The organism is Streptomyces sp. NPDC001156, assembly GCF_053598275.1.
Window position 1 is genome coordinate 1 of the sequence record NZ_JBSFJX010000081.1, and the last position, 40,626, is coordinate 40,626.

At 69.2% G+C, this 40,626-nt stretch carries 19 protein-coding genes and 4 pseudogenes; 10 read left to right on the forward strand and 13 right to left on the reverse strand.

Annotated features, from left to right (window positions below):
* The 4 genes and pseudogenes from ACWDA7_RS29955 to ACWDA7_RS29970 all read left to right on the forward strand — a co-directional run.
* Nucleotides 1-295, forward strand: a pseudogene (locus ACWDA7_RS29955) (hypothetical protein); the annotation flags it as partial.
* A 57-nt stretch (nucleotides 296-352) separates the two neighbouring features.
* A complete protein-coding gene (locus ACWDA7_RS29960) occupies nucleotides 353-1,603 on the forward strand; it encodes an IS256 family transposase (protein ID WP_450608002.1) in 1,251 nt (416 codons plus the stop codon).
* Nucleotides 1,604-1,951: 348 nt separating this feature from the next.
* Nucleotides 1,952-2,152 (forward strand): hypothetical protein, encoded by a 201-nt coding sequence (locus tag ACWDA7_RS29965; RefSeq protein WP_450608003.1) that lies wholly within the window; start codon nucleotides 1,952-1,954, stop codon nucleotides 2,150-2,152.
* A 388-nt stretch (nucleotides 2,153-2,540) separates the two neighbouring features.
* A pseudogene (locus ACWDA7_RS29970) lies at nucleotides 2,541-2,777 on the forward strand (IS110 family transposase); the annotation flags it as partial.
* Between the two features lie 213 nt (nucleotides 2,778-2,990).
* On the opposite strand, the pseudogene ACWDA7_RS29975 reads toward ACWDA7_RS29970, so the two are convergent.
* From ACWDA7_RS29975 to ACWDA7_RS30015, 9 genes and pseudogenes are all read right to left on the reverse strand, one after another.
* A pseudogene (locus ACWDA7_RS29975) lies at nucleotides 2,991-4,218 on the reverse strand (IS701 family transposase).
* A gap of 159 nt (nucleotides 4,219-4,377) precedes the next feature.
* A complete protein-coding gene (locus ACWDA7_RS29980) occupies nucleotides 4,378-4,767 on the reverse strand; it encodes a VOC family protein (protein WP_450608004.1) in 390 nt (129 codons plus the stop codon).
* 268 nt (nucleotides 4,768-5,035) lie between these two features.
* Nucleotides 5,036-6,364 (reverse strand): IS701 family transposase, encoded by a 1,329-nt coding sequence (locus tag ACWDA7_RS29985; protein WP_450608006.1) that lies wholly within the window; start codon nucleotides 6,362-6,364, stop codon nucleotides 5,036-5,038.
* 237 nt (nucleotides 6,365-6,601) lie between these two features.
* Complete coding sequence (locus ACWDA7_RS29990; RefSeq protein ID WP_450608008.1) at nucleotides 6,602-7,162, reverse strand: Imm1 family immunity protein; 561 nt, start codon at nucleotides 7,160-7,162, stop codon at nucleotides 6,602-6,604.
* Nucleotides 7,163-7,873: 711 nt separating this feature from the next.
* Complete coding sequence (locus ACWDA7_RS29995) at nucleotides 7,874-18,811, reverse strand: LamG-like jellyroll fold domain-containing protein (RefSeq protein WP_450608009.1); 10,938 nt, start codon at nucleotides 18,809-18,811, stop codon at nucleotides 7,874-7,876.
* A 529-nt stretch (nucleotides 18,812-19,340) separates the two neighbouring features.
* Nucleotides 19,341-20,138, reverse strand: coding sequence for an HNH endonuclease family protein (locus tag ACWDA7_RS30000; protein ID WP_450608011.1), 798 nt, complete (start codon nucleotides 20,136-20,138; stop codon nucleotides 19,341-19,343).
* A 204-nt stretch (nucleotides 20,139-20,342) separates the two neighbouring features.
* A complete protein-coding gene (mfd, locus tag ACWDA7_RS30005; RefSeq protein WP_450608013.1) occupies nucleotides 20,343-23,882 on the reverse strand; it encodes a transcription-repair coupling factor in 3,540 nt (1,179 codons plus the stop codon).
* A 248-nt stretch (nucleotides 23,883-24,130) separates the two neighbouring features.
* Entirely contained in the window at nucleotides 24,131-26,710 is a 2,580-nt protein-coding gene (locus ACWDA7_RS30010) for an ABC transporter permease (protein ID WP_450608015.1), read from the reverse strand.
* Nucleotides 26,707-27,495, reverse strand: coding sequence for an ABC transporter ATP-binding protein (locus tag ACWDA7_RS30015; RefSeq protein ID WP_450608017.1), 789 nt, complete (start codon nucleotides 27,493-27,495; stop codon nucleotides 26,707-26,709). The genes ACWDA7_RS30010 and ACWDA7_RS30015 overlap by 4 nt, the downstream gene beginning before the upstream one ends.
* A 519-nt stretch (nucleotides 27,496-28,014) precedes the next feature.
* Between ACWDA7_RS30015 and ACWDA7_RS30020 the strand changes: the two genes are divergently transcribed.
* From ACWDA7_RS30020 to ACWDA7_RS30030, 3 genes are all read left to right on the forward strand, one after another.
* A complete protein-coding gene (locus tag ACWDA7_RS30020) occupies nucleotides 28,015-29,517 on the forward strand; it encodes an MFS transporter (RefSeq protein WP_450608018.1) in 1,503 nt (500 codons plus the stop codon).
* A 555-nt stretch (nucleotides 29,518-30,072) separates the two neighbouring features.
* On the forward strand, nucleotides 30,073-30,531 hold the full coding sequence (locus tag ACWDA7_RS30025) for a DUF485 domain-containing protein (protein WP_450608019.1): 459 nt from the start codon (nucleotides 30,073-30,075) through the stop codon (nucleotides 30,529-30,531).
* Nucleotides 30,528-32,165 (forward strand): sodium/solute symporter, encoded by a 1,638-nt coding sequence (locus ACWDA7_RS30030; protein WP_450608020.1) that lies wholly within the window; start codon nucleotides 30,528-30,530, stop codon nucleotides 32,163-32,165. Before ACWDA7_RS30025 ends, ACWDA7_RS30030 begins: the two co-directional genes overlap by 4 nt.
* Nucleotides 32,166-32,195: 30 nt before the next feature.
* Here the strand turns inward: ACWDA7_RS30030 and ACWDA7_RS30035 are convergent, their stop codons facing one another.
* The 3 genes from ACWDA7_RS30035 to ACWDA7_RS30045 form a co-directional block, all read right to left on the reverse strand.
* Nucleotides 32,196-33,080 (reverse strand): cellulose-binding protein, encoded by an 885-nt coding sequence (locus tag ACWDA7_RS30035; protein WP_450608022.1) that lies wholly within the window; start codon nucleotides 33,078-33,080, stop codon nucleotides 32,196-32,198.
* A gap of 189 nt (nucleotides 33,081-33,269) precedes the next feature.
* On the reverse strand, nucleotides 33,270-35,957 hold the full coding sequence (locus ACWDA7_RS30040; RefSeq protein WP_450608023.1) for an SUKH-4 family immunity protein: 2,688 nt from the start codon (nucleotides 35,955-35,957) through the stop codon (nucleotides 33,270-33,272).
* A gap of 9 nt (nucleotides 35,958-35,966) precedes the next feature.
* The gene (locus tag ACWDA7_RS30045) at nucleotides 35,967-36,995 is read right to left on the reverse strand and encodes an SMI1/KNR4 family protein (RefSeq protein WP_450608025.1); all 1,029 of its coding nucleotides are present in this window, start codon (nucleotides 36,993-36,995) and stop codon (nucleotides 35,967-35,969) included.
* 263 nt (nucleotides 36,996-37,258) lie between these two features.
* On the opposite strand from ACWDA7_RS30045, the gene ACWDA7_RS30050 reads away from it, so the two are divergent.
* Both ACWDA7_RS30050 and ACWDA7_RS30055 read left to right on the forward strand, forming a co-directional pair.
* Nucleotides 37,259-37,759, forward strand: a complete 501-nt coding sequence (locus ACWDA7_RS30050) for a YwqJ-related putative deaminase (protein ID WP_450608027.1) — start codon at nucleotides 37,259-37,261, stop codon at nucleotides 37,757-37,759.
* 69 nt (nucleotides 37,760-37,828) lie between these two features.
* Nucleotides 37,829-38,323 (forward strand): SUKH-3 domain-containing protein, encoded by a 495-nt coding sequence (locus ACWDA7_RS30055; protein WP_359400358.1) that lies wholly within the window; start codon nucleotides 37,829-37,831, stop codon nucleotides 38,321-38,323.
* 60 nt (nucleotides 38,324-38,383) lie between these two features.
* Here ACWDA7_RS30055 and ACWDA7_RS30060 read toward each other — a convergent pair whose 3' ends face one another.
* Entirely contained in the window at nucleotides 38,384-39,703 is a 1,320-nt protein-coding gene (locus ACWDA7_RS30060) for a sensor histidine kinase (protein WP_450608029.1), read from the reverse strand.
* A 168-nt stretch (nucleotides 39,704-39,871) separates the two neighbouring features.
* Between ACWDA7_RS30060 and ACWDA7_RS30065 the strand changes: the two are divergent.
* Nucleotides 39,872-40,531, forward strand: a pseudogene (locus ACWDA7_RS30065) (terminase gpP N-terminus-related DNA-binding protein); the annotation flags it as partial.
* Nucleotides 40,532-40,626: the final 95 nt, after the last annotated feature.

Below are 40,626 nucleotides of genomic sequence, written 5' to 3' on the forward strand. Positions count from 1 at the left end.
CGCCCATGTCATCGGTGAGTCGTACCGGAGGGTCTTGGACGCATTTCACGAGATCTCCAGCCCGGACCAGCAGCTGAGGCGCCTTGAGGAGCTGCGTTCGGAGCTACGTGAAGCCGACGCTCCTCTGATGCACAGCGTCCGTGCCGTCGTCCTGGAAGGGCCGTCCGCGACCGCCTCAGCGGGCCAAGCCGTCTTGGAGGCGGCGCTGAAGGTCAACCGGCGCCTGTGGCGAGCAATGCTCAGGACCCGTGGATCGGTCCCGGGAGGGACGCGGAAGGCGTACCTTCCCGAATGATCCTGTGATGGCCTCCGAGTAGGCCCGCGTTGCAGCGCGGGTCGGGAAGGCACGCCCGTGCTCAGCGTAGTCACCGACAACGGCTCCACGCAGTCCGGTTCCCTGATCGACGAGATCGTCCGGGAGGGTGCCCGCAGAATGCTCGCGGCGGCACTGGAAGCGGAGGTCAACCAGTACATAGTCGAGTTGGCGGCCGAGTGGGACGAGGTGGGTCGGCACCTTGTGGTTCGCAACGGCTATCACCAGCCGCGGACCGTGACCACAGCCGCTGGCCCAGTCGAGGTGAGGGCGCCTCGGGTGAACGACCGCCGCGTCGACGAGGAGACAGGCGAGCGCAGGCGGTTCTCCTCGAAGATCCTTCCGCCGTGGTGCCGCAAGTCGCCGAAGGTGTCCGAGGTGCTGCCGCTGCTCTACCTGCACGGACTGTCCTCCGGCGATTTCGTCCCCGCGTTGGAGCAGTTCCTCGGCTCGGCCGCCGGCCTGTCGCCTGCCACGGTGACGCGGCTGACGAAGCAGTGGGGCGAAGACCATGCGGCCTTCCAGGAGCGGGACCTATCCGACCGGGACTTCGTCTACGTGTGGGCGGATGGGGTGCACCCGAAGGTCCGGCTCGGGCAGGCACACTCGTGTGTGCTGGTGCTGCTCGGCGTGCGGTTGGACGGCACGAAGGAGCTGATCGCGCTGGCTGAGGGGCTGCGGGAGTCCACCGAGTCATGGGCTGACCTGCTGCGCGACTGCCGCCGCCGCGGTATGTGCGACCCCGAGCTGGTGATCGGCGACGGCGCGATGGGCCTGTGGAAGGCGCTGGCCGAGGTCTTCCCCGCCGCGCGCCACCAAAGGTGCCGGGTCCATAAGGCCCGAAATGTCACGAACGCACTGCCCAAGTCCGCGCAGTCGGGCGCGACCAAGGCGATGCAGGAGATCTACAACGCCGAGGACCGCGCGCACGCCGAGAAGGCCATCGAGGCGTTCGCACGCATTTATGGCGCCAAGTGGCCCAAGGCGGTGGCGAAGATCATCGACGACGCCGAGCAACTACTGACGTTCTACGATTTCCCGGCGGAACACTGGATCCACCTGCGGACCACGAACCCCATCGAGTCCACGTTCTCCACAGTCAAGCTCCGCACCAAGGTCACCCGCGGAGCGGGCAGCCCCGCTGCGGCCCTCGCGATGGTGTTCAAGCTTGTCGAGTCCGCCCAGGCCCGCTGGCGTGCGATTACCGGAGCGCACCTGGTGCCCCTGGTCCGGGCTGGCGCCAGGTTCGAGAATGGCGTCCTGGCCGAGCGCCAGGAGCAGGCCGCGTAATTGGGAGGACGTGGTCCCGAGCCTGGCGCGTCTCCCCACACTGCCTATGGGCTGTCCAGCCCGTAGGTCTGGACCGTTCCTCTACATCCACGACCGGAACAAAGGTGATCAGACATGGTTCCTCGGATCGGCGACGAAGTGATCGTCTCCTGTGATCCGGCAACCGCTCGGGTGGCCGAGGTACATCGCTACATCACTCTGGAATGGCCGTGGAGAGCAATCGACAATTCCTCTAATTTCCGATGGAACGGGCAATTCGCCCTCCCGCACGGCGATTCCCACCAGGAATGGAGCCCATACCGTCTTGAGCCGGCAGCTTCCGCCCTCCGCGTGGGAGACGCTTGCACCGTGTCCATCCCGCCGACCCGGCTCTACGTGGGGCACTACGAAAAGTACGACCCTCCACGCAACCTCGGCTGGGCTCCCGCACCCACAGCAGGAATCTACGTCATCCCTCCGGAGAGGATGGACATGGACCTGGAGGACGCGGGGTACATGCTCTATCTGGGCGGAGATGAGCCCATTCACGTGGAACCGGTCAAGGACTGAGCCGCGACGCACTGGGCTCCAGCACCACACGGACCAACATCACGCAGTCCAAGGAACGACCCTGGTACACCTCAACTCATCCACAAGTCTTGATGCGATGAAGGGGCGGGGCCTCCGCCCCCGTGGGTTCCTGGGTAGGTCCCAGGTGGCTCACATTCGTCACGGCGAAGGAGGCCCCTGGTGAGCGAGTACGACGGACACCAGTACGTCGGCATCGACCTGCATCGCAGGCGGTCGGTGATCGTGCGGCAGGCAGCGGATGGCATGCAGCTGAGCGCGGTACGCATCCTCAACGACCCGGTCGCGCTGGGCCTGCAGATCGAGAAGGCGGGCATCCGCCCCGACGTGGTGCTGGAGGCCACCTACGGCTGGTACTGGGCGGTCGACCCTGCAGGCCGCCGGGGCGGAGGTCCATATGGCCCACCCGCTGGGCGTGAAGGGCTTCGCCTACCGGCGGGTGAAGAACGATATCCGCGATGCCGCAGACCTGGCCGACCTGCTGCGCATGGGGCGGCTGCCAGAGTCGTGGATCGCCCCGCCCGAGGTGCGGGAACTGCGTGAACTGGTGCGCTACCGCGCCAAACTCGTCGCGCTTCGCTCGGGACTCAAGGCCCAGGTCCACGCCGTGCTCGCGAAGGTCGGCATCCTCATCACCGTCTCCGACCTGTTCGGCGTCGAGGGCCGCAGCCGGCTGGAGCAGACGCCCCTGTCCGGCCCCTACGCCCAGCGCGTGACGTCCCTGCTGCACCTGATTGACATCCTCGACGCCGAGGAGGACGTCTTCAACCAGCGCATCGCCGACCGGCTGCGCGGGCACCCCGGCTGTAGATCCCGATCTTCATGCCTGAGCGGCTTGTTGCTGGTAGTGGCTGGTCCGGGATCGGGCCTGGTGGCGACGTCGCCAATGGGACCAGAGGAGCCGGTGGGCCGTGTCGTGGACGAGCCGGACGACAAGCGCGTTGAACAGGCGCTGGATCTCGTTGCAGGTGAGCGGTATCAGCTCGTCCGGCCCGGGATGGCGTGCGTGTTCGTCGGCGCGGACGACAGCGAGGAAAGCATGGGCGAGCATCGCGAGAGTGACCCAGCGGTGCCAGGACGTCCAGCGTCTGACCTGGTGTTCGTCCAGTCCGGCCAGGCCCTTGCCTGACTGGAAGGTCTCCTCAACCGTCCATCTGCGTCCGGCGACCTGTACCAGGGTGGACAGCGATTCGTGGGTGGCTGAATAGCAGCGGTAGAAAGCGAGTGCGCCGGTTGCGGCGCACGAGCAGCTGGTGGTGGCCGGGCCGGTCGTCGGCGAGGTCGGCCAGGGCCCAGTCGTAAAAACGGTGGCCCTTGGTTCCGGCTCCGGCGGAGAGTTTCTGCCAGGCCCGCCTCGGCAGCCTCTTGACCAGGGTGTCGGCGCGGAACTTGCCTGCGTGGGTGGCGATCTGGTGGTCACGGGCAACGGCGAGTACGTAACCGACTTGCCGTTGCTCCAGTGTGGTCCGCAGGTGTGGGTTGCCCCCATAGACTTCGTCGCCAGCTACCCAGGACGCGGGGACGCCAGCGTCCAGGGCGCGGCCGATCATGCGAGCGGCGAGTGCGGGCTTCGTGGCAAAGCCGACAGTGTCGGGTATCCCGGCGGCCTGGCAGCGGGCCGTGTCCTCGGTCCAGGAACGGGGGACATACAGTTCCCGGTCGATCGCCGCGTGTCCGCGCCGGGTGGAGTAGGCGAGATAGACGGCGACCTGGCTGTTCTCGATGCGTCCTGCGGTCCCGGCGTACTGGCGCTGCACACCGACCGTGGCGGCGCCCTTCTTGAGGCCACCAGTCTCGTCGACGACCAGCACCGCTGCGGTGTCGTGCAGTTGCCCGACGACGAAGCCGCGGATGTCGTCGCGTACCGCGTCAGCTTCCCACTTGGCCCTCGACAGCAGGTGCTGCAAGCCGTACGGGTTCGCGTCCCCGACGTGCTCGGCGAGCGTCCAGCAGTTCTTGCGTGGCAGGTCAGACAGCAACCCGAGCACGAACGCCCGTGCCCGGCGCCGTGGTTCCACCCGGACGAACCGTCCCGCGATACGGCCCATCAGGACCTCGAACGTCTCCTGCCAGCGGCCGGGATCTATGCTGTGGCCCGCGGCCGCCGTCTGATCTTCTGTCTTCACACACCGATGATCAACGGCGGCCGTACCCGTTCACAGACCGGCCCCGACCAGCAAGTGTCCTGTGCCGCCGAAGTTTGACCATCAGCCGAGGTAGTTCGCGCGCCCCTCGTCGTCGAGCTCGAAGGGGCCCTCAGGGATGATGCAGAACTCATTGCCCTCGGGGTCCGCCATCACCAGGAACCCGCCGCCGGGGTACTGCTCCAGCCTGTGCCCGCCGAGCATCTCGATCCGTTGCTGCTCGGCGGCGGGATCGGGAGAGGTGATGTCGAAGTGCATCCGGTTCTTGCTCGACTTGGGTTCGGCAGTTCGCTGAAAGCCCAGACCCAGGCCGTTCTCCCGCCGCAGCCATACGTATGGGCCCATACGTCCCACGACCGGCCTACCGAGCAGTTCGGACCAGAACGCAGCGAGCCGCTCGGGGTCTGTGGCATCGACGATGAGGGCATTGATCTGCATAGATGAGTCCGCCATGCCCCGATCCTCTCAAACGGGCGCTCAGCAGCGGCTGTGACCAGCGGGAAACAGACTTCGATGACACGAGCCGCCCTGCAGTCAGACTTCGGCGGCATCCGCTCAAGGCGCGATGGCGCAGGACAGCAAGATCGCGATCTACAGCTGGAGTATTAGACCCTTCAGTTGTAGTTCAGGGCGAGCTCACGGGTTCGGCGTCTGCGATGGTGCTGGTTGGCGTCGGCTTGGTGATGCCGGCGCCAGCGTGACCACCGGAGTACGTGGGCGATCAGGCCGTCCTCGGGTAGGGGTGGGGGGTGGATGAGCACAAGGAGCCTGCGGATCTCGGCTGCGGTGTAGGGGATGAGCTGCTCGGGACTGGTGGTGTCCTCGTGATCCCCCTTTTGGGTTCCTCCTCCGGCTCGTCGCCACTGGCGGATTCTTGGAGTGGTGCGGGGGCGTTGGCCTCGTCTGCGGCGGCCTGCACTGCAAGGAACGCGGCGGCGAGCATCGACAGGGTGATGTGCCGGTACCAGCCGTGCCAGTGGCGCACTTCGTAGTCGGCCAGTCCGCACTGGTGCTTGCCGAGTTTGATCGCGTCTTCCACCCGCCAGCGTGCGCCGGCGACGTGGGCCAGGTGTTGCGGCGGGGTGTCGGCTGGGCCCCAGGCCAGGTAGTAGTCGAGGTCGTCGGGCGTCTCGGTGCGGCGGCGGGCGATCATCCATCGGCAGTACCAGGGCTGCCCTGACGTTGCGGCGCCCACGGGTTCCTCGGGGTCGGCGATCCGGCGAATCCACCACTGCCACCAGCGGGAGCCGGTCTGGCTCGGCCCGGCTTCGATCAGCTGCCACTCGCTGTCGTCCGCGGCAGCGGCCAGCTTGTCGATGCGCCGCCAGCCCGGCCGGGGCAGTACCGTCTGGGCGCTGGAGACATTGACCACGTACGGTAGTTGGCGGTTCTCGGCGAAGGAGCGAAAAGCCCCGTCACGGCCATAGACCTCGTCGGCGGCCAGCCAGGTGTTCTCCGGGAGCTCGGGGACGATCCGGTCGATCATCTTCTCGGCGAGGCGGGGTTTGGTGGCGAAGCCGACTGGCTCGGGCACGTGCGCAGCCGCGCACCGCTCGCGATCGTTGGTCCACACTTGCGGCAGGTAGATCTCCCGTTCGACCAGGGCTGTCCCGCGGGTGGTGGCCCAGGCGGCGAACACCCCGACCTGACAAGGGAAGACGCCGCCGAGTGAGCCGCTGAACTGCCGGGCCACGCCGACGGAGGCATCGCCCTTCTTGGCGAACCCGGTCTCATCGATGACCAGCACCCCGTCCGCGCCATCGGCCAGGCCGTCCACCGCGTACAGGCGGACGCGGTCGCGCAGCTCATCGACGTTCCACTTTGCCCGGTCCAGTAAGTGCTGCTGCCCGTCAGGTCGCCGCCAGCCGGCGTACTCGGCCAGCTGCCAACCGTTCTTGCGCGAGACCGGGCCCAACAGCCCACGCACACACGCCTTCGCCCGCCGCCGTAGATCCGCTCGCGGGAAGACGTCGCCGACCTGCAACAGCAACTCCTCCAACGCAGCATCCCACTCGGCTACTTGCGCTACATCACCGGACCAATCGTCCATGACCGGCGGCTACCCGCCAAGCCTGATCAGCGAACTACAACTGAAGGGTTAGACCACGTCGACAAAGCGAGATTCCTGGGCCCGCAAGAGCCCAGGAATCTCAGCTATCAGAACATCGCTGCCCTATTCCCACTCACGCCATGGAATCTGCCTCCGCGAGATTCTCGGCGATCACTCCTCGGAAGAAATCGGTGAGGATCCGATATCTCTCGACTTCCTCGCGGCTGGCGCTATACCTCACGCCCACGGATCCGTCAGGTCGGAAGTGTCAACGAAGTCCACGACGGGCTCTTCACCCAGTCGTTGCCCATTCAATTCGCCTTGGACCCATTGAATGCACTGCGGCCTTTCTCCACTGCCCGCCCGACAGAACTCCTCCAATACCAGCCGAACACGGTCGAGTGAGAGAGTGCTCCGAGGGTGATGGAACAGTGGATGGCCCGGATCCGCGACGACCCTCGGATCAAAATTGGGTGGCTCCGGGTTGTCTGAAAGCCAGGTGTAGTCAAATACCTCGGACCTGCCAGGGCGCCGATCCGTGGCGAACCACATCAGAGCCCCATAGCCCGTCGACCTGTTTACAGCAACCCGAAGGTATGTATCCGGGCTGTTTTGGACCGTCACACTTTCGAAACGACGATCCGAAAAACAGAACCATGCATCCTCGCCGGGCGCAACCCACTTACTTGACGAGTCTTCGAACTCCAGATTCTCCATCACCTCGGAGACTAGGCGAGAGCATTCTTCTTTACTCTCGGCGTGATGCCATTCCTTGGAGAATAGGCCATTCAATACCATGGAGAATCAGCCTTCATTACCGACTGCCAGTCACTCGCCGACAAATTCCTGGACGTGCATGCCGCCCCCCTTGAGCGGGGAATGCACCCTCAATGTCGAGCCCTTGGGCAAGAGTTTCGGTATTGCTACCGAGCACGAGTAGTCACCCTCACATAACCCCACCGACCTTGTTGATGCTGGCAGGGCCGGTGCGCGGTCTGATCTCACGCAGAGAGGCTTGGAAACACCCTAATAGACGACTCGTGCACCCCGACATTCACCGAGTCGACCCGCCATCCGCCGGCGGACAGAATTCGCTCCAGTGCATTCGTCATCGATTCCAAGGCTGCTCCTCCGAGCGACAACACTCGACTTTCGATTCCACTTGGTGAGACCGCTATCCGCATTAGATCCGGACTGGACCTCCAGGACACATAGACTCCACCGGATTCCCCCCGGCTGGGATCGAAGAACACGAGGGCTCCTCCGGAGCTTACGCTCAAGCCGTCGAAGCAGTTCCCCCCACTGATCACCGGCATCCCAACCAGACGCAAGTCAGACTCGACGTCTGCTGCTAGGCGAGCCAGCTTGCTCTGTTCCTCAGGTCCAAGCCTTTCCGGAATCATCTCGACACGACCTCGCCGTCTGGATCAGGAGTCTACGCAAGATGGCGCCCTTGGAAGAGAACCCTCCGAGGGCACCCACCTGCTGCTGAGGCAATAATCCTACGCTTTACACGCCTCGTCTGGCCTTAGCCGAAGCGATCATTTTGCTGAGCTGCTCAGTCCACGCTTGGTTGAGCAAGCGACCGTCCGGGGTTTTGGGCGAAAAGTAGGGGATCGAATAGGTAATATTTGCACCCGCTGCACGCGGATCATCGGCCAGCTTTGGCGCACACCTGTCCGGGCATGGCGCCCGCTCGGTGTACAGGTCGGTCACTACATCGCTTTCCTCGAGTTTTCCGAGAATCTGCTCCTCGGCGTGGTGGTCCGCATTGCTAACGCCATGCACCAGACGCGTCGAACCGTCAGCACCCCGAACCCGCGCGACGGCGACGTTGTGATCGGCGTCCCAGAACCTCGACCCGTGCCGGATTTCAAATGCCTTGCTGCTGAGCTCGTCACTGTCGTACTCAATTTGAGTACCACAGTTATGGACGAGGACTGGCGTGCCCCCGGCCTCCACATAGTACGTGTGGAGGGTGCCAATGGTGAGGTCGTAGGTCGTGGTGTTCGCGTGGTACAGGCGGATACCGGTGACCTCGGCCGTGCCGCTCGGCGTCTGGAGCACGTCGCCGGACTTGAGGTCCTTCGCCTCGACAAACGCCGACTGGGTCTTGTCGTAGAACGGGTGGTGGAAGGTCGTCGTCAGGTGTGCGCCCTGAGCGTTCTTCTCACCCGCGTCGGCCTTGGTGTCCTGCGCCGACACCACCGAGCTGACCGCCGCCACCGGCGCCGAAGCCGGCTCCTGGCCGCCGTGGCCGTGGCTCGCCGCCAGTGCGCCCAACACCGCCGCCGAAGCTGCCAGGCCGAACGCCGCCTTGCGGGCCGTTTTCTTGGCCAGGGACTTCGCCCCGGCCTTGATGCCGGCCTTCGCACCATCCTTCGCCGCCTGCTTCGTGCCTGACTCTGCCGTCGCCTTGATCGTCAGGTCCACGAAGTCGTGGTCGGTGTGCGTCACGATCACCGCGGTGACCTTGTGCGCCTCCGTGCCCGCGACTCCCGGCACGGAGTTGGCGATCGTGTCACCCACCCGCACTTGGTCGATCGCTCTCGTCGAACCGTCGGCCATCAGCACCCGAGTCGCACCTGTGAAGCTGTGCGGCGCTCCGGGAATCCGGCAGCTCGATCCCGACTCGGAATGTGACTGGCTACGAGAGCCCGCCCCCTCGGCTTCCGCCTGCGAAGCCGCCTCGTCGGTGGCGTCCTTGGCCGCCACTTCCTCTGCGTCCGTCGCCCCCTTGCCGAACAGACCGCCCACGACCTTCATCGCCTTGGGCGCGACCTTCGCGAGGATCTTGCCGCCCAGGCTGCCCAGCGCACCGCCCACGGCACCGGCGACCGCGCCTTCGACCGCCGAGCCCGCGAACGCGCCCACGCTGCAGTCGCCGCCGCCGTTCTCCGCGCACTTGAAGCCCTGCTCGACCAGCGAGCCGGCCGCACCCGCCATCGCCGCGCAGCCGATCGTGCCGACGCCCCACGTCGCAGCTTCACAGCCCGCGAACACCGCCGTCGAGACCACGAAGGAGGTGATCGCCGCGGCGTGGTGCTTGGCGTAAGTCGCCGCTGACTTCGCCGCCTTGACCGTCGCGTGGTACGCCGTTCTCGCCGCATGCGCGACCGCGTGGGCCGCCTTCTTCACCGTGTGCGCGACCTTGTGGGCGATCTTCTTCGCCGCGTGCACCACCCGGTGCACCGCGTGCGAGACCTTGTGATACGCCGTATGCACCGCATGGACCACGGCGTGGTACGCGCGTCTGACGTGTCTCGACGCGTAGTAGTACACGCGTCGCGTCGCCCGCACCGTCGCGTGGTACACGTCCCGCACCCGGTGCGCGACCTTGTGCGCCGCGTGCTTGACCGCGTGCACCACCTTGCGGGCCACGTGCTTGACCGCGTGGTACACCTTGTGCGCCACATGCCGCACCACGTGCGACGCCTTGTGCGCGACCTTCTTCGCCCCGCACACCACGTCGTACCAGGAGCAGTTGCCCGACTCGTCGGTCCCCGCGAGCGGGTTGTCGTCGACGTAGGCGAACGGGTTCGCCGCCACCGAGTCGGGTGTCGCGCCCAGCGAGACGCTGTCCTTGTTCAGGAACTCGCCCGTGTTCGGGTCGTACCAGCGTGACGCCGTGCCCACGTTGCCGGTTCCGGGTTCCGTCCAGCCGGACTGGAAGCCCAGGTGACCGACCAGCGTCTGGGTCGTCGTCACCTTGCCGAGCGGGTCGTACGTCGCCGAGCCGGCCAGGGACGTACCGCCCGAGGTGAACTCGCCGACCACGTCGTTGTGCTGGTCCGTCAGCGCCAGCACCCCGGCACTGCCGGCCTGCTTGATGCCGACCAGGCCGCCCCCCGGGTCGTACGTGTACGTCGCGTCCCCGTCCGAGGCGATCGTGTTGTCCGCGCCCGAGTACGTGAACGTCCGCGTGGACTGCGCACCCGTGTCCGTGTCGGTGATGTTCCGGCCCAGCGCGTCCAGCGTGTACGACTGCTCGCCCGCCACGATCTGGCTGCCGAACGCGTCCGTCTTGTACGCGATCGTGCCGCCCGCCGTGGACGACTCCTGCGTCATCGAGCCGCGCGCCGAGTAGGAGTACGAGTGCGTGCCGTCCGACGTCAACTCGTCGCGCTCGTCGTAGGTGTAGACGTCCGAGCCGACCCGGATCCGGTTGCCCGACGCGTCGTACTGGTAGTCGGTCGTCTTCGAGCCGTCGTTCCACGAGGTCAGACGGTCCGACCAGTCGTACGTGTACGTGTTCGCGGACGCGCCCGTCACACCCGTCGTCGTCTTCGACGTGAGGTTGCCGTTGTCGTCGTAGCCGTACGTGAAGCTCGCCAGCGCCGAGGCGCCCTGCACCAGGACGTCGTTCGTCAACTCGTGCGAGCTGTTGTACGTGAAGGTGCGGGTCTGGCCCGTCGAGCCGTACTTGATCGTCTTCGGCTCGTTCAGCTGGTCGTACGTGTACGTCAGGTGCGTACCCGTCGCCGCGTCGTCCAGGGAGGACAGCCGGCCGGCCGTGTCGTAGCCGTAGTTCGTCTTGCCTGCCGCGTCCGTGCGCGACAGCATCGAGCTGTCGTCGTTGTACGTGAAGCCCGAGGAACCCGCCGAACCCGATGCCGTCAGCAGGTCGCCGCGGTCGTCGTAGGTGAACCCGTCGTGTGTCGCCGTCTGGTAGTCCGCCGCGCCGGCGATGCCCGCCGCGTCCGTGTCCGCCGACGTCACCCGGCCGTCCGAGTCGTAGTCGAACGTACGCTTCGCCGTCGCGGCGTCCGCGCCCGTACCCGACATCGTCTTCAGCTGGCCGTTGTCGTCATACGTCATCGACGTCGTCGTGCCGTCGGGCAGCGTGACGTTCGTGGCCTGGCCGTCCGCGTCGTAGGCGAACGTCGTCGTCGAGTCCGCGGCCGACGTGTACTGGGCAGTCGTCGGCTCGATCACCTTCTCCTGCTGGCCCCAGGGGGTGTAGGAGTAGCGCCAGGAGTTGCCCCGGCCGTCGGTGAACCGGGTGCGGTTGCCGGCCTCGTCGTAGCCGAACGACGTCGTGATCGAGGTCGTCGCGTCGACCGGCTCCACCTGCTGGGTGATGGTGCCCGCCGCGTCGTACGTCCAGCGTGTGGTGTGCTGGTTGGCGTCGGTCGCCGCCACCAGGTTGCCGACGCCGTCGTACTGCTGCGACGTGCTGGACAGCTGCGCGCCGTTCGCGTCGTAGCTGCGGGTGGCCGTCGGGTCGTCGCTGACGTTGTAGTCCGTCACCGTGTAGGTGCCGTCCGCCAGCGTCGTCTTGGTGGCGTTGCCCTCGAAGTCGTACGAGTAGCGGGTGGTGTTGCCCGCGCCGTCGGCGACCGAGGCGACGTCACCGGCCCGGTTGTAGGCGTACGAGGTGGTCACCCCGCCGGGCGTCTGCTCCGAGGCGAGGTGCGCGCCGTACGGGTTGCCGGGGGTGACGCCGTACGAGTACGTCGTCGTCAGCGTCCGCGTCGACGGGTAGCGCTCCATCGTGGTGGAGGTGACCTGGCGGCCCATGAAGTCGTAGGTGGCCTGGGCCTGCGCGCCCGTGGGGTCGGTCGACGTGCGCTGCTCGCCGTTCGCGTCGAAGGTGGCGTGCGTCTTGGTGCCGTCGGGCGCCGTGATCTGGGCCAGGTCGCCCATCTGGTCGTACAGGTACGACGTGGTCTTGCCGCCCGGCGTCGTCACCGACGTCTGGTTGCCCTCGCTGTCGTATGTCCACACGGTCGTGCCCGCGTTGGGCGCCGAGGCGCCGGCCGGCGTGTACGACGGGAGCGTCTCGCTCACCTTGTTGCCGACCGCGTCGTAGGCCGAGTCGGTGACCAGGCGGTTCGGGTCCCTCTCCGCGACGGCCTCGCCGAAGGTGTTGAAGCCGCTCACGGTGATCGGGCGGACGGTGGCCGCGTTCGCGGCGATGCCGTCCGGCTCGGACTGCACGGCGGGCGCGGTGGTGACCGCGAGGTTGCCCGCCTCGTCGTACTCGTAGTCCGTGGTGTGCTGCTCGGCGTCCGTCATGGACGTGGGCAGGCCCCGCTTGTCGTACGTGTACTTGGTCGTCTGCTGGTCGGAGCTGCCGACCGTGCCACCGGCGCGGCCCTTGCCGTACAGCGAGGAGACCTCGGAGGCGGACAGGGCCCGCTGGTAGACCTGCGCGTCGGTGACCGAGCCGGCCACCGCGTCGTAGATCGAGCCGTCCGTGGTCTTGACGCCGCCGACGGTCAGCGGGCCGGCGCCGGTCCACGGCGTCGGGTCGGTGGCCGTGCCCGCGAGCGTGCCGTTGACGTACAGCTTCATCGCACCGGTGGTGGCGTCGAAGGTGCCGACCAGGTGCGTCCAGGTGTTCAGCGCGGGCGCGGCAGTGGCCTTGGCGTCGTAGAACGCGGTCGGCGAGGCGGCGTCGTTGCTGGCTATGTGGAAGCGGTAGGCGCTGTCGGCCTTGGAGTACTGCAGGTAGAAGGAGGCCCGCGCGGTGCCGCCCTGCGCGACGAAGGTGCGGTAGGTGGAGGTGTCGCTCAGGTTGACCCACGCCGACGCCGTGTAGGAGGCGCTGGTGTCCAGGACCGGACCGTTGGTGGCGACGATGTCGCCCTTGCCGGCGGTGTCGCCGCTGAACTTGGCCGCGCCGTCCGACCAGGTCACGCCGGGGCCTGCGGTGGCGGTGTTGCCGGTGCCGGAGACGTCGGTGATGCTGCGGCCGGAGGCCTGGTCGAGCTTCCACCAGCCCGCGGGGTGCCCGGAGGAGTCGCCGTAGAGCGTCTCGCTGAGCAGGTTGCCCATGTCGTCGTACGTGCTGGTGGTGGTGCGGTCGAAGCCCGTGGCGTCGTGGTCGGTCTCCGAGGCGACCTGGTCGTCCGGGGTGTACGAGACCGTGGTGACCCGGTCCACACCGGTCGGGTCGACGGTGGTGGAGGTGGTCCGGGAGGACGCGTCGACCGTGTACTGGGTGACCGTCTCACCGTTGTCGGTGGTGGACGTGAGCAGGTTGCCCGCCGCGTCGTAGCTGTCCGACTCCAGGACATAAGTGCTGGTGCCGTCGGCGCTCGTCTTCGTCACCGTCGCGGTCAAGCCGTCGTCGGTGTAGGTGTACGACGTGGTGTTGCCCATCGCGTCCGTGATCGAGGCGAGTCGCCCCGCCGGGTCGTAGGCGCGCGAGGACTCGATCAGCTGGGTGGGCGCCTGCGGGCTGACCGGGTCGCCCGTGTACATCAGGCTCTGGGTGAGCAGGTCGCCGTTGTCGTCGTACGTGTAGTCCGTCTCGTTGCCGGCGCTCGTCACCTCCTTGGTCTTGTTGCCGGAGGTGTCGTACGTGTACGTCGTCGTGTTGCCGTAGCTCGTGCCCGCCGCGACGTTGGCGTCGGACTCGGTCAGGACGTGGTCGTAGGCGTCGTAGGTCTGCGTCTCGGTGCGCGGGGCGTCGCCGCCGCTCGCGTCGGAGACGGTCTGCGAGGTGACGTCGCCGTCGTCGTCGTAGACGGTGGAGGAGACCGTGGCGTGCGTGGAGCCGTTGACGCGGTCGGTGAGCTGCGGGTCGTGCTCGGCGGTGACCTGGCCGTTCTTGTCGTACTCGTAGGTGGTGGTCAGGCCGTCCGGGTAGGTGTCGGAGACCGCCTTCTGGCTGAGCACCTGGCCGACGCCGTCATAGGTGTACGAGGTGACCAGGCCCAGGGCGTCGGTGGTGGAGGCGACGTCGCCGCTCTGGAAGTACGACACCTGGTTGACGGCTCCGCCGGGGCTGACCGTCCTCACCGGCAGGCCCTTGGGCACGACCCCGCCGTCGGCGGAGGGGTAGGCGCTGGTGCCGTCGCTGTAGACGGTCGAGGTGGAGCGGCCGTTGGGGAAGCCGGGCACGGCCGGGCCGGTGATGACGGTCTGGTTGCCCGCCGAGTCGTACGTGTACGACGTCAGGTACGTGTTGTCCGTCGCGGACGCCGAACGGCCGTCGCGCTCGGTGAGCAGCTGGTCGTTGCGCGGGTCCGCGGTGGTCAGCTGGGCCGTGGTGTCGTCCGGGTAGTACGTGTAGTACTCGGTGTTGCACTTGTTCGCGGCCTGGTCCTGGCAGGACGTGGAGGAGACCACGTTGCCGCGGACGTCGTGGCCGGTGATGGTCATCGCGCCGTTGGGGTCGGTGACCGTGTGCTCGAAGCCGGAGGTGTCGTAGCCGAAGCTCGTCTTGTTGCCGAGGCCGTCGGTCTCGGTCAGCGCCCGGTTGCCGTTGCTGACGTCGTAGGCGTAGGTGAGCGTCGCATTGCCCGGCGAGGTCACCTTGACCGTCTCGACCGGAAGCAGACCGGTGGAGTTCTTCGCCGCCTGCACGTGCGCCGCGACGTCCTGCGCGGTGAGCGCCGAGTGGTAGAAGGCCGCTTCGGCTATGGAACCCTTGAAGTGGCTGACCTCGGCGGGCGAGTTGATCCAGCTCTTGGCGAAGCCGGCGCCCAGGTAGAGGTGGCTGTTCGACTGGTCGTTGGGGGCACCGGAGTAGCTGGCCTGCTGGACTCCGTCCAGGTACATCGTCTGGGTGGAGCTGGAGACGGTGAGCGCCACATGGTGCCAGGCGTTGTCGGTGACCGTGCCGGTGGAGCCGAACGCCGTCGAACCGGATCCGCTGCCCGAGTAGAAGTGGCCGTGCAGCTTGTTGTCGGTCCCGACGTACAGCAGTGGGGTCCAGCTGCCGGAGGCCGTGGTCGCACCGGCGATCGGCACCGACTGGTCGCCGACGATGACGCCCTGGTTGGCGGTCTTGAACCAGAGTTCGAGGCTACGGTCGTTGGTGCCGTGCAGCACCGAGGTCGGCACCTCGACGTACGAGGTGCCGCCGTCGAAGGTCGCGGCCTTCCGGTCGCTGAACGGGCCTGCGGCACCGAGGGTCACCGCGTTGTACGTACCGTTGCCGCCGCGGACCTCGTTGACGGCCGTGGTCGCGCCGGCCGCTTCACCGAGTCGGTAGTAGCCGGCCGGAGCGGCGCCGAGGACCGCACCGCGGTAGGTCTGGCTGGAGCCGGCGACGGTGGGCGCGGCCAGCTTCCAGGTGCCGCCGTTCTCGTCGGTGAGCTGGGTGAGGGTGGTGGTGGCCGGGTCGTACGTCATGCCCGCGAACGTCTTGCCCGACGGCCGCTTGATGGACGTGAGCAGGCTCGCCGCGTGGGTGCCGTACTGGTAGAGGGAGTTGACGTCAGCGGCGACCAGCGGGCGGCCGTACCAGGCGACGTCGGCGATGGAGCCGTTGAAGTAGGTGGCGTAGCCCGTCTTGTCGCTCGCGTTCTGGTGCGGCTCGTCGGGCCAGTTGCCGCCCAGGAAGCCGGTGCCCAGGTAGTCGAACGACTGGTTCTTGCCGAAGGCGACGGCGCTCTGGATGGAGACGGTGCCGGTGCGGGAGCCGACCCTGGTCTTGTCGAGGTACAGCGTCTGCGAGTTGCCCGCCGCGGACAGCACCACGTGGTGCCACTTGCCGTCGGCCACGGACGCCGAGGACACGATCGGGTTGATGCCGCCGCTGTACCAGAACTCGGCGTTCAGCTTGCCGTCGGTGCCGACGTAGATGGACGGCGTGTAGAAACCCGCCGCCTGCCCGGAGGAGATCGGCTGGGAGGCGTAGGAGTACAGCACGCCCGGTCCGGCCGACGTCTTGAACCACAGGGACAGCGCCCCGGAGTCGGTGTCGTTGCCGGTGTTCTTCGGCAGGGCGATGTCGGAGGACGTGCCGTTGAAGGAGGCGGCCGTGGACGAGGAACCGGTGAGCGGGCCGGGCGCACCGAGCGTCACGTTCTCGTACGTGGCGTTCTTGGTGCCCTGGTTGGCGAGGACGGCGTCCTTCGCGGTGGTGCCCGAGGTCTCCGTCAGCGGCCACACGGCGCCCGGGTCGAGGTCGAGGGAGGCGTTCTGGTACTGCGAGGCCGTCGTGTACCCGTACGTCGTGCACTTGGTCGCGGACAGCGGCGCGCACACCGTCGTCAGCTGGTCGCCTGTGTAGCCGTAGTTCCAGGTCAGCGCGGAAGACGGGGCGTGGAAGTCGACCAGGTCGGTGGTGACGGTGGCGACGTGCGCGGCCTGGGCGCCGCTCGGCGTGGACCAGGCGACGTTCAGGGAACGGCCGGAGACGGCGGACGACATCTTCGTGACGTGGCCGCTGGTCCAGGCGAGGGTGATCGCCCGGCCGTTGGCGTCGGTCACGGAGGTCAGGCCGTAGGCGCCGGAACCCAGGGACTGGGTGAAGGCGTAGACCGTGTCGTCCTTGTCGGTCAGCTGGTAGCCGCCGGTGATCGTGGTGAAGGAAGCCCACCGGCCGGTGCCCGGAGCGAAGCTGCCGTCGCTGTTCTTGCCGTAGCCGACCTGGGAACCGTCGGGATAGGTGACGTTGACGCTGGTCACCGCGCCGGACGCGCTGTACTGCTCGGTGGCGCGGGAGTCGAGGATGCTCGACCAGCCGGCGCCGAAGGCGCCCGTCCAGCGCGGGTCGCGGGAGTTGTAGTCGCGTTCGACGTCCAGGGACGGGCCGACGGTGGAGATGGAGGCGTCGGTGTCGGAGGTGGTGTAGTTGCCGATGGACGCGTCGAAGCCGTGGTCGCTGCTGTTCTGCGACAGCCCGGAGGTGATCACCGGTTGCGGCACCTGCACGGACAGCTCGTACGGATCCGCGGGTGAGTACAGATTGGTGGCCGCGTCGTACGCCTGGACCTGCCAGATGTAGTTCTTGCCCCAGGCCAGCTTCCCCGCCGGGACGGTCCAGTCACCGGTGGCGACCAGCCCCGAGTCGACGACCAGGGTGTTGTTCGCGTCGTAGACCTTGAAGCGGTACTGGTTGCTCGTGCCGCCACTGGAGTTGGCGCCGCCCGCCCACGCGGTCAGCTCCGGCGTGGTGGTGCCCACGACGGCGTTGTCGGCGGGGAACTGCTCGTACAGCTGGGGGGCGGTATTGCCGGTGTAGGTGACGATGATCCTCGGGCCGCCCGCGGGATCGTTGAAGGAGCCGAACTGCTTCCAGTGCAGGGCGTCCGTGGTGGACGCGTACACGGCGAGGCCGTAGTCGGCGGTGGTGCCGTTGAACCAGCCCTGGATGGCGGTGGTGGACAGCGGGACGTCGACCCAGTCGCCGACGGTGCGGTCGGCGGCGGTGTTGGCGCAGGCCGTGGGCACGCTCGGGGTCAGGTTGCCGATCGACGAGCCGTAGGTGGGGCCCGGGTAGCTGGTGACGCCCTCGGGCGTCCAGGACTTCGTCACCAGGGCCACATCGAAACGCTCGGGGGTGCAGGTGGCGGCCCAGGTGTCGAACAGCCGCAGGGTCGCGGCGGTGACGGTGTTGCCGCTGCCGTCCCAGGCGGTGTCCCAGTGGTTGACGAAGCTGTTCGCCGAGTGGGTGCCCGAGTCGTAGGAGCCGACCTTGACGGTCTGCTCGAAGGAGTGGTCGCCGGCGGCGCCTGACTCGGCGTAGGTCGTGGTCCAGCCGTCGGTGACGGTGGGGTCGACGGTGACCGGGAAGACGCGGTGCGCGTCGTTCAGCCAGTCGGAGTCGAGGGTCACCTTCAGCGCGTAGCCGCTCTTTTCGTGGACGAGAGAGGTGGTGACGTCATGAGTGGTGGTCGGGTCGCCGGAGCGCTGGTCGACCTTGGAGTCGTAGGCGTAGAACGGGGGGATGCGCTCGACGGTCTTTCCGGACACATCGCGCAGGACGACGGAGCCGTTCTTGTTCTGTACGGGGGTGAGGCCCTTGAGCTGGAGCGGGAAGGTCCAGGAGTTCGCCGCGACCGCGGAGTGCAGGACGATCGCTTCCTTCACACCGGTGGCGGTGGGGGCGACCTGGAGATCGGTGTCGGCGAGGACGCTGTCGTAGCTGACACGGGAGCCGTCGGCGGTGCCGGTGACCGACTGGGCACCCTGCAACTCGTAGGCGAGGGAGTGCTGGTCGTCGATGCCGAAGGAGACGAGCTTCGAGTCGTCGGCCTTGGGCGCGAAGTCGACGGCGAGGGAGTTGGCCTTCTCGTGCCAGCGGCCGTCGGGTCCCGCTCTCACGTCCACGTCGATCGGCGCCCATTTGCCCTTGACGACCTGGTAGTTGATGGGCGTGGGAGAGATGCTCCGGGTGGTGGAGCCATCGGCGTTGTCGTACACCGTGTCGGTGCGCGAGGACTTGGCCGCGTCGCGCTTGCTGGTCTTGGCATTGAAGCCTCTGCCGCCCTGGCTCTTGCCGGGCTTCACGGCAGCCTGGTGCGGGTGGTAAGCGGCGAGCTCACCCTTGGCCTTGCCCGGCTTGCGGCCCGCGCCGCGGTGCGCCTGGGTGGCCTTGGCTGAGACCTGGTGCCGCTTGCCCGCAGCGGTGCCCGACTGTTGACCGGGCAGCCTGCCCCAATGCGGGTCCTTCAGCCAGGAGGTGACGGAGGAGAGCCTCGGCAGCGAGAGGTCCACCGACCCCAACTCGACGCCGTCCGCCATGGCCTGCTGAGTCGTCAGCATCAGGGCGAGTGCGGCCAGAAGGAGCACCGCGACGCTACGGCGCCCTCGGTGGGCCCCGCGAGCGGGACGGACGCGGCGGAACAACCGAACGCGCACAGCTGCGACTCCAACAGTCAGTCAGGAACGACACAGAAAGCGCGCTGATCTTGCCGGTTGTGAATATGACATGGACAGGTAAGAAGACTGATCTTGCATTGGCCTTGACCAGTCCTCGACAAACCTGCCCGGGTTGACCGCGTGCGCCCGTTTACGACTTGTGAACTCCTTTGCCAACAAGCGGAGTTCTTGACTCGGAGTCTTGATCGTCCGGTGGACGGCCGGGGGGATAACTGGAGCGAGACGCTCCTGCGTCCATGCGTTCACTTGACGGCGGGCAGGGCTACACAGCCGTCCAGTCGTACGAGCCGCAGCCCTTGGCTCCTGTTGGCATCCATGGCAGTACGGCCGCCGGGGCCACCCGGGACTGCCGTCCGCGCCAGGTGCCTGTCACCGCCTGAGTCTCGCGTGCGGCGACCGCGTCGCCGTTGCCTCAGCCGCCGCAGAGACTGAGCATCATCTGCTTGTCGGCCGCCGTCACGGGAAGGTCGTACTTCAGCGACACCTGGGCGAAGCGCACCGAATAGGAGCAGTGGATCTGCTTGTTCGGGGGCAGCCAGCTGGCGGGGCCGGAGTCGCTCTTGGCGCCGTTGGTGGGGCCGTCCACCGGGATCAGGTTGAGCGGGTCGTTGGCGATGTCCTCGCGCTTGTCCTTCGTCCAGCGCGAGGCGCCCATCTGCCAGTCGTAGGAGAGCGGCATCACGTGGTCTATCTGCACCTTCGTGGCGCGGGACTTGGTCCACTCGATCGTCTTGCCGGTGTACGGATCGTGCAGCGTCATGGAGGTGACGACACAGTTGGAGCCCGCCCGGAAGCGGACCTGCTCCCCGTCACGCTTCAGAAGGTCGTTCCTCGAGTCGCAGCCGTTGTGGGCGAAGGGAATGCCGCCGGGGGCCGAGTCCATCCAGGCATAGCCGAACTTGTCCCGCTCATAGCCCGTCTTGGGGCCGCGTCCCTTCGTGGCCACCTTCTGGATCAGCGCTCGCGCCTTCGCCTGGTCCGCCGACGAGGTGATCGCCGCCAGCCCTGGTTTCGTGCCGTCGGGGTTGTCCAAGGGGCTCACCGCGCGACCGTTCGCCGCCGGGACACCGGAGCCCGAAGGGGCGCCTTCGACGGGGAAGTCGGTGCCGTTGCAGCCGGTGAGCAGCAGCCCGGTGCCGAGCAGGGCGGTGGACGCCACAAGGATGCGCCGGGCTCCGCCGATGTGCCTCACATACCTGTCGGAACGCATGGCGCGCCGCCCTCCCCTTGCTCTTACCGCTCATCATCCGAACCGGCCCCCGCAGGCGCGGCTGCCCTGATCACACGGTAGCCGCCGGGAGGTCATGGACATACCACTGCCCGACGCTCGGCGGATGCACACCGGGCGCGTGCGGCGGCAAGGCAGGTGCCTTCGGCGGCGGCCCCTCCCGTTTCGACCCGAACAGTCCGGGGCCTACGACCCCAGGATCGTCGTCAGGAACTCTCCGACCCAGCCCAGCAGTTCCCGTCCGACCAGTGGCTTGCCGCCCACCTTCGCGGTCTTGGGGCGGGGCACCAGGACCTGGTGGAGTGCCGGCTTGATGACGGTGCCCGGGTAGAGCCGCTTGAGCCGCAGCTCCTGGGATTCCCTCAGCTCCACCGGGGCGAAGCGGATGTTGTTGCCCTGCAGGACGGTCTCGCCGACGCCGCACGCGCGGGCGAGCATGCGCAGGCCCGCCACGAGGAGGAGGTTCTCGACGGGCTCCGGCAGCTTGCCGTAGCGGTCGGCGAGTTCCTCGCGGACGGACCTGATGTCCTCCTCCGAGTTCGCGGAGGCGATCGCGCGGTAGGCCTGCAGACGCAGCCGCTCGCCGGGCGCGTAGTCGTGCGGGACGTGAGCGTCGACGGGCAGCTCGATCTTGACCTCGAGCGGGGGCTCCTCCTCCACGCCGCCCTCGAGCGACGCGCGGTAGTCGGCGACCGCCTCGCCGACCATCCGTACGTACAGGTCGAAGCCGACGCCCGCGATGTGACCCGACTGTTCGCCGCCGAGCAGGTTGCCCGCGCCGCGGATCTCCAGGTCCTTCATCGCCACGTACATGCCCGCGCCCATCTCCGTGTGCTGGGCGATGGTCGCCAGGCGTTCGTGGGCCGTCTCGGTGAGCGGCTTCTCCGGCGGGTACAGGAAGTAGGCGTAGCCGCGTTCTCGGCTCCGGCCGACGCGGCCGCGCAGCTGGTGCAGCTGGGAGAGGCCGAAGTTGTCGCCTCGCTCCACGATCAGCGTGTTCGCGTTCGAGATGTCGATGCCCGATTCCACGATCGTCGTGGAGACGAGGACGTCGTACTTCTTCTCCCAGAAGTCGACGACCACCTGTTCCAGCGTCTGCTCCGACATCTGGCCGTGGGCGGTGGCGATGCGCGCCTCCGGGACGATCTCGCGCAGGCGGGCCGCGGCCCGGTCGATCGACTCCACTCGGTTGTGGATGTAGAAGACCTGGCCCTCGCGCAGCAGTTCGCGGCGGATGGCGGCGCCGATCTGCTTCTCCTCGTACGGCCCGACGAAGGTGAGCACCGGGTGGCGCTCCTCCGGCGGGGTGGTGATCGTGGACATCTCGCGGATGCCCGTCACCGCCATCTCCAGGGTCCTGGGGATCGGGGTCGCGGACATGGTCAGCACGTCGACGTTGGCGCGCAGCTTCTTCAGCTGCTCCTTGTGCTCGACGCCGAAGCGCTGCTCCTCGTCGACGATGACCAGGCCCAGGTCCTTGAACTTGGTCTCCGAGGAGAACAGCCGGTGGGTGCCGATGACGAGGTCCACCGCGCCGTCCTTGAGGCCCTCGAGGACCGCTTTCGCCTCCGTGTCCGTCTGGAAGCGGGACAGCGCCCGCACGTTCACCGGGAACTGGGAGTAGCGCTCGGAGAACGTGCCGAAGTGCTGCTGCACCAGCAGCGTGGTGGGCACGAGGACGGCGACCTGCTTGCCGTCCTGCACCGCCTTGAACGCGGCGCGGACCGCGATCTCCGTCTTGCCGTAGCCCACGTCGCCGCAGATCAGCCGGTCCATCGGGACCGACTTCTCCATGTCCTCCTTGACCTCGGCGATCGTGGTCAGCTGGTCCGGGGTCTCCGCGTACGGGAACGCGTCCTCCAGCTCGCGCTGCCACGGCGTGTCGGGGCCGAAGGCGTGGCCTGGCGCGGCCATGCGCGCGCTGTACAGCTTGATCAGGTCGGCGGCGATCTCCTTGACCGCCTTCTTCGCGCGCGCCTTCGTCTTCGTCCAGTCGGCGCCGCCCAGGCGGTGCAGGGTCGGGGCCTCCCCGCCGACGTACTTGGTGATCTGCTCCAGCTGGTCGGTCGGGATGTAGAGGCGGTCGCCAGGCTGGCCGCGCTTGGCCGGGGCGTACTCGACCACCAGGTACTCGCGGGTGGCGCCCTGTACGGTCCGCTGCACCATCTCGATGTAGCGGCCCACGCCGTGCTGCTCGTGGACGATGTAGTCGCCCGGTTCCAGGGTCAGCGGGTCGATCGTCTTGCGGCGGCGGGCCGGCATCCGGGCGCCCTCGCGGCCGGCCGCCTTCTGGCCGGAGAGGTCGGTCTCGGTGAGCACGGCGAGCTTGAGTGCCGGGTCCACGAAGCCGTAGTCGATGGAGCCGCACGCGACGTGCACGACCGACGGGGAGATCTGTCCGAGGTCGATGTCCAGGCGTGCCGCGACGCCCTCGCCGCCCAGCACCTCGACGGTGCGGGAGGCCGGCCCGTGCCCCTCCGTCACGAACACGGTGCGCCAGCCGTCGGCGAGCCAGCCCTTGGTGTCGGCGAGTGCCTTCGCGGTGTCGCCACGGTAGGTCTCCGGGGCGTGCATGCCGAGCTTGAGGGTGTCCCCGTCCAGGGCGTCCAGTGCGTCGCCGGCCGCGAACGGCGACACCGACCACCACAGCATGCCCAGCTCGCGGGCCCGCTCCCGGACGTCCGCGATGGACCACAGGGAGGCCGCGCCGACGTCGATCGGCGCTTCGCCACCGCCGGCCGTGGCAGCCCAGGACGCCTGCAGGAACTCCTGGCTGGTCGCCACCAGGTCCCCGGCCCGTGTCCGCACCCGCTCCGGGTCGCACACGACGGCCATCGCGCCCGCGGGCAGGACGTCGAGGAGCAACTCCATGTCGTCGACGAGCACGGGGGCCAGCGACTCCATGCCCTCGACCGCGATGCCCTCGGCGATCTTGCCGAGCAGCTCGCCCAACTCGGGGTGTGCCTCGGCGAGGGCGGCGGCCCGCCGTCGTACGTCGTCGGTGAGCAGCAGCTCACGGCACGGGGGCGCCCACAGGCCGTGCTCGGCGACCTCCAGGGAGCGCTGGTCGGCGACCTTGAAGTAGCGGATCTCCTCGACGTCGTCGCCCCAGAACTCGATGCGCAGGGGGTGTTCCTCGGTGGGCGGGAAGACGTCCAGGATGCCGCCGCGCACCGCGAACTCGCCGCGTTTCTCCACCAGTTCGACCCGGGAGTACGCGGCCGCGGCCAGGGCGTCCACGACATCTTCCAGATCGGCCTGCTGACCGGTGCGCAGGGCGACCGGTTCGAGGTCGCCGAGGCCCTTGACCTGGGGCTGGAGCACGGAGCGCACGGGGGCGACGACGACGGAGACCGGGCCGGTCTCCGGGTCGTCCTGTCTCGGGTGGGCGAGGCGTCTGAGGACGGCGAGACGGCGGCCGACGGTGTCGCTGCGGGGGCTGAGCCGCTCGTGCGGGAGGGTCTCCCACGACGGGTACTCCACGACGCCGTCGGGCGGCAGCAGGGAGCGCAGAGCGGCGGCGAGGTCCTCGGCCTCACGCCCCGTCGCGGTCACGGCCAGTACCGGCCTGCCCGCGTCCCGGGCCAGCGCGGCCACGGCGAAGGGACGGGCCGCCGGAGGGCCGACCAGGTCCACGTGCATCCGGTTGCCGTCGGAGGCGGCCTTGACCGCTTCCGCGAGTGCGGCGTCCTTGACGACGGCGTCGAGCAGACCGTGCAGGCTCATGAAGGGCAATCCCGTCCCGGGTGGGCAACACGAACACCCGGCCTCGCAGTTTTCGGGGGGCCGGGGGTGTCCAGCGTACGACGCCCGGATCGTCGGCGCCGTGGCTGTGGACAACCCGGCGCGGGGGCGTCCGGCGCCGGACTCGTCCATAATCCCCCACCCCGGCCACCGGTTCGACGCGGACGAGGCCGGGCCCGGTGGCATTCCCACCGGGCCCGGCCTCGTCCCCCGTACTCCCCGCCGGGTGGCTACTCGGTCGCGATCGCGTTCAGTACGTTCATCCGGCCCGCCCTGAAGGCCGGGATCAGCGCCGCGAACAGGCCCACGAACGCCGAGCCGATGAAGACCGCGATGATGGTGCCCCACGGGATCTCGAGCACCTTCAGCCCCTCCAGGGCCAGGAGCTTCTGGGCCGTGGCACCCCAGCCCATGCCCAGGCCGAGACCGAGCAGGGCGCCGAAGAGGGCGATCACGACGGACTCCAGGCGGATCATCCTGCGCAGCTGGCGGCGTGAGAGACCGATCGCCCGCATCAGTCCGATCTCGCGGGTGCGCTCCACCACCGACAGGGCCAGGGTGTTCACGACACCGAGGATCGCGACGATGATCGCCAGTGCCAGCAGACCGTAGATCATGTTCAGCAGCTGGGCGATCTGGTCCTTCAGTGCCTGCTTGTAGTCGGTCTGGTCCCGGACCGTGTACTGCGGATAGTCGTGCAGTGCCGACTTCAGCGACTTGTAGGCGGCCGTCTCCTGGCCGTCCTTGGCCGTGGCGAAGACCAGGACGTCCAGCGGCATCGTGTCGGCCGGCACGTACTTCGCGACGGTCGCGATGGAGGCGTACATCGCGCCCTTGTCGATCACCACGTCGTCGCTGGTGATCGCGCGGACCGTCAGGCTCGCCGTCCTGCCGTCCTTGAAGTCGGCCTTCACCGTGGACCCGATCTTGATGTCGTGCTTCTTGGCGAAACCCTCGAAGACGGACATCGAGTCCGGCCGGTAGGCGTCCGCCAGGTTCCCCGCGACCGTCTTGGTGCGCAGGTCCTGTGCGTACGTCGGGTCGGCGGCGTTGACCGTCTCGTTCTTGGACGTGCTTCCGTCGGGCGTGGTCAGCGCGGCGTCCAGCACCTTGTACTCGGTGACCCGCTCGAGACCGGGCGTCGACTTCACCGCCTTGACCGCCTGCGGAGTGATCAGCTGGCCGCCGTCGTTCTGCACGATGAAGTCCGTGCCGACGGTCTTGTCCAACTGCTCGGTCGCGGAGGCCACCATCGAGGAGCCGACCACCGACAGGCATGCCACCAGCGCGAGGCCGATCATCAGGGCGGCGCCCGTCGCACCTGTACGGCGCGGGTTGCGCAGCGCGTTGCGCTCGGCCATCCGCCCGACCGGGCCGAAGATCCGCAGGACGACCGCACCGAGCGCCCGGACCACACCGCCGGCGAGCAGCGGGCCGATGGTGACGAAGCCGAGCAGGGTGAGGACCACGCCGAGACCGAGCCACAGCGAGCCGTCCGTCGCCTTGTCCGCGGCCGCGGCCAGGTAGAGGCAGTAGGCGCCGGCGCCGGTGAAGAGCAGGCCGACCAGGGCGCGGACGAGGCCCGCCTTCGCGTCGGCCGGGGCGCCCACGTCGCGCAGGGCGGCCATCGGCGAGACCTTGCCGGCGCGCCGGGCGGGCAGGTAGGCGGACAGGACCGTGACGATCACACCGAGGGCGAGCCCGACCACCGGGGTCGTCCAGGCGACGGTGAGGTCGTCGGTGGACAGATGCATGCCCATCGAGCCCATGAGCTTCATCAGCCCGACCGCGATGCCGACGCCCGCGCCGACGCCGAGCACGGAGCCGAACACGCCGAGGAGCGTCGCCTCGGCCAGCACCGAGCGGTTGACCTGCTTGCGGGAGGAGCCGATGGCGCGCAGCAGCCCGATCTCCCGCGTCCGCTGGGCGACCAGCATGGAGAAGGTGTTGATGATCAGGAAGATGCCGACGAGGAAGGCGATCCCGGCGAAGCCGAGCATCGCGTACTTCATCACGCTCAGGAAGCCCTCGACGTCCTTCTGGTTGGCGTCGGCGGTCTCCTTGGCGGTCTGCACCTTGTAGGCGCCGCCGACGGCGGCCGCCACGTTCTTCTTCAGCTGTTCGTCGCTGACACCCTTGTCCGCGGTGACGTTGACGTTCGTGTACACGCCGGTCTTGCCCACGAGCGCCTGCTGGGCGGTCCTGGTGTCCAGGTAGAAGATCGCGGCACCGGGGTTGGTGACGGTGAAGGTGGCGATCCCGGAGATCTTCGCGGTGTGCGTGCCGACCGCGCTGATCACACCGATCTCGTCACCGATTTTCAGATGGTGCTTGTCGGCGGTGTCGGCGTCGACCATGACCTGGGACGAGCCCTCGGGCGCCGCACCGGAGGTGATCTTCATGGTGCGGGCGTCGTTGCCGTTCCAGCTGCCCACGATGGTGGGCGCGCCGCTCTTGGGGGAGAGGTTGTCCTTGGCGGCGTCGACGACGGTCACCGAGGTGGAGAACACCGTCCCCTCGGCCGACTTCACGCCCTGCACCTTGCGCACCTCGGCGAGCACGGAGGCCGGCATCGTGGGCGGTCTGCCGTTCCCGGAGGTGGTCTCCCCGCTGTCCGAGGCGCCCTTCCCGCTGACCGACACATCCGAGGTGGTGGCCGCGAAGAGCTTGTCGAACGTCGTGTTCATCGTGTCGGTGAAGACGAGCGTGCCGCACACGAACGCCACCGACAGCAGGACCGCGACGGCCGACAGGGCCATCCGTCCCTTGTGCGCGAAGAAGTTGCGCATCGAGGTCTTCAGGACGGTCATGACGTGCGCCCCCGGGCGTCGAAGTCCTTCATGCGGTCGAGGACCGCGTCCGCGGTCGGCTTGAGCATCTCGTCGACGATCCGGCCGTCGGCCAGGTACAGCACGCGATCGGCGTACGAGGCGGCGACCGGGTCGTGGGTGACGATCACGATGGTCTGGCCGAGGTCGTCGACGGAGCGGCGCAGGAAGCCCAGGATCTCGGCGCCGGCCCGCGAGTCGAGGTTTCCGGTCGGCTCGTCACCGAAGATGATCTCCGGGCGGGCGGCCAGGGCGCGGGCCACGGCGACGCGCTGCTGCTGGCCGCCGGAGAGCTGGGTGGGCCGGTGCTTGAGCCGGTCGGCCAGGCCCACGGTCTCCACCACCCGGTCCAGCCACGCGCGGTCCGGCTTGCGGCCCGCGATGTCCATGGGCAGCGTGATGTTCTCGATCGCGTTCAGTGTCGGCAGCAGGTTGAACGCCTGGAAGATGAACCCGATCCGGTCCCGGCGCAGCTGCGTGAGCTTCTTGTCCTTCAGGCGGGTGATCTCCGTCTCGTCGAGGAAGATCTGACCACTCGTCACGGTGTCCAGCCCGGCGAGGCAGTGCATCAGCGTGGACTTGCCGGACCCCGAGGGGCCCATGATCGCGGTGAACTGGCCGCGGGCGATGTCCACGTCGACGTGGTCGAGGGCGACGACACGGGTCTCGCCGGACCCGTACGCCTTGACGACCTGCCGCGCTCGCGCGGCAACGGCCGTACGCCCTCCAGTGCCCCCGTGCCTGGGAATGGTCACGGCCGATGTCATGTCAAATCTCCTATGTCGGTTCGACGGCGGGCGCAGTGGTCCCGCGTCACGTCGGTGAGTGCTTGGCTGCGTCGGTAAGTCTGGTGCCCGAAGGGGTTCCGGGGCGCTGGTGCCGGGCCCCGTATTCCGCTGGGGAAAACCCCACCCCGTGCGGTGCCGCCGGCACGACCCCCGTGCGTCCCGGCCGCTCCCCAGCGTCGTAAAGCCAGGTTAAGGACGGCCCGGTCCGCTCTCGTCCTCCGTCCGGACGAACCCTCCCCGACCCCTGGTACGGAGCAACCCCTAGGGGCAGTCCACCGGAGGGTGGACCCCTTCTCAGGGTCGGCTCCACCCCCCGGCGCAGCCAGGTTCCACCCTGCCGTCGCGTGAGGGTCAAGCCGCTCGCCGCGTACGGACCGGCTCGTCCGACGGTCCCGGGGTCGGAGCCGCTCCCTCCGTCGCATCAGGGTCGCCCTCCCGCCGCGCCGCAGCCGATGGGAAACTTGCGTGCAGCGGACAAATGCAACGGGAGGACATCCGGTGGGCGACACCAGACATGCGACGCGCCAAGCGGTACAGCACACCGGATCCAGGACCCGCGGCGCCGTCGTCGCCGCACTGATGCTCGCCATGGCGCTGGCCGCACTGGACTCCACGGTCGTGTCGACCGCGGTGCCGCAGATCGTCGGCGACCTCGGCGGCTTCTCCGTCTTCTCCTGGCTCTTCTCCGGCTATCTGCTGGCCGTCACGGTGACCCTGCCCGTGTACGGCAAGCTCTCCGACACCTTCGGCCGCAAGCCGGTCCTGATCGCGGGCGCGGCCGTGTTCCTGCTCGGCTCGCTGCTGTGCGCGCTCGCCTGGAACATGGGGGCGCTGATCGCGTTCCGCATCGTGCAGGGCCTGGGCGGCGGCGCGCTCCAGGGCACGGTGCAGACACTCGCCGCCGACCTCTACCCGCTGAAGGAGCGGCCGAAGATCCAGTCGAAACTGTCCACGGTGTGGGCGGTGTCGGCGATCGCGGGTCCGGCGGTCGGCGGGGTGCTCGCCGCCTACGCGGACTGGCGGTGGATCTTCCTGGTCAACCTGCCGATCGGGGCCGTCGCGCTGTGGCTGATCGTGCGTCATCTGCACGAGCCGTACCGGGAGCGGGGCCCCCGTCCCCGTATCGACTGGGCGGGCGCGCTCGCGATCTTCGCCTGCGGGGGCGTCCTGCTGACCGCGCTGGTGCAGGGCGGGGTGGCCTGGGCCTGGCTGTCGGCACCCTCGCTGGCCCTCTTCGCCGCGGGACTCGCGCTGGTCGCGGTGGTGGTGGCGGTCGAGCGCCGGGCGGCGGAGCCGGTCATCCCCGGCTGGGTCTGGCGGCGCCGTACGATCGCCGCGGTCAACCTGGCCCTGGGCGCGCTGGGGCTGCTGATGGTGGCCCCGTCGGTCTTCCTTCCGACGTACGCCCAGGCGGTCCTCGGTCTCGGCCCGGTCGCCGCCGGGTTCGTGCTGTCCGTATGGACGTTGAGCTGGCCGGTGTCGGCCGCGCTCAGCCAGCATGTGTACCGGCGCATCGGCTTCCGCGACACGGCGCTGCTCGGCATCGGCACGGGGGCGCTGATCCTGCTGGCGTTCCCGTTCCTGCCGTATCCGGGCGCGGCATGGCAGCCGACCCTCTTGATGCTGGTGCTGGGCGGCGCGCTCGGCCTGTTCCAGCTGCCGCTCATCGTCGGTGTCCAGTCGACGGTGGGCTGGGCCGAGCGCGGTACGACGACGGCCTCCGTCCTCTTCTGCCGCCAGACCGGCCAGACCCTGGGTGCGGCCCTGTTCGGTGCGGTGGCCAACGGCGTCCTGTCCGCACACCTGGGCGGGGCGGGCGGCCTGGACTCGATCACGAGGGGCCTCGACACAGGGCCCGCTCCCGAGGCGACGCGGCGGGCGATCGCGTCCGCCGTGCACGCCGTCTACCTGGGCGCGTCCTTCGCGGCCGCACTCGCCTTCCTGGCCCTGCTGTGCGTGGCACCGCGCCGCTTCCCTGTGTTGAACGCTCCGGGCGAGTGACCGAGGTCCGCCCGGGCCCCGAGCGGGGGGCACGCCGGGCGCCAGGCCATGCCGTCACCGCGCCTGCCCGGCGGCCAACTCCCGTACGTGCCGCACGATCGCACTGCCCGGCGGCGCCGCAAGGTGCTTAAGGCCCGTCGATCGCGCTGCCCGACGGTGACGCAGGCGCTTCAGGCCCGTGTTGAACGCTCCGGGCGAGTGACCGAGGTCCGCCCGGGCCCCGAGCGGGGGCACGCCGGGCGCCAGGCCATGCCGTCACCACGCCTGCCCGGCGGCCAACTCCCGTACGTGCCGCACGATCGCGCTGCCGGGCCGTGTCGCAAGGCGCTTCAGGCGTCGCCGTCGGCGCCGGGAGCCGGCCGCACGGTCCGGCGAGACGTTCAAGGTTGAAGTAAACGCGGGTAACGACACAGGTCGGTGAAGTAAGCGCATACCGACCGCTCAGTTTGGTGAAAAGCCCGCACGGCCCGGAACGCCACGGGTAGCGTGCGCGTCGCCACCCCCCCGCTCCCTGCGGTCCGCCGCCACGGACCCGAGCCGGCAAGGAGATACGGGATGCCCGATGCATTTCTGCCGTCGTACTCGTCGCCCGAGCACATACCGCCGAACTCCTCCTCACCGCACCACTCGTCACCGTCGTACCCGACCTATCCCTGGCAGCCGCCGCCCGACGGGCCGGGCCGGAGGCGGATGCCACGCCACCAGCCGCTCGGGCGCCACAGCGATCTGCGCGTTCTGCGCACCGCCTACCGCCGGCTGCGGCGCGTGGCCACGCTCACCGCGCTGGGCTACTTCACGCTCTTCCTGGTGCTTTCGGCGTTCACGCCGACCTTCATGGCGAGGCCGGTCTCCGGCGGTCTCACCGTGGGTCTGCTGCTGGGCCTGCTCCAGGTCCCCGTCACCTGTCTCGCGATCGCCGTGTACGAGTACACGGCCCGCCGCACCGTCGACCCGATCGCCGACCGCATCCGCAGACAGTCCGTGCTCGACGCCAGGCGGGAGGCCGCGCGATGACCGCCGCGAGCGCGGTCGGCGGGCTCACCGGATTCAGCAGTTCGGCGCAGACCATGTCGCTCGTGGCGTTCACCTCCGTCGCCACCATCACGCTCCTGCTGTGCGTGATGACCGGACCTGACCGCGACGACCTCGACGCGTTCTACACCGGCTACGGCTCCCTGTCCCCGATGAGCAACGGCCTCGCCATCGCCGGGGACTACATCTCCGCCGCCACCGTGCTCAGCACCAGCGGGATCATCGCGCTCACCGGGTACGACGGTGTCGTCCTCGCTCTGAGCACGGTCCTGTCGCTGATGCTGCTGATGTTCCTGCTGGCCGAACCCCTGCGCAACGCCGGCCGGTTCACCATGGGCGACGCCCTCGCACGGCGCATGCCCGGGCGTGCGGTCCGCATGACCGCGTGCATCGTGACCATCGCCGCGCTGCTGCCGATGATGCTCGTCCAACTCGCCGGGGCCGGGGACCTGCTGGCCTTCATCCTCGGCTTCTCCGGCGACTCCCTGAAGACGGGCTGCGTCATCGGTCTCGGCACCCTGATGATCAGCTATGCGGCGATCGGCGGCATGAAGGGCACCGCCCTCATCCAGATCCTGAAGATCGTGATGCTGCTCGGCTCCGGCGCGGCCGTCGCCGCGCTCATCCTGTACCGCTTCGGCTGGGACCCCGGCGCGCTGCTCCAGGCCGCCGCGCAGAACAGCGGCGCCGGGAACGCCTTCCTGCACTCGGGCCTGGAGTTCGCGGGCGGCCCGGCCCCGCGCCTCGACATGATCACCTCCGAGCTGACGGTGGTGCTCGGCGGCGCCTGCCTGCCGCACATCACCATGCGCATGTACACCGCCAACAGCGCCCGGCAAGTGCGCCGCTCGCTGTCCTGGGCGGTGCCGTCGGTGACCTTGTTCGTCCCCGTCATCGCGGTCGTCGGGTTCGGCGCAACGGCCCTGATCGGGCGGGAGACCATCGCGGCCGCCGACCCGCAGGGCCGCACGGCCTATCTGCTGGGCTCCCGGGCGGCGTTCGGGCCGGACCTGTCGGCCGCCGCGACGCTGCTGTTCACCGCGGTGACGACGGCGATCTTCCTCACCCTGCTGGCGTCCGTGGCCGGAATGATCCTCGCCTGCGCCAACTCCCTCGCCCACGACGTGTTCGCCTCCCACGTACGGGACCTGGCACCGCGTCGCGAGATGACCGTGGCGCGGCTGTCGGCGCTGGCGGTGGGCGCCGTGGCGATCCTGCTCGCCACCCTCGTCCAGCATCTCAGCCTTCAGCCGCTGGTGACACTGTCGTTCTGCATCGGGGCGTCCGCGATCGCGCCGGCGCTCGTGTACACCCTCTTCTGGCGCCGCTACACCCGAACCGGCCTGCTGTGGACGCTGATCGGCGGCACGGTGGCCACACTCGTCCTGATGACCGGCACCAACCTGGTCTCCGGCACCCCCGGCGCGGCCTTCCCGGAGGCGGACTTCAACTGGTTCCCGTTCACCACCACCGGTCTCGTCTCCGTCCCTCTGGGCTTCGCCTTCGGCTGGCTCGGCACGATCGCCTCCGGCCGCCGCCAGGCCGCGGAACAGCGCCGGCAGTACGAGGCGGTGGAGGGATGGATCCTCGCGGGCGCGGTGCGAAGAAGCGGCTGACGAAGGGGCGCCGCGGACGGCCGGGGCCGCCTACTCCGCGGCGGCCCGGCCCATCAGCATGGCGAGGCTGTTGCGCACATGGTCCATCTGGGCCTGCACACAGTCCCATTGCTCGCCGTGCTCCCGCAGCACCCGTTCCGTCTCCCCGGCGATGCGCTCCTCCGTCAGACGCGCATCGGCGATCAACTCGGCGGCGCGCGCCTGGGCGTCCCGCTGGAGGTGCCTGGTCACCTCCTCGGTCTCGGCCAGCGCCCGCTTCGCCTCCGACAGGGAAGCCTCCGCGCGCGCCACCCGCTCCGCCTCCGACGCCTCGACCGCGGCGGCCCGCACCTCCGCGGCGCGCTCCTCGCCCTCCAGGCGCTCGGCGTGCTCCCGCTTCTGCTCGGTGAGGAGCGTCTCGGTGCGCTGCCGTACCTCGCGCAGCGCGGCCAGCGCCTCGCCGCGCCCCTCCTTCACCTCGCGCCGCGCCGCGATCCGTACATCGTCGGCCTCGGCCCGGGCGGCCAGCAGCCGGGTGCGGATCCTCTCCTCGGCCTCGGCGCGCACCGCGTCCGCGCTCGCCTGCGCGGTCTCCCGCAGCTGCCGGGCGGCGTCCTCCGCCGCGTCGACCAGGGCCTGCGTCTCCTGGCGCGTCTCCTCCCTGAGCGTGGCGGCCTGCTCCTGCGCCATGTCGAACAGCTGCCGGGCCCGATCGCCGAGGGCCTCGTACGTCTGGGGGCCCAGTTGCGCCACCGTCTCGCGCAGCCGCTCCAGATCGCCCTCCATCTCCTTGGCCAGCACGGTGAGCCGGGCGGCTCGCTCCCAGGCGGCGTCGCGGTCCCGCGCGAGGGCCGCGGCGTACGCGTCGACCTGATCGGGACGGTAGCCGCGCCGCACGGGCAAGAAGCCGCGCGGCGACCCCGATGTGCTGCTCATGGATCCCCTCTCCGCCTGACCCACACCGGTCGATCATGTGCGCACATCTTGATGGATCACGCAGAAGTGTTCATAACGCGACACTCCCCATGCAAGCAACGGATAACGCTGAAGAGCACCTGAAAAAGGGGCTGGGCCCGATCGCTCGTGCGACCGGGCCCAGCCCCATGGCGTTGCGTCAGGAACGGGTCACAGCAATCCGTCCCACATCTGCTCCAGCAGCACCGACCACCAGCTCTCCGGCGAACCGAGCGCCGCCGGGTCCAGCGAGGCGAGCTGCGCCTGGAAGTCGACGGTCCAGCGGCCCGCCTGCTCCTGGTTGAGCCCGAACCGAAGCCGCCACATCCGGCCCAGCAGCGCCAGACAGCGCGCGAACTCCGGCAGACCGCTGTTCACGAACTGCGGTGGCACCGAAACACCGCCGGCACCCGCTTCCACGGGCACCGCGACGATGTTCGCCGTGCCGTACTGCACACAGATCGCCTTGCCGAAGTCACTGCCCATCACCAGATACGAGCCCGCGTCCTGGGCGGGCTGCACTCCGCGCTCCTGCGCCAGCTCCGCCAGCGTGGGCACCGGACGGCCCGGCTGGGCCTGCGCCCAGAAGAACGGGCCCATGTCGAACGGCAGTCCGGCCACCACCAGGGTGTGCGCAACGATCGGCGGCACACCCTGCCGGGAGACCGCGGCCTGGTCGAACCTGAAGATCCCAGGACCGAACGCACCGGCAAGCTCCTGCGCGATGCCCTCCGGCGGGATCGGCGGCGTCGGCTGCAACGGGGGCAGCGGCGCGCGCACCGGACCCGGGCGCGCCGGACCGTCCGCCACCTGGTGCAACTCACCCTGATGTGCGAGCAGTTGCTGCATGCCCTGCTGACGCGAGGCATGGTCGGTGCCGTACGGGGCGATGCTGGTGATCCGGGCCTGCGGCCAGTTCTCCCGGATCATCCGGGCGCAGTACGCACCCGGCAGCTCGCACGACTCCAGCTCCGTGTGCAACTCCAGCACCTGGTTCGGCGGCACGTTCATCGCCCGCAGCTCGTGGAAGATCTGCCACTCCGGGTGCGGGGTGCCCGGCGCCGAACGCCGGATCACCTGCTGCTCGGAACCGTCTTGGGCGCGGTAGCGCAACACGGCCTGGTAGCCGGGGCCGACCGTCGCCTGCCCGGGAGGCGGATACCCGTACGACGGCTGCTGCCCGGGCAGCGGCTGCCCCGGCACCCCGTGGGGAGCGACGGGCGGCACACCCGGCACCCCCGGGGGCGGCGGAGGCGCACCGGGCGTCCCGGCCATCATGGTCTCGGCGTGATGCACGGCACCGGGAGCACCCGGAGCGGCGGGGGCACCCGGAACACCGGGCGTCGCGGGAACACCGGGAGCGCCAGGGGGCGTACCGGGCGCACCAGGAGCCCCCGGCGGCTGCGGAGCACCCGGACCGCCCGGACCGCCCGCCGGCGGCCCGGCAAACACCGTGGCGGCGTGATGCACACGGCCGGGAGGCGTACCACCGGGCTGATGCGGCGCACCCGGCGGCTGCGGCTGAGGAGGCCCCGGCTGGTGCGGGGCACCCGGAGCCCCGGGCGCTCCCGAAGTTTGAGGGGCTCCCGGCACGCCCGGCGCCTGAGCCCCACCAGGCTGAGGCGTACCCGGCGTCGCCGTGCCCTCCGGGCCGAGCTGCGAGACGAGTTGTGTGGGCACGTAGCCGCCCTGCGCGGCACCCGGCGGCGGTGCGGCGCCCGGTCGGGCCCCCGGCGTGCCCGGCACACCCGGCGGCGGGGGCAGGGGCGCACCACCGGCGCGCGCGGCCCGCGGAGGGGCCGCCTTGCTGGTCGCGGCGTCGGCGATGTCCTCGGCGTTCGGCGCGAGCCGCGGGCCGGACCCGGACGCACCGGCCGGAGGCTGCGGCGGACGGGGCGCACCGGGAACAGGTGCACCGGGACCGCCCGCAGGACCCTGCGGATAGCCGTACGAAGGAGCACCGGGAGGCGGCGGCGTTCCCGGAGCACCCGGCCCCTGCGGCGGCCCGACCGGCGAAGTCTCACCCGGCACACCACCGGGACCCTGCGGATAGCCGTACGAAGGCCCCGCCGGAGCCGGAGCACCCGGCCCCTGCGGAGCGCCCGGAACCCCCGCTCCCAGCTCGTCCACCACCGGAGCCACCGTCGTGCGGGGCAGCCGGCTGCCGCCCTCGATCAGCGCGGTCTGCGCGTGCGGCGCGGACACCGGCGGCGTATCGCCGTCGGCATCGCTCAACTGCGGCGCGGACACCGTCGCCGGCAGCGGAACCGAACGGTCCTCGCCCGCCTCGGCGTTGGTGTCCGTCCCCGTCCACGGCGTCGCCCCCGCCGGCGCACCCTGCGCCGCGTCCCTACCCCCGGCCGCAGGCCACGCCGTACCCGAGGACACCGGCTCCGCCGGGGTGGCGGCAGCTGCCGGACGCACCCCGGCACCCGCACCCTCGGACGTCCCGGACGAGGCCCCTTCACCACGGCGGCGATCCGGGATGCCCATCCTGTCCGCCGCCTCCTGGAGCCACTCCGGCGGACTCAACAGGAACGACGTCTGGTTCAGATCCACCCGCGCAGCACGCGCCGGCGACGGCTGCGGCGCCGCGTCCCGCGCCCCGTACTGCTCCTCGTACCTGCGGATCACCTCACCCACCGGCAAGGCCGGCCACAACGTGGCTTCACCACTGTCACGGGCGATCACCAGCCGCTGCGCGCCCCCGTCCGACCGCGGCCCCTCGGCGCGGTCCTCCGCCCACACCACGAAGCCCAGCTCGAACTCCCGCACCCGCACCTCACGATGCTGGTACGACGGCACATCACCGTTGATCCACTCTTCGGCGCGCTCCTGCGCCTGCGCGAACGTCACCATCGGCTCGACTCACTCCCCCACCGAAGACGCCGGCGACACCGGCACCGCACGCGCGAAACCGCCGTCCACCATCAGATTCGCCACCGTCTCCAACTCCGGCGGACTGCCCACCAACCGCGACAGGAACTGATCGAAATCGTCGCCGCACGGCAGCAACAACCGCTGCAAACGGTCCGCCGGAGGCCACGACGCATCCACGTCACGCGCGTCGTCGTACGCACAGAACCAGACCGAACCGATCCGGTCGCCCTTCACCTTCACCGCAAGCAGACCGCCCTGCACAAAACCGACGGCCAGATAATCCTTCGTCAGGTGATCACGCAGACACTTGTTCACATACACAAGGTCGTTGACCGCCGCCTCGTCACGCACCGTGAAGAACGGCTGATCCAGCAGGAGGCCCAGCTCCGGATCGAGCGCCACACCCACCGGCGCACAACCACCCGCCGCCTTCAGGAACGAACGGTAGGCACCCGGCAACCGGTACCCCAAGTCCTCCTCGACGCCCTGCACCTGCTGCTCGGTCACCGCGACCGACGACCTCGGCAACCCCAGGTGCGCCGGACGCGTCTCCTGCAACGGCCGCGTACCACGCTTGTTCTGATCGACGTTCGCCGTCGCGATCCCACCGTGATGCCGCAGCAGCGCCTTCACCTCGACCGGGACCAACTCCAGGCGCCGCGACCCCCGAACGTGATGCCACGTCCAGCCGTGCGGCGTCGCCACCGCCGGAATCGAGTCCCACAGATCGTGCCCCGACACCGCCAGCGCCGCGTTCGCGGACACGAAATCCGTCAGCCGCAACTCATCCACACCGAAACCCTCCGGAGGCTCGGCGATCTCCGCGGCCGCACGGGCGTACGGCGAGAAATCCGGGTAGCCGTGCTCATCGACACGCACCCCTCCCGGGTGACGAGCAGCCCTCACCGGATCCGGAAAGTGCACCACCTGCCCGGCATAAGCCGCGTTCGGCGGCGCGACCTGTCCCCCGGCCTGGCCGCCGGGTGGTACTCCCAGCCCGAGCCGACCTGTCGTCATGACGATTGCCCCCTGCGGCGCTCTGTCCGGCCTCTATGGCCCTGTGGATCGCGGATGTCCACAGCCTAAGCGCTACGACGACACAGGTCACCGGCCTCAGGTCCGCCACCCACCGACCCCCGGCCACCCCGTGACCAGCCGTCACCCCGCCGTGACGCTACGACCAAACCCTGGCGTGTCGCAGCGCCCCAGCTTCCGCATCAGCGAGGGCATTTGGCAGTCTGTGTCCACCCAGGGGGGATGCAAGGGAGGGGAAGACGATCATGACAGCGACGCAAACAGGCACTTCGGGAGATCCACGCATCGGCTGGAGGGCCACCGAGGCCACCCCCGCCCCCACCCTCCGCCACCGCCGCGACGGCATACTCCCCACCGTCGCCGCCGCCCTCTCCGTCTGCGGCACCACTCTCACCGGCACCGCCGGACGCGGCGACCAGCCCCCGATCCTGCACCCACTCGTACAGGACTTCCTCGATACCCTCACGAGCGGCCAGCGCGACCGCTTCACCGGGCGCTGCGCCGAAGCGATCCTCATCTCCCGGCACATCGCCGCCGCCGACGCCGCCCGCAGCAAACGCGCCGCCCGCAAACCCATGACCAACGGCGAAGCCCGCAAAGCCCTCAAACAGGCCAAGCTCACCACCCGCCGCATCCGCGAGGACGGCGACCCCCTCCACGGCAGTTTCGCCACCCCCTGCCACGCCTGCACCGCACTCAGCGACCACTTCGGCGTACGCATCGTCGACCCCACCGCACAGGACTGACCCCACAGCACCCACCGCAGACCGCACCACCACCCGCGCCGACCACGGCACACGACGAACGAAGGGCAGATGCACACCGACCGCACCTCGACCACACGCTTCCCCGTCCCCGTCGACGCCGCACTCCGCGCCGCCGGCTGGCAACCGGGCCGCTGGGACATAAAGCAAGCCGAGATCTGGGCCGACACCCTCCGCAGCCACGAATCCCCCGCAGGCCACCGCCACGCGGTCTTCCCCGCAGCCGTCGAGGCCTGGGCGGAATTCGGCGCCCTGCACATCACCGCACAGGGCCCCGGCCGCGGCCTCGCCCCCGCAGCCCTCCATCTGGACCCCCTGCACGGCCTCCACATGGCCCGCACCCTCGGCGACCTCGGCCGCGCCCTCGACACCGAGGTCTGCCCCCTCGGCGAGGAAACCGACAGCCGCACCCTGCTCGCCATAGACACCGAAGGCCGCGTCTACGCCCTCGACCACACCGGCGACTGGTACCTCGGCCCCGACATCGACCACGGCCTCACCACACTCCTGGCCGGAATCGAACCCGTACGGCTCACCGCCGGCTGACCACACCGGGCACACCCGAGAGCCACAACCCGCCCCGCGACAGCGCGGCGCGGCGGCGCCTCACGCCGCCTGGGCCGGAATCACCGCCGACACCCGGAACCCACCCGCATCCGTCGGCCCCGAAACAAACACCCCACCCAGCGCGCTGACCCGCTCCTTCATCCCCACCAGGCCATTGCCGCCACTCGGCAACCGGGCCGCCTCCGCCGAACCCGGCGCCGGCGGCGGCTCGTTCTCCACCTGCATCGCGATCTCCGCCGAACGATGCGCAAGCCGGACATGCGTCTTCGCACCCGCCGCATGCTTGTGCACGTTCGTCAGCGCCTCCTGCACCACGCGATACGCCGTCTGCTCCACCTCACGCGCATACGAACGCACCGCGCCCTCGACCGACAGATGGACCACCATCCCCGCCGCCGCCGACTGGCCGATCAACTCCTCGAGCTCCGCCAGCCTCGGACCGTCCGAACCCTCGTCCACAGACCGCGACACAGCAGCCGCAACCACCACACCCACCGAAGCCGACGGCACCACCGCCCGCGCCTGCCGGCCCACCGACCCCTCACCGCTGCGCAGCACACCGAGCATCTCGCGCAACTCCGTCAGCGCCTGCCGGCCCATGTCACCCACCAGCGCGGCGTTCCTGACGGCCTTCTCCGGATCCTTCCGCGCCACCGCCTGCAGAGCCGCGGCATGCACCACCATCAGACTCACCCGATGAGCGACGACGTCGTGCATATCCCGCGCGATCCGCGTCCGCTCCTCGTTCCGCGCCCACTCGGCCCGCTCCTCCGCCCGCTCCGCGAGCAGCATCAGCTCCCGCTCCAACGAGTCCGCCCGCTCCCGCAAGCTCTCCATCAACCGCCGCCGGGCACCCACATACAGCCCCAGCAGCACCGGAGGAGCCGTCATACCGAGCGCCGTCGTCACCGACAGGAACGGAATGAACCCGCCCGCGATCGCCAGATCCCCCCGCACCATCCCCTGATGCGCCCGCACATACGTCACGATGAACATCCCGGCGAACGACATCCCCGCGAGCGCCCCGATAATCCGCCGGGGCAACTCGGACGCGGCCAGCGTGTACAACCCGACGAGCCCCAGCAGGAACCCCATCTGAGCCGGCGTGATCGCGATCGAGACCAGCACCACGGCGATCGGCCACTTCCGCCGCAACAGCAGCGTGACCCCGGCAAACAGACCGAACACCATGCCGACAGGGACCGGCAGCCCGGCGTCCCGCGAGAACTGGATCCCCTCCACCGCACACTCCACGGCGGACACCGCCGCGAGCGAGATATCGAGCACGGCACTACGCCACCGCGCCCACCACCACGGCCCGGCGTCGGCCCCGGTGTCGACTTCCCCCGTCGTCGTCATGGCTCCCAGCCTACGGGCGCAAGGCCCAGGTTTTCCGGCGAGTTTCGACGGCTGGATCACACCACACTGCGTAATCGAACAGAAGCGAAACCGACCGCAATCCCTCGAACTGCTGAATCGCGCATCGTTCGACCCCGGACGTCCACATTCCGCCCGGACGGTACGCCCATGGCACATGCACGAAGCAGCAAGTACGCGGACTTCGAGGGACTGAGGGAACAGGCGGTGGCGCTACGGCGCGCGGGGCTCAGCCTTCGGCGGATCCGGGACGAACTGAAGATCTACAACAACGACATCCTCAACCAGCTGGTGAAGGGGGAGCCGCCACCGGAGTGGACGAAGCGCCCGCGAGCCAAGGACGACCTGCGGGAGAGGGCACGGGAGCTGAGGCTCCAGGGCTGGACATACGACCGGATCGAGACGGAGCTGGGGTGCTCGAAGAGCTCGGTCTCGCTCTGGGTGCGGGATCTTCCGAGGCCGGAACGTCGCGACCCGACGGAGCAGGCGAAGCTCGCGGCGCGCAAGCGCTGGGAACATGAATCGGCGGTACGGGACGAGAAGCGACAGCAAACCAAGACGACCGCCACGCGAGAGATCGGAGAAATGTCGAGCCGGGACCTGTTCATGACGGGCGTGGCCCTCTATTGGGCCGAGGGGCAGAAGAGCAAGCCGTGCCAGCGCCGGGAAGCCGTCGTCTTCGTCAATAGCGACCCTTCGGTGATCCAGGTCTACCTGGCATGGCTCGACCTGCTCCATGTGACGCGCGACCGACTGCGGTTCCGCGTCATGATCCACGAAACCGCCGACGTGGCCGCCGCAGAGCGACACTGAGCCTTTCCCGGTAATGGATCATGACGTTGTGTGATCGTTCAGATGGTTCGGTCGTACTCGAGCTGGAGCAGGACGAGGGCCGCTGCGGCGAT

Excerpts from the sequence above, each read along its gene's own strand:
- ACWDA7_RS29980 (WP_450608004.1), bottom strand. The coding sequence starts at position 4,767 with ATGGCGGACTCATCTATGCAGATCAATGCCCTCATCGTCGATGCCACA.
- ACWDA7_RS29985 (WP_450608006.1), bottom strand. The coding sequence starts at position 6,364 with ATGGACGATTGGTCCGGTGATGTAGCGCAAGTAGCCGAGTGGGATGCT.
- ACWDA7_RS29990 (WP_450608008.1), bottom strand. The coding sequence starts at position 7,162 with ATGGTATTGAATGGCCTATTCTCCAAGGAATGGCATCACGCCGAGAGT.
- ACWDA7_RS29995 (WP_450608009.1), bottom strand. The coding sequence starts at position 18,811 with ATGCTGACGACTCAGCAGGCCATGGCGGACGGCGTCGAGTTGGGGTCG.
- ACWDA7_RS30000 (WP_450608011.1), bottom strand. The coding sequence starts at position 20,138 with ATGCGTTCCGACAGGTATGTGAGGCACATCGGCGGAGCCCGGCGCATC.
- mfd (WP_450608013.1), bottom strand. The coding sequence starts at position 23,882 with ATGAGCCTGCACGGTCTGCTCGACGCCGTCGTCAAGGACGCCGCACTC.
- ACWDA7_RS30010 (WP_450608015.1), bottom strand. The coding sequence starts at position 26,710 with ATGACCGTCCTGAAGACCTCGATGCGCAACTTCTTCGCGCACAAGGGA.
- ACWDA7_RS30015 (WP_450608017.1), bottom strand. The coding sequence starts at position 27,495 with ATGACATCGGCCGTGACCATTCCCAGGCACGGGGGCACTGGAGGGCGT.
- ACWDA7_RS30025 (WP_450608019.1), top strand. The coding sequence starts at position 30,073 with ATGCCCGATGCATTTCTGCCGTCGTACTCGTCGCCCGAGCACATACCG.
- ACWDA7_RS30030 (WP_450608020.1), top strand. The coding sequence starts at position 30,528 with ATGACCGCCGCGAGCGCGGTCGGCGGGCTCACCGGATTCAGCAGTTCG.
- ACWDA7_RS30035 (WP_450608022.1), bottom strand. The coding sequence starts at position 33,080 with ATGAGCAGCACATCGGGGTCGCCGCGCGGCTTCTTGCCCGTGCGGCGC.
- ACWDA7_RS30040 (WP_450608023.1), bottom strand. The coding sequence starts at position 35,957 with ATGGTGACGTTCGCGCAGGCGCAGGAGCGCGCCGAAGAGTGGATCAAC.
- ACWDA7_RS30045 (WP_450608025.1), bottom strand. The coding sequence starts at position 36,995 with ATGACGACAGGTCGGCTCGGGCTGGGAGTACCACCCGGCGGCCAGGCC.
- ACWDA7_RS30050 (WP_450608027.1), top strand. The coding sequence starts at position 37,259 with ATGACAGCGACGCAAACAGGCACTTCGGGAGATCCACGCATCGGCTGG.
- ACWDA7_RS30055 (WP_359400358.1), top strand. The coding sequence starts at position 37,829 with ATGCACACCGACCGCACCTCGACCACACGCTTCCCCGTCCCCGTCGAC.
- ACWDA7_RS30060 (WP_450608029.1), bottom strand. The coding sequence starts at position 39,703 with ATGACGACGACGGGGGAAGTCGACACCGGGGCCGACGCCGGGCCGTGG.